The organism is Synechococcus sp. Cu2B8-bc1011 (assembly GCF_047302735.1).
In the GTDB taxonomy this organism is placed as follows: Bacteria; Cyanobacteriota; Cyanobacteriia; order PCC-6307; family Cyanobiaceae; genus Synechococcus_C.
Map to the genome: position 1 here is coordinate 1230025 of NZ_CP138915.1, position 56073 is coordinate 1286097.

Annotated in this window: 58 protein-coding genes and 1 tRNA gene (2 of these 59 cut by a window edge); 42 read left to right on the plus strand and 17 right to left on the minus strand. The window is 54.5% G+C overall.

Going from position 1 to position 56073, the window contains the following annotated elements; all coding sequences use genetic code 11:
* A protein-coding gene (gene murA / locus SIC18_RS06450) for a UDP-N-acetylglucosamine 1-carboxyvinyltransferase (RefSeq protein ID WP_413430521.1) crosses the window boundary here: on the minus strand, positions 1-73 show its beginning. It extends 1226 nt beyond the left edge of the window; 73 of the gene's 1299 nt are visible here — the first part of the coding sequence; the start codon lies at positions 71-73; its stop codon lies beyond the left edge, outside the window.
* 150 nt (positions 74-223) lie between these two features.
* On the opposite strand from murA, the gene SIC18_RS06455 reads away from it, so the two are divergent.
* The 6 genes from SIC18_RS06455 to SIC18_RS06480 all read left to right on the plus strand — a co-directional run bounded on the left by SIC18_RS06455 (position 224) and on the right by SIC18_RS06480 (position 4557).
* Positions 224-305: transfer RNA gene (locus tag SIC18_RS06455), tRNA-Leu, on the plus strand.
* A 34-nt stretch (positions 306-339) separates the two neighbouring features.
* Positions 340-588 (plus strand): hypothetical protein, encoded by a 249-nt coding sequence (locus tag SIC18_RS06460; protein ID WP_048345990.1) that lies wholly within the window; start codon positions 340-342, stop codon positions 586-588.
* Positions 589-592: 4 nt separating this feature from the next.
* Positions 593-1465, plus strand: a complete 873-nt coding sequence (locus tag SIC18_RS06465; RefSeq protein ID WP_245407236.1) for a TrmH family RNA methyltransferase — start codon at positions 593-595, stop codon at positions 1463-1465.
* Positions 1462-2904, plus strand: a complete 1443-nt coding sequence (gene lpdA, locus SIC18_RS06470; RefSeq protein WP_413430443.1) for a dihydrolipoyl dehydrogenase — start codon at positions 1462-1464, stop codon at positions 2902-2904. The genes SIC18_RS06465 and lpdA overlap by 4 nt, the downstream gene beginning before the upstream one ends.
* 3 nt (positions 2905-2907) lie before the next feature.
* Positions 2908-3804 (plus strand): indole-3-glycerol phosphate synthase TrpC, encoded by an 897-nt coding sequence (gene trpC, locus SIC18_RS06475; protein ID WP_048345992.1) that lies wholly within the window; start codon positions 2908-2910, stop codon positions 3802-3804.
* Between the two features lie 84 nt (positions 3805-3888).
* Positions 3889-4557: a hydantoin utilization protein A gene (locus SIC18_RS06480; protein WP_413430444.1), complete on the plus strand. Its 669-nt coding sequence runs from the start codon at positions 3889-3891 to the stop codon at positions 4555-4557.
* Here the strand turns inward: SIC18_RS06480 and sodX are convergent.
* From sodX to SIC18_RS06500, 4 genes are all read right to left on the minus strand, one after another.
* A complete protein-coding gene (gene sodX / locus SIC18_RS06485) occupies positions 4540-4821 on the minus strand; it encodes a nickel-type superoxide dismutase maturation protease (RefSeq protein WP_413430445.1) in 282 nt (93 codons plus the stop codon). The genes SIC18_RS06480 and sodX overlap by 18 nt on opposite strands.
* Positions 4822-4937: 116 nt before the next feature.
* Positions 4938-5405, minus strand: a complete 468-nt coding sequence (gene sodN, locus SIC18_RS06490; RefSeq protein WP_048345995.1) for a superoxide dismutase, Ni — start codon at positions 5403-5405, stop codon at positions 4938-4940.
* Positions 5406-5463: 58 nt separating this feature from the next.
* The gene (locus SIC18_RS06495) at positions 5464-6078 is read right to left on the minus strand and encodes an FKBP-type peptidyl-prolyl cis-trans isomerase (protein ID WP_413430446.1); all 615 of its coding nucleotides are present in this window, start codon (positions 6076-6078) and stop codon (positions 5464-5466) included.
* Between the two features lie 34 nt (positions 6079-6112).
* Positions 6113-6442 (minus strand): phasin family protein, encoded by a 330-nt coding sequence (locus SIC18_RS06500; protein ID WP_048345996.1) that lies wholly within the window; start codon positions 6440-6442, stop codon positions 6113-6115.
* A 51-nt stretch (positions 6443-6493) separates the two neighbouring features.
* On the opposite strand from SIC18_RS06500, the gene SIC18_RS06505 reads away from it, so the two are divergent.
* Positions 6494-8011, plus strand: a complete 1518-nt coding sequence (locus tag SIC18_RS06505; protein ID WP_250395421.1) for an apolipoprotein N-acyltransferase — start codon at positions 6494-6496, stop codon at positions 8009-8011.
* On the opposite strand, the gene mnmA is transcribed toward SIC18_RS06505, so the two are convergent.
* Positions 7935-9110 (minus strand): tRNA 2-thiouridine(34) synthase MnmA, encoded by a 1176-nt coding sequence (gene mnmA, locus SIC18_RS06510; RefSeq protein WP_071840711.1) that lies wholly within the window; start codon positions 9108-9110, stop codon positions 7935-7937. The genes SIC18_RS06505 and mnmA overlap by 77 nt on opposite strands.
* A gap of 50 nt (positions 9111-9160) precedes the next feature.
* On the opposite strand from mnmA, the gene SIC18_RS06515 reads away from it, so the two are divergent.
* The 7 genes from SIC18_RS06515 to SIC18_RS06545 all read left to right on the plus strand — a co-directional run bounded on the left by SIC18_RS06515 (position 9161) and on the right by SIC18_RS06545 (position 17216).
* Positions 9161-10714: an NAD(P)H-hydrate dehydratase gene (locus SIC18_RS06515; protein ID WP_413430447.1), complete on the plus strand. Its 1554-nt coding sequence runs from the start codon at positions 9161-9163 to the stop codon at positions 10712-10714.
* A 152-nt stretch (positions 10715-10866) separates the two neighbouring features.
* Positions 10867-11808, plus strand: a complete 942-nt coding sequence (locus SIC18_RS06520) for an RNA polymerase sigma factor, RpoD/SigA family (RefSeq protein WP_250395420.1) — start codon at positions 10867-10869, stop codon at positions 11806-11808.
* 660 nt (positions 11809-12468) lie between these two features.
* Positions 12469-12678, plus strand: a complete 210-nt coding sequence (locus SIC18_RS06525; protein ID WP_413430448.1) for a hypothetical protein — start codon at positions 12469-12471, stop codon at positions 12676-12678.
* A 197-nt stretch (positions 12679-12875) separates the two neighbouring features.
* Positions 12876-13043, plus strand: coding sequence for a hypothetical protein (locus tag SIC18_RS06530; RefSeq protein ID WP_011618729.1), 168 nt, complete (start codon positions 12876-12878; stop codon positions 13041-13043).
* A gap of 1144 nt (positions 13044-14187) precedes the next feature.
* Positions 14188-14466, plus strand: a complete 279-nt coding sequence (locus SIC18_RS06535) for a DUF1311 domain-containing protein (protein WP_413430449.1) — start codon at positions 14188-14190, stop codon at positions 14464-14466.
* A 1242-nt stretch (positions 14467-15708) separates the two neighbouring features.
* On the plus strand, positions 15709-16044 hold the full coding sequence (locus tag SIC18_RS06540; protein WP_413430450.1) for a hypothetical protein: 336 nt from the start codon (positions 15709-15711) through the stop codon (positions 16042-16044).
* A 257-nt stretch (positions 16045-16301) separates the two neighbouring features.
* On the plus strand, positions 16302-17216 hold the full coding sequence (locus tag SIC18_RS06545; RefSeq protein WP_413430451.1) for a histone deacetylase: 915 nt from the start codon (positions 16302-16304) through the stop codon (positions 17214-17216).
* 12 nt (positions 17217-17228) lie between these two features.
* On the opposite strand, the gene pdhA is transcribed toward SIC18_RS06545, so the two are convergent.
* Complete coding sequence (gene pdhA / locus SIC18_RS06550) at positions 17229-18335, minus strand: pyruvate dehydrogenase (acetyl-transferring) E1 component subunit alpha (protein ID WP_048346005.1); 1107 nt, start codon at positions 18333-18335, stop codon at positions 17229-17231.
* 86 nt (positions 18336-18421) lie between these two features.
* Here pdhA and SIC18_RS06555 point away from each other — a divergent pair, with 86 nt between their 5' ends.
* The 7 genes from SIC18_RS06555 to SIC18_RS06585 all read left to right on the plus strand — a co-directional run bounded on the left by SIC18_RS06555 (position 18422) and on the right by SIC18_RS06585 (position 27586).
* Entirely contained in the window at positions 18422-20635 is a 2214-nt protein-coding gene (locus SIC18_RS06555; RefSeq protein WP_413430452.1) for an ARC6/PARC6 family protein, read from the plus strand.
* A 100-nt stretch (positions 20636-20735) separates the two neighbouring features.
* Positions 20736-22229, plus strand: coding sequence for a signal recognition particle protein (gene ffh / locus SIC18_RS06560; protein WP_048346006.1), 1494 nt, complete (start codon positions 20736-20738; stop codon positions 22227-22229).
* 76 nt (positions 22230-22305) lie between these two features.
* Positions 22306-22701, plus strand: coding sequence for a 30S ribosomal protein S16 (gene rpsP, locus SIC18_RS06565; RefSeq protein ID WP_250394943.1), 396 nt, complete (start codon positions 22306-22308; stop codon positions 22699-22701).
* 8 nt (positions 22702-22709) lie between these two features.
* Positions 22710-23729 carry a PhoH family protein gene (locus tag SIC18_RS06570; protein WP_413430453.1) on the plus strand — a complete coding sequence of 340 codons (1020 nt, stop codon included), beginning with the start codon at positions 22710-22712 and terminating at the stop codon, positions 23727-23729.
* Between the two features lie 156 nt (positions 23730-23885).
* A complete protein-coding gene (locus SIC18_RS06575) occupies positions 23886-24626 on the plus strand; it encodes a Bax inhibitor-1 family protein (RefSeq protein ID WP_048346009.1) in 741 nt (246 codons plus the stop codon).
* A gap of 153 nt (positions 24627-24779) precedes the next feature.
* Complete coding sequence (locus SIC18_RS06580) at positions 24780-26201, plus strand: sugar porter family MFS transporter (protein WP_413430454.1); 1422 nt, start codon at positions 24780-24782, stop codon at positions 26199-26201.
* A gap of 29 nt (positions 26202-26230) precedes the next feature.
* Positions 26231-27586 carry a carbohydrate porin gene (locus SIC18_RS06585; RefSeq protein WP_053068499.1) on the plus strand — a complete coding sequence of 452 codons (1356 nt, stop codon included), beginning with the start codon at positions 26231-26233 and terminating at the stop codon, positions 27584-27586.
* Positions 27587-27616: 30 nt separating this feature from the next.
* On the opposite strand, the gene SIC18_RS06590 is transcribed toward SIC18_RS06585, so the two are convergent.
* Entirely contained in the window at positions 27617-28186 is a 570-nt protein-coding gene (locus SIC18_RS06590) for a hypothetical protein (RefSeq protein ID WP_048346011.1), read from the minus strand.
* Between the two features lie 158 nt (positions 28187-28344).
* Here SIC18_RS06590 and budA point away from each other — a divergent pair, with 158 nt between their 5' ends.
* The 8 genes from budA (at position 28345) to larB (ending at position 34792) form a co-directional block, all read left to right on the plus strand.
* The gene (gene budA / locus SIC18_RS06595; protein ID WP_413430455.1) at positions 28345-29166 is read left to right on the plus strand and encodes an acetolactate decarboxylase; all 822 of its coding nucleotides are present in this window, start codon (positions 28345-28347) and stop codon (positions 29164-29166) included.
* A 25-nt stretch (positions 29167-29191) separates the two neighbouring features.
* Entirely contained in the window at positions 29192-30145 is a 954-nt protein-coding gene (gene era, locus SIC18_RS06600) for a GTPase Era (protein ID WP_048346012.1), read from the plus strand.
* 24 nt (positions 30146-30169) lie between these two features.
* The gene (locus SIC18_RS06605) at positions 30170-30646 is read left to right on the plus strand and encodes a phycobiliprotein lyase (RefSeq protein ID WP_413430456.1); all 477 of its coding nucleotides are present in this window, start codon (positions 30170-30172) and stop codon (positions 30644-30646) included.
* Between the two features lie 6 nt (positions 30647-30652).
* On the plus strand, positions 30653-31372 hold the full coding sequence (gene trmD, locus SIC18_RS06610; RefSeq protein WP_048346013.1) for a tRNA (guanosine(37)-N1)-methyltransferase TrmD: 720 nt from the start codon (positions 30653-30655) through the stop codon (positions 31370-31372).
* 47 nt (positions 31373-31419) lie between these two features.
* Positions 31420-31554: a hypothetical protein gene (locus SIC18_RS06615; protein ID WP_284498638.1), complete on the plus strand. Its 135-nt coding sequence runs from the start codon at positions 31420-31422 to the stop codon at positions 31552-31554.
* 1617 nt (positions 31555-33171) lie between these two features.
* Positions 33172-33672: a 2-C-methyl-D-erythritol 2,4-cyclodiphosphate synthase gene (gene ispF, locus SIC18_RS06620; protein WP_413430457.1), complete on the plus strand. Its 501-nt coding sequence runs from the start codon at positions 33172-33174 to the stop codon at positions 33670-33672.
* Positions 33672-34130 (plus strand): TIGR03792 family protein, encoded by a 459-nt coding sequence (locus SIC18_RS06625; RefSeq protein ID WP_084763972.1) that lies wholly within the window; start codon positions 33672-33674, stop codon positions 34128-34130. The genes ispF and SIC18_RS06625 overlap by 1 nt, the downstream gene beginning before the upstream one ends.
* Positions 34127-34792 (plus strand): nickel pincer cofactor biosynthesis protein LarB, encoded by a 666-nt coding sequence (gene larB, locus SIC18_RS06630; RefSeq protein WP_413430458.1) that lies wholly within the window; start codon positions 34127-34129, stop codon positions 34790-34792. The genes SIC18_RS06625 and larB overlap by 4 nt, the downstream gene beginning before the upstream one ends.
* A 1-nt stretch (position 34793) precedes the next feature.
* On the opposite strand, the gene SIC18_RS06635 is transcribed toward larB, so the two are convergent.
* The 5 genes from SIC18_RS06635 to SIC18_RS06655 form a co-directional block, all read right to left on the minus strand.
* Entirely contained in the window at positions 34794-34997 is a 204-nt protein-coding gene (locus tag SIC18_RS06635) for a hypothetical protein (protein ID WP_413430459.1), read from the minus strand.
* Between the two features lie 98 nt (positions 34998-35095).
* On the minus strand, positions 35096-36055 hold the full coding sequence (locus tag SIC18_RS06640) for a DUF1517 domain-containing protein (RefSeq protein ID WP_413430460.1): 960 nt from the start codon (positions 36053-36055) through the stop codon (positions 35096-35098).
* 25 nt (positions 36056-36080) lie between these two features.
* A complete protein-coding gene (thiS, locus tag SIC18_RS06645) occupies positions 36081-36287 on the minus strand; it encodes a sulfur carrier protein ThiS (protein WP_048346020.1) in 207 nt (68 codons plus the stop codon).
* Positions 36288-36306: 19 nt separating this feature from the next.
* Positions 36307-37368: a thiamine phosphate synthase gene (locus SIC18_RS06650; protein WP_413430461.1), complete on the minus strand. Its 1062-nt coding sequence runs from the start codon at positions 37366-37368 to the stop codon at positions 36307-36309.
* A 137-nt stretch (positions 37369-37505) separates the two neighbouring features.
* The gene (locus tag SIC18_RS06655) at positions 37506-38435 is read right to left on the minus strand and encodes a bifunctional riboflavin kinase/FAD synthetase (protein ID WP_048346021.1); all 930 of its coding nucleotides are present in this window, start codon (positions 38433-38435) and stop codon (positions 37506-37508) included.
* Positions 38436-38495: 60 nt separating this feature from the next.
* Here SIC18_RS06655 and SIC18_RS06660 point away from each other — a divergent pair, with 60 nt between their 5' ends.
* Entirely contained in the window at positions 38496-39056 is a 561-nt protein-coding gene (locus SIC18_RS06660) for a DUF3611 family protein (RefSeq protein ID WP_048346022.1), read from the plus strand.
* Between the two features lie 31 nt (positions 39057-39087).
* On the opposite strand, the gene surE is transcribed toward SIC18_RS06660, so the two are convergent.
* Positions 39088-39885, minus strand: coding sequence for a 5'/3'-nucleotidase SurE (gene surE / locus SIC18_RS06665; protein WP_048346023.1), 798 nt, complete (start codon positions 39883-39885; stop codon positions 39088-39090).
* A 74-nt stretch (positions 39886-39959) separates the two neighbouring features.
* Here surE and pheS point away from each other — a divergent pair, with 74 nt between their 5' ends.
* Complete coding sequence (gene pheS, locus SIC18_RS06670; RefSeq protein WP_011618737.1) at positions 39960-40967, plus strand: phenylalanine--tRNA ligase subunit alpha; 1008 nt, start codon at positions 39960-39962, stop codon at positions 40965-40967.
* A gap of 111 nt (positions 40968-41078) precedes the next feature.
* On the opposite strand, the gene SIC18_RS06675 is transcribed toward pheS, so the two are convergent.
* On the minus strand, positions 41079-42329 hold the full coding sequence (locus tag SIC18_RS06675; RefSeq protein ID WP_413430462.1) for a hypothetical protein: 1251 nt from the start codon (positions 42327-42329) through the stop codon (positions 41079-41081).
* A gap of 659 nt (positions 42330-42988) precedes the next feature.
* Here SIC18_RS06675 and SIC18_RS06680 point away from each other — a divergent pair.
* From SIC18_RS06680 to SIC18_RS06695, 4 genes are all read left to right on the plus strand, one after another.
* Positions 42989-43390, plus strand: coding sequence for a hypothetical protein (locus SIC18_RS06680; RefSeq protein ID WP_413430463.1), 402 nt, complete (start codon positions 42989-42991; stop codon positions 43388-43390).
* Between the two features lie 836 nt (positions 43391-44226).
* Entirely contained in the window at positions 44227-44460 is a 234-nt protein-coding gene (locus tag SIC18_RS06685; protein ID WP_413430464.1) for a hypothetical protein, read from the plus strand.
* A gap of 239 nt (positions 44461-44699) precedes the next feature.
* Positions 44700-44807, plus strand: a complete 108-nt coding sequence (locus tag SIC18_RS06690) for a DUF4278 domain-containing protein (RefSeq protein WP_071840712.1) — start codon at positions 44700-44702, stop codon at positions 44805-44807.
* Positions 44808-45194: 387 nt separating this feature from the next.
* Positions 45195-46838: an ABC1 kinase family protein gene (locus SIC18_RS06695; RefSeq protein WP_048346028.1), complete on the plus strand. Its 1644-nt coding sequence runs from the start codon at positions 45195-45197 to the stop codon at positions 46836-46838.
* 32 nt (positions 46839-46870) lie between these two features.
* Here the strand turns inward: SIC18_RS06695 and SIC18_RS06700 are convergent, their stop codons facing one another.
* A complete protein-coding gene (locus SIC18_RS06700; protein ID WP_048346029.1) occupies positions 46871-48487 on the minus strand; it encodes an FAD-dependent oxidoreductase in 1617 nt (538 codons plus the stop codon).
* 139 nt (positions 48488-48626) lie between these two features.
* Here SIC18_RS06700 and SIC18_RS06705 point away from each other — a divergent pair, with 139 nt between their 5' ends.
* From SIC18_RS06705 to SIC18_RS06720, 4 genes are read left to right on the plus strand one after another with little or no spacing between them, the layout of a single operon-like run.
* Complete coding sequence (locus SIC18_RS06705) at positions 48627-49535, plus strand: NAD(+) kinase (protein WP_048346030.1); 909 nt, start codon at positions 48627-48629, stop codon at positions 49533-49535.
* On the plus strand, positions 49532-50215 hold the full coding sequence (locus tag SIC18_RS06710; protein WP_413430465.1) for a winged helix-turn-helix transcriptional regulator: 684 nt from the start codon (positions 49532-49534) through the stop codon (positions 50213-50215). Before SIC18_RS06705 ends, SIC18_RS06710 begins: the two co-directional genes overlap by 4 nt.
* Positions 50215-50646: a DUF192 domain-containing protein gene (locus SIC18_RS06715; RefSeq protein WP_048346032.1), complete on the plus strand. Its 432-nt coding sequence runs from the start codon at positions 50215-50217 to the stop codon at positions 50644-50646. Before SIC18_RS06710 ends, SIC18_RS06715 begins: the two co-directional genes overlap by 1 nt.
* A complete protein-coding gene (locus SIC18_RS06720; protein ID WP_256381392.1) occupies positions 50630-50758 on the plus strand; it encodes a hypothetical protein in 129 nt (42 codons plus the stop codon). The genes SIC18_RS06715 and SIC18_RS06720 overlap by 17 nt, the downstream gene beginning before the upstream one ends.
* 83 nt (positions 50759-50841) lie before the next feature.
* Here SIC18_RS06720 and cbiE read toward each other — a convergent pair whose 3' ends face one another.
* Complete coding sequence (gene cbiE, locus SIC18_RS06725) at positions 50842-52107, minus strand: precorrin-6y C5,15-methyltransferase (decarboxylating) subunit CbiE (RefSeq protein WP_413430466.1); 1266 nt, start codon at positions 52105-52107, stop codon at positions 50842-50844.
* Positions 52108-52156: 49 nt separating this feature from the next.
* On the opposite strand from cbiE, the gene SIC18_RS06730 reads away from it, so the two are divergent.
* From SIC18_RS06730 to SIC18_RS06740, 3 genes are all read left to right on the plus strand, one after another.
* Positions 52157-53356: a DUF1254 domain-containing protein gene (locus SIC18_RS06730; RefSeq protein ID WP_413430467.1), complete on the plus strand. Its 1200-nt coding sequence runs from the start codon at positions 52157-52159 to the stop codon at positions 53354-53356.
* Between the two features lie 360 nt (positions 53357-53716).
* The gene (locus tag SIC18_RS06735; protein ID WP_048348041.1) at positions 53717-55231 is read left to right on the plus strand and encodes a DUF1254 domain-containing protein; all 1515 of its coding nucleotides are present in this window, start codon (positions 53717-53719) and stop codon (positions 55229-55231) included.
* 37 nt (positions 55232-55268) lie between these two features.
* Positions 55269-56073 carry the 5' portion of a DUF1254 domain-containing protein gene (locus SIC18_RS06740; RefSeq protein WP_413430468.1) on the plus strand. 749 nt of this gene lie beyond the right edge of the window, so the window shows 805 of its 1554 coding nt (coding positions 1-805); the start codon lies at positions 55269-55271; its stop codon lies beyond the right edge, outside the window.

A 56073-nucleotide genomic window follows, 5' to 3' on the forward strand; every position in this document is an offset into this window, starting at 1 on the left:
TCAATTTTTCTCCACCATCAATCACGAGGTGCGGCTTGAGAATGTCTTGAGACGCAAGAGCCGCTGCCGTCATGCCCGTGATCACTAAATTCACGACCATCTTGACCATCAAGGATGAGACCGTCTAGACGGCCGGCGCTCAAACTGGTTCTGTTGGGTCAAGATCGTGTCTGACACTCCAAAGCTGATGTCGTATGGTCGTCAGGTCACGTTTGTGACGCCAGCGGTTGTGGCGGAATTGGTAGACGCGCATGTTTCAGGTACATGTGTCTTCGGACGTGGGAGTTCAAGTCTCCCTAACCGCATTAACGTGATTGGGTCAGGACTCCCAACGCCTCCATGATTGTGCTCAAGATCTCCAACTCATCGGAGGTAGTGGCTTCCAAAGTTGGCAAGTTCCTCGAATTTTTGACACCGGACTCCATTGATCAATCCACCGTGGAAGATCAAGTCATTAAAAAGTTGGTTGAGAATCTGGCCGCTGAAGGCATCAAAGGTGAAATTGCTGCGGTTCAAGGCATCGACCTCAACGGTCAGAATCTCAATCTTCACGACGGCATGAAAGTTCGTAAGCACACGAGCTTCTGATTACGTGTCATTGGAAGATCAGTCAGATGAGCTGATCACAAGTCGCCGCAACCCACTTGTGCGAAGGCTTCGTTCGTTGTCCGCCCGTGCAGGGAGAGACGAGCACGGCCTCGTTCTGTTGGAAGGAACCCACCAAGTTCAAGAACTCCAGAGTTGTTCTTGGCCAGATTCTGTGGCACTTGATGTTGTGGCAACTCCCGCTTGGTTGCAGACGCACGCTGGCTTGATTCGCGCTTTGCCGGGATCTGTGCGGGTGCAGAGGATCAGTTCCGAAGCGTTGCAAGCCGGCTTAACCACGGTTCAGCCCGATGGTGTTGCCTGTTTGCTGCCCTTCTCTTGCTTGCCTTCAGCGGTTGAGGCCCCCGACTTTGTTCTGGCGCTTGATCGCATTCAGGATCCAGGCAATCTCGGAACCCTGCTGCGCACTGCGCGGGCCGCAGACATCCAGCAGGTTTGGTGCGCGTCCGGTGCTGATCCGTTGGCGCCGAAGGTGGTTCGCTCGTCGGCTGGTGCGATCTTGAGCCTGCCCGTTGCGCGCTTTGGCCCTGATCCAATGGAAGGGGTGGTTCAACTCGCGAAACGACTGAACCAAGCGCGCGAGGACGGACTTCAAATTGTGGCCACTTTGGTGCCAGATGCGGCCGCAAACTTACGCGTTCAGCCCTACTGGGAATTGGACTGGACCCTGCCCACGGTGCTGCTGCTCGGAAACGAAGGTGCAGGTCTGGACCCGTTGTTGCAGGCCTGTTGCTCCGCTGGCGTGACCCTGCCCCATAGCTCTGCTGTGGAATCGCTCAATGTGGCGGCGGCGGCGGTCCCTCTGCTTTTGGAGAGGCGACGGGCGAGAATGACGTCTTCAATGCAGACGATCGGGTGAGCGACGCCAATTTCGACTTCGATGTGATCGTCATTGGCGCCGGATATGGCGGCTTTGATGCAGCGAAACATGCAGCCGAACATGGCCTCAAGGTGGCCGTCCTTGAATCCCGCGACATGGGAGGCACCTGCGTTAACCGTGGCTGTGTCCCCTCAAAAGCACTGTTGGCTGCCAGTGGTCGCGTGCGTGAGCTGGCTGATGCTGAGCATCTTGCAGGGTTTGGAATTCATGCTGCTCCTGTGCGTTTTGAGCGCAAGAAGATTGCTGATCACGCCAATCAACTGGTGGCCGCGATTCGATCCAATCTCACCAAAACATTGGAGCGGGCAGGGGTCACCATCCTTCGCGGTCAAGGTCGGCTTGAGGGGCCTCAACGGGTTGGGGTGCGGGAGATCAGCGGCGTGGACCGGGTCTTAACGGCACGGGATGTGATCTTGGCCACTGGCTCTGATCCCTTTGTCCCCCCGGGCATCGAAACGGATGGGCGCAGTGTGTTCACCAGTGATGAGGCGGTCAATCTGGAATGGCTGCCCCGTTGGATTGCGATTATTGGCAGTGGCTATATCGGACTGGAATTTGCGGATGTCTACACGGCTTTGGGCTGTGAAGTCACGATGATTGAGGCCTTGGATCGGGTCATGCCAACCTTTGATCCTGATATCGCCAAGATCGCAGCCCGCAAATTGATCGATGGCCGCGATATCGATGCGCGCTCTGGGGTTTTGGCCAAATCGATTCAACCCGGATCACCGGTGCAAATTGAGCTGGTTGATATGAAAACTAGAGAGCCAGTTGAAACGTTGGAAGTGGATGCGGTGCTCGTAGCGACAGGCCGTGTGCCCAGCAGCAAACATCTCAATCTCGAGTCTGTGGGAGTGGAGACCAATCGTGGGTTTATTCCCATAGACGACAGCATGCGCGTGTTGGTGAATGGTGCTCCACTGGCCAATCTCTGGGCCGTCGGTGACGTCACCGGCAAGTTGATGCTCGCCCACACGGCCGCAGCTCAGGGTTCAGTGGCTGTGGACAACATTCTTGGTCACCCCAGGCAAATCGATTACCGCAGCATTCCTGCCGCCACTTTCACGCATCCTGAGATTAGTTCAGTCGGCTTATCGGAAGCCGATGCCAAGGAGCTCGCTGGAGAAGAGGGCTTTGAGCTGGGAACAGTACGGAGCTATTTCAAAGCCAATTCCAAAGCGCTTGCTGAATTGGAAAGTGATGGCCTGATGAAGTTGTTGTTCAACAAAACCAGCGGGGAGGTTCTGGGGGCGCATATCTACGGTTTACATGCGGCTGATCTGATCCAGGAGATTGCGAATGCGGTGTCCCGTCGTCAAAGCGTGATCCAACTCGCCAATGAGGTGCACACACATCCAACGCTGAGTGAAGTGGTGGAAGTGGCCTACAAGCAGGCGGCTTCAGCGGTGGGGTCCTGAGTGATGGAGATCCGCCGTCGTCCACCTAATCCCAAGGTGCAAGTTGCGCATTTGGAGTACGCGGTCCCTGATCAGGACGGCGAACCTCGCAATATTTTGGAAAAAATCGTTTGGGAGAAAGATCGCGAGATCGCGGTTGCCCGTGAGCGCATGCCATTGGAGCAGTTGCGCCGCAAGGTGGCCGATTTGCCCCCAGCCCGTGATTTTCTGGCTGCGTTAAGCGCTGCTGCAGTCAGGCCTGCCGTGATTGCTGAGGTGAAAAAAGCGAGTCCCAGCAAAGGTGTGATTCGAGAGGATTTCGATCCAGTCGCGATTGCCAAGGCTTATGCGTCAGGTGGGGCAAGCTGTCTTTCGGTGCTCACCGATAAAACCTTTTTTCAGGGCGGTTTCAATGTGTTGATTGAGGTGCGCAAAGCCGTGGATCTTCCACTGCTTTGTAAGGACTTCATCCTTAGCCCCTATCAGCTCTATCAGGCGCGAGCAGCTGGAGCCGATGCCGCGCTTTTGATTGCGGCGATCCTCACCGATCAAGACCTTGCCTATTTCGCCAAGGTCGCTGCAGCACTTGGTCTTACGGTTTTGGTCGAGGTGCATGACGCGGCAGAGCTGAAGCGGGTGTTGGCCCTGGGTGGATTCCCTTTGATCGGAATCAACAATCGGGATCTCACCAGTTTTGAAACGGATTTGGCAACGACTGAAACGCTCACGGCCCAATTCGCTGAACAGCTGGCGGAGCAGCAGATTCTTTTGGTGAGCGAATCGGGACTGTTCCACCGAGCTGATCTTGATCGTGTTCAAGCCGCTGGAGCACAGGCTGTTTTGGTGGGTGAAGCCCTGATGCGGCAAGCGGATGTGGAGGCAGCACTTCAATCCTTGATCCATGGTTCAGGGGGAGGTTGAAAGGCTTGGATCAGCACGAACAAGCCGTCAATCGGTTGGTCGCGATCTCTGTCCGGCAGAATTAATGAATCTTGGGATCGCGACTTGCTGATCAGTGTTCTGACGGGCTTCGCGGCAGGTGCTGTGCACGTTGTTGGTGGTGCTGATCATTTGGTTGCCATGGCCCCCTTTTCGCTGAGGCGTCCGTGGCAGGCCGTGAAGTCTGGAATGGCTTGGGGCGGCGGCCACTCTCTTGGGGTGTTGTTGCTTGGCGTTGTTGCGATTTTTTTTAAAGATCTGATTCATGTCGAAAGCATGTCGGCATGGGCTGAATTTTTAGTGGGGGTGTCGTTGCTTGTGATTGGCGCTCTTGCCATTCGAACCGCATTTGGCTTGGAGTTGCACACCCATGACCATCACCACGATGGTTCGGCCTTGCATCGCCATCTCCATCTGCATCTTCGCGGGCAAAACAGCCATCGACGCCATGCTCATGCGGCATCTGGCCTTGGATTGCTCCATGGTTTGGCGGGAGCCGGCCATTTGTTGGCTGTGATCCCAGCTCTTGCCCTACCGGTTCATGGTGCTGTTCTGTATCTCGTTGCTTATTTGTGCGGATCGATGGGCGCCATGCTCGCTGTAGTGAGCACACTCTCCATTCTCACCATGCGTAGCAGCGCTCGTTTCCTGCCACTTCTGGTGGGCTGTACGGGTGGATTATCGATCGTGACAGGAGCGATCTGGCTCCAGAAAACATCAACTGCCTTGTTCTAATGGTCGTGTGACGAGGGCCACAACTTCTCCGATGAGGTGCCCTCGCGGAATCCTTCCCCATTCCCGGCTGTCTGTGCTGGCATCTGGACAGTCACCGAGAATGGTGAGCTGATGATCAGCGACAGCGCTCAGCCGTTTGATTACCCGCCTTGAAGGCTGCTGGGGATGGATGCAAACGACGATGGCACCAATCGCTGGGAGCTCTGAGTGTTGATTGTGGGGCCGCACGATGACGCGGTCCTTAGGTTTCAGCGTTGGCCACATGGAATACCCCTCCACTTGCATCACCCGTCGCCGACCACAAAAAAACAGCAGTAGGTCGAGGAGACCTACCGCTGCAAGAGATGGTTGAGATCCTGATATAGAGCTCAGAACCTGACTCAGGAAGCTGTGACCCAGGCGTCAGTGCGGCCTTTGGACTGCCAGAACATGCCGTGGATTTTCTCCACAGCGGCGAGAAGCTCTTCAGCTTTGCCTTGGTCGATGTGAACCTTGCAGGCGCTGCAAAGTTTCGCCGCTTTCCAGAAGGTGTCGTGAAGATCGGGGAACGTTGCCAGGTGCTCGGGCTTGAAGTAGTCGGTCCAAAGGATCAAGAGTTCTTTCTTGGTCTTTTGGGCTTCATCTTCCTTGACCGCAACGAAGCGAGTAAAGGTGTTGAGAGCAGCGTGGTGGTCTCCTGCAGAGGCAGGAGCTTCCAAAGCCTTGAGCTTTTTGGTCATTGCAAGCACTGCTTCAGCGTGAACACGAGCTGAAGCAGGGTCATACACACCGCAAGGTCCGTCGCAGTGGGCTTCAACGGTGGAAGCGGGCAAGGAGCGAACGATCGCTGATAGAGCCGTGCGAAGCATCGGGTTTGAACCAGAATTTTCGTTCGATAAGCCTACCTATGGATCACCTGCCTTTGGATCACTTTTTGATGTCTAATAGTTCGACTTCAAAAATCAGGGTTGCGTTCGGAGGGATCACTCGGCCTGCACCACGCTGGCCGTAGCCCAGCTCAGGGGGAATGACCAACTTGCGCTTTCCGCCCACTTTCATCCCTTGGACGCCTTCATCCCAACCTTTAATTACCCGACCGGCTCCAAGCGGAAATTCAAACGGAGTGCCGCGGTCGTAGCTCGCATCAAATTGCGTGCCGTCTTCGAGGGTGCCGCGGTAGTGCACCACCACGTTCTGTCCCGAGCTCGCTTCATCACCAGTGCCGACAACTAGGTCGGTGATTTTCAGTCCACTCGCGGTGACCTGAGGCTTCTCTGCTTCCATCGGTCCGCCGAGCGCTGAAGCATCAGCCAGGTTGGTATCGGGAGCCATTGCAAACAAGGTGGGGTTGGGGTCGTCAGGGTCGAGTTCCATGGGATTGGCCACGGCCTGAACGACAGCCGCTTGGGACTTAATCGCAGTGCTGCTGGCCATGGTGGATGGCGTTGCGGCAGTCACCGTGGAGGGCGCCACCAGTTGGCTGATGAGCGCCACCATCAAACAGGACACAAAGACAGCGGTGCTGATCAAAATCTCGCGCACAGAATTTTGCTCGATTGAACCCAAGTTTGGCAGTTCATTCTTCTCGCTCCTTTTGGCGTAACTGCTGCTCAAGGCGATCGATTCTCCCCCGAAGCTCATCCACTTCTCGCTGACTGGCCAGACCGAGGTCTTGAAGAATATGGTCGCGGTTGCGTTCGAGGTTGCGGCCCATCTGCTGCTCGAGTTCTGGTGTTTCGCCGCGCAATGCTTTCAGCACATCGTCCACAAGTGCGGAGGCATGGCTTGAATCAAGACGGCCGCTGCTCACCCATTCCTGGGTGACATAACGAAGCCGATCTGCAACAAGGGTGGTGGTGCCGAGTCCACGAAGAAGTAGCTGTTGCAGGGGATTGGCAGTATCCATAGCCGTACGATGCGTCTCGATTCAGGATGGCTTGATCTCCCGGCACTGACCATGGGCAATGACCGATCCCTGGTTCTTCTGCAGGGGCTGGTGGGAGGACTGCTTGCAGGCGTTGCTTTGACAGTGTCGGGACCTTGGTGGATGGTGCCGGCCCTGGCGCTGCTCTGGGCTGCGTCCTCCAGTTGTCTCGCCTCTGCGCTCTGGGGTGGCGTGGCCGTTCTGTTGAGCCATCGCTGGTTGCTGGCGTTGCATCCCCTGATGTGGATCGGTGTTCCCGCAGGGCTCAGCCTGCCGGTGGCTGCTGGGATTTGGTTGGCCTGTGCACTGCTGGCAGCCCTACTGCTGGCCTGTTGGAGTGGTCTTGTGAACCGCCTGCCCTTGCGGGGGAGTTTGACCCATGCCGTGATGGCCGCGTCCGTATGGGGATTGGTGGAAGTGGCGCTATCCCAAAGCCCTGTGTTTTGGATCGGAGTTGGTGGCAGCTTGCTTCCTGCCGACCCTCCTTTGGCTGCTCTGAGTCGCTGGATCGGTGAGGGCGGACTTGCCGCCCTGCAATTGCTGCTCGGCTGGTGGCTATGGCGCTTGCTGACGCTGTCCCGGCGTGATTCAGGTTGGCTCGGACTCCTGGCAGGCGGCCTGTTGAGCCTTGTTGTTCTTCATGGGATAGGGGCCAAGTTGCTGCAGAACCCAGTCATGATGGCGGCCCAATCTGAGCGAGCGGGATACAGCGTTGGCCTCTGGCAACCTGCGATTCCCACCCGTGAAAAATTTTCTGCGCAACGCCAACGGGACCTTCCCGGACGGCTTCAAGCTGCGCTTCAAGAGGCTGAAGCCGCTGATGCGGATTGGCTGATGGCACCTGAAGGTACGTTGTCGCTTAATGATTCCCTCATCGCACCGGCTCCGATTCCATTGATGAGTGGAGGGTTTCGCTGGTCGAGGGGACGTCAGCACAGCGCCATGCTTTTGGTAGAGGCTGGTAGCACCACTCCGATTGCCTCGATTGATAAGCATCGATTGGTTCCGTTAGGGGAATGGGTTCCGGCCTTGCCAGGCTTCAGTGGCCTCTCTGCCATCGGAGGCCTGGAGGCTGGAGAGCCATCCAGGCTTTGGCGCTGGGGCGGTCCACCTGCTTCTGTGGCCATCTGCTACGAGATCAGCAATGGAGTGGCGTTGGCTCGGGGCGTGGCGGAGGGGGCGGAGTGGATTCTTGCTGCGGCCAACCTTGACCCCTACCCCCGCCTCCTTCAGATGCAGTATTTGGCTTTGGCCCAGCTGCGCAGTTTGGAGACGGCCAGACCGCTGTTATCAACGGCGAACACGGGTCCAACGGCCTTGGTCCAAGCCAATGGTCAGATCGCAGAGCGCTTGGCGTCGTTCGATCCAGGCCTCTTGGTGGTGCAGTTCCAACCCCATACGGGTTTGACGGGGTATGTGCGCTGGGGAGAGTCACCCCTGCTGTTGTTGATCGGAGCCTCGTCGCTGATCTTGATCAGACCGGCGAGTCGATTAGCCCCCCGCCCAGCACGACCTCGCCGTCGTACATCACAGCCCCCTGACCAGGAGTGATCGAAAACTGCGGCTCGTGGAAGGTGAGCTTGCAGCGATGAGGGCGCTGTCCAGCCCGATCGTTAGCAGTGGCTTCGATGCAGATGAGATGGGCACGAACGGGTTCGCTGCGGTAGCGCACTTGCACCTCCACCTCCATGGGGGAACCGAGTGGGGGCGGGGCGATTGAGACCCAGTTCACAGCGCCAACCTCGCAGCCAGTGCGACCAGCTTCTGCCCTCGTGGCGACCACCACCTGATTCATGGCGGCATCGAGCTTCACCACATGGAGTGGTTCACTCCAGGCAATTCCCAAGCCTTTGCGTTGACCGATCGTGAAGTGTTCGATGCCGTCGTGCTGCCCGATCACCGTTCCGTCTTGCAGCACGATTTCACCGTCCCGCGGGGGAATGTAGGCATCGAGGAAAGCGCGCATCGAGCCATGGTGATCGGCGAGGCAGAGGTCCTGACTTTCTGGCTTGTCGGCAGTCCTTAATCCGTGGCGCCCGGCCTCAAGACGGGTGTCGGCCTTGGTGAGTTCGCCGAGTGGGAACACGACGCGCGCCAAAACTTCCTGGGGGAGGTCATAGAGGAAGTAACTCTGGTCTTTGCGGCTGTCTAAACCTCGCAACAGCTTCCAGCGGCCGTCTTCCCGGTCAAGACGAATGCGGGCGTAATGGCCTGTGGCAACCCTGGGGAGATTGCGTTCTTGCTCGGCCCAGGCGAGCATCGGCCCGAATTTCACCGAACGGTTGCACTTGGAACATGGCAGGGGTGTGATGCCAGCCCGGTAGCCATCAACCAAGCCTTGAACGATTTCGCGAACGAAGGTGTCTCTTGAATCCACCACGTGGTGGGGAACACCGAGCTGTTCACAGATTCCGGCAGCATCCACCAGGCCCTCGGCGCAGCATGCTCCCTTCCCGCTCATCAGCCAGAGCGTGAGGCCCTCCACCTCCCAGCCGGCTTCCACCATCAAGGCTGCTGTCAGTGAGCTGTCGACCCCACCCGAAAGCCCAACGGCCACCCGATGCTCACCAGGCCATTGGCGCAATCGCTCCAGGGCCTCGGCACCTGCTTGAGTTGCTGTAGAGGTGGTCATCTTGGCCTCGGCCGACATGGGCGGGCATCGCTGTCTAACTCCATAGTGAGGGCCCGGGTGTTTTTGGCTTGGTCTGGCCTCCTTTTGATGCGGATCACTGGCTCGTCAGTGCAGAGCAAATGCTGGCACTGGAGCAGGAATGGCTGGGGAGTGGTTTGCCTGTTGCCGCCTTGATGGAAGCCGTCGGCCAGGCGATGGCTGATTGGTGTCTTCAGCGCCGGAAGCGACTCGAGCAGGGCGTTTTGGTGTTAGTGGGACCGGGCCACAACGGTGGTGATGGGCTTGTGGTGGCGAGACGGTTGATCGCTGCCGGAGTGGAGGTGAGGCTGTGGGCCCCTCTGCCGCTCCGGCAATTGCTCACCCAAGAGCATTGGCGTCATCTGGAGTGGCTTGGGGCAATTGTTCTGGAGACGCAGCCGGATCCGAGGGACTCAGCTCTGTGGGTGGAGGCACTGTTTGGGTTGGGACAACATCGTCCACTCCCTGAGGGTTTGGCGCTGTTGTTTTCCGAACGCGAGCGTGTTCAGCCGGGTCGGTTAATCAGTTTGGATGTGCCTGCTGGGATGCATTCCAATCACGGCCGGATGCAGGCCGGCGGTGGGGCGGTGGCCTCCGACACGTTGTGCGTGGGTCTGGTGAAACGCGGGTTGGTTCAGGACGCAGCTCTGGCCAACGCGGGTTGTGTGCATCGTTTGGACCCTGGCGTTCCGCGCCAGTTGATTGATCAACGGGATGCATCTGCTGTGCTGCAAGTGATGGCAAAAGATCTGGTGACTCTGCCAGTTCCTCAAGATTCGCCAATGGCCATGAAATATCAGCGAGGCCGCGTCTTGGTACTCGCAGGTAGCGAGCGCTATCGCGGCGCAGCCGTTCTGGCGGCGCATGGGGCGATGGCGAGTGGCGTGGGAAGTCTGAAAGCCGCGTTGCCAGAAGCCGTGGCTGAGCTCATCTGGCAGTGGATTCCTGAGTTGGTGGTGTCGGCCTCGTTGCCAGCAACCGCATCGGGAGGATTGGCTTGGGGACCATGGCTGGCTCATGCAGATCTAACCCGCTTGGATGCGTTGTTGCTGGGCCCTGGTGTTGGAGCGCTCGAAGGGCATTGGGATGCCTGGGCAGAACCCTTGGTTTCGTTTCAAGGGCTACTCGTGCTGGATGCGGATGGGCTCAACGCCTTGGCCGGCTCAAAGCAAGGCTGGCGTTGGCTTTGCCGGCGTGAATTCCCAACCTGGATCACCCCACATCGCAGTGAATTCGCAAGGCTTTTCCCTGATTTCAGTGGTCGGGAACCGCTGGAGAGTGCGCAATGGGCAGCAGCAGAGAGCGGAGCGGTTGTGCTGCTTAAGGGTGCTCACTCATTGATTGCCGATCCGAATGGTGTGGTGCATCAACTCGTGGATACGTCTGTTCAGTCGGCTCGTGCGGGCCTTGGAGATCTGTTGGCTGGATTTGCCGTTGGCTGGGGTGCGCGTTGCCTGGCGTGTGGAGAGGAGTCGCGGGGCACGGCCCTTGCCGCCGCGGCTTTATTGCACGCCGAAGCGGCAAGAACCAGTGAATATGCCAGTAGTGCCAATGAGATTGCGAAAACCCTTGCTGAGCTCACCCGTCAGATTTGCGCCAATTAATTGTAAGAAAATTGATGAAGTTTTAAAATGCACACAATTCAAAACGCGCAAATGTGTCGTTTTCCTTTCAAGAATCTGAAGGGTTGCTGAAAACATTTGGGTTTATCGTTTTTTCATAGGAAAGTCTCACCACGCCCAAGAGACGAGTTGCCATGGTTTCCTCAACAGCTCGGACCTCCGAGACTCAGAGACGCAGAAGCAGTGATCCGATTAGTTGGTATTTGGCGACGATTGGCCGAATACCACTGTTGACCGCTGCTGAAGAAATTGAGCTTGGCAATCAGGTCCAGAAGTTCATGGAGCTGACCCAGGACGGAACAGTTTCTCCCGACAGCGAAGAGTTCAGCTCCAAGGACCGCCGCATGATTCGCGTTGGCCAGCGTGCCAAGCAGCGGATGATGAAGGCCAACCTACGCCTTGTCGTGAGTGTCGCGAAGAAATATCAAGGCAAAGGTCTTGAGCTTCTCGATCTCATTCAAGAGGGCTCCCTTGGCTTGGAACGGGCGGTTGAGAAGTTTGATCCAACTCGTGGATATAAGTTTTCCACCTACGCCTTTTGGTGGATCCGTCAGAGCATGACCCGGGCGATTGCTTGTCAGTCACGCACGATCCGTCTGCCCGTGCATTTGAGCGAGCGTCTCACCACCATCCGCAAAGTGAGTCTGGATCTCGCACACAAGCTGGGTGCGATGCCGAGTCGCCTCGAGATTTCAGAAGCTCTGGACATGCCTGTTGAGGAGCTCGACTCCTTGCTCCGCCAGGCTCTCACGACTAGCAGTCTTGATGCTCCTGTGAATGGAGAGGATGGCCGTAGTTTCCTTGGCGATTTGATTGCCGATTCCTCAGCAGAGGAGCCTCTCGACAAGGTCGAACAGCGCATTCACCACGAACAACTTGGCCGCTGGTTAAGTCACCTGAGTGAGCAGGAGCAACATGTGCTCACTCTGAGGTTTGGTTTAAACGGTAACGAGCGCCACACCCTGGCTCAAATTGGTCGTTTGCTCGATGTCTCGCGTGAACGCGTACGCCAGGTGGAATTGAAGTCACTGCGCAAGCTGCGTAATCTCACCCGTCGGATGTCTCCAACGTTCTGATGGCTCGAAGATTCCGCGGCTGGTCACAAGCATCAGTCGTGGTCATCTTTTTCGTCCTTCATGAGGTCATCAGATTCCCTGTGGTCCCTAGCTGATCAATTGGGTTCTTGTAGGCAATGGATCAATGCATTGTCGATTGATGTCTAGATCCTTGAACTGCGAGTCTTGTGGGGGTTCCAGTTGACATCCCGGATTCATAGAGCGACTCCAAAACGTCCAAACTCGCGAAGTGCTCACCCAATTGCGCGAGTCCGAACCTGTCAGAACAGTTGAGAGACTTCTGCTTTCATCCCTGAGACGAAACACTTGACCGAATCAAATCAGCCGAGCAAGCCCAGAGCGCTCACCTATACAGAAATGATGAATGGGGGTCAGCAACAAATCGATGGCGCAAAGCATCAGGCTGAGTTGGATCTTCAGCGCCGCAAGGATCAACAAGAGCGCTCAATCGAACATCTGGAGCAGTCCCTCAGGGGCAACATAATTGACCCAAGTATTGGATGAATGCTCTTGCTTGCATCGTTCTATCGGTGACTTTTGCGTACATGATTGTTCAGGTGCAAAAGATAAGTGGTTTCAGTGCACAGACGGTTCTAGCGCGACGATTCCGAGTTTGTCTTTGACAAGAACCGTGGATTTCGGATCAAAGAGGTTTTCGAAATGGATGTGCAATCTAAGGATTATAAGGGTTATGTTGAATCGATAAATGCTCTTCTTCGCCACATTGATGCCAATTTCTTGATGCTTTCCGAAAGGCGCCTTGAGGATGATCCTTTCAGTGATGAGGTGGTGGATTTCGTCCGTGATGACCGTGTTGCAATGCTGTCCTTTAAGGGTGGTTGCCTCATTGCCCTAACGGCTAAGTGGTGACAAGCAGCGCTTCAGCTTTTTCGTGTGAGTCAATTGGTAGAAGATGGTTGGCAACATCTCCCCCTTACTGATTTCCCCAGCGATTGATACCTCAAGGAAACCGCCTATGAATTTCACAATCAAGGACTCAATCTAAGAGTTAGTGCATCATGTTAAAATCGTAAAACTTGCTAAAGTGGTTTAGCAATACCAATCCAATGGCAGAACATACCTCCAAGCATTTCACGCTTCTGAAGCTAGAGGATGCATGGATGCTGAAATCTTCCCATGTCACTAAAGACCAAGATGGAGATTGGATGGTTACCAACGGTGAACTGCATGAATTGCTGGAGTTGCTGCAATCAGCAAAGAATGACTTCCAATGAATCAATCTAAGTGCCTTTGTTGGTTGCTTTAGTTTCCTCATCGTTGTTTGATCATAAGGAGGTGTCTAATGGAAAAAAGGTGGGCGCCATCCTCCTCTTCCCTTGCTGATTTCCCTGGCGATTCATAGCCCAAGGAAACCGCCTATGCGTTTCACAATCAATGCTCCATTTCTGGCACCGGTTGTACAGCTTCGTTGCCCTGAGGTTGTCGTGAAGAAAGGCTTCACTGATCAGAGAAGACTGTAGGGGCTAAGCAGATAAGGGAGCGCCTTGGAGACCACCTGGAGTTCAATGACGCAGATTTGGTCGTTTTTTGGTGGCTGTGACTTCTTGATTGGTGAATCTCTCGCTCCTGAGAAAAAAGTCATCGGCAGCTATTGCCACTGATGACAATCGTTATTGTGGTTTGCACGAAGCGAGTCAGTCATAGCCTGCTTGCTCGCCTTTCAGAACGAAGTGCGAGGGCAAAAAGAATGAAAAAGAAGTGAGCTTGTAATGCCCATCACCCGCCTCACTTCTTTGATAGGTTCATTTTGATACCGAAAAGAAAAATAGTCAACAGATTGGGAGATAGAGATACGTCATATATCGTGCTATTAACACGTGAAAAGCGCTACTTGCATGGCGATTCGAACGAGTTGGCTTGGAGGCACCCATACGAGAGGGTTTCTGAATCCATGTTCGTATGTACACGGGTGCAGAAAAATTTTCGAACGTTATTGCTGTAACCCTATGGTCTGGCTGCCGTTCTTAGAGATGGCAAGAATGGTTGCACCGGAAGCAATCATCAATGTTTCAAGCTCGCCTCCTGATCAGCTAGTTCCTGTGCATAAATTTGAATTTGAGTAACATACAGACTGCTGGATGCAGCTCCTCACACGCTCTTTTTGAGTTGTAACGATCATCCGCATCATCAAAGACGAAGAGGTGGAGTGATGCTCATCATCCTTGTTTGGCTTGGTCTTCTGCTCTTCACCAACCCAGAGGTCTGGTCAATGACGAATGACTGACTCCGCTCTGTTGGTGATGCAATTACCCCCGCCAAGGTCTGAAAGACCCTCCAAGATAGAGTGCAAGATCATGTTGTCAAAAAGGGTTAAGAACTAGAGTGAAAGCACTTCTACTCCTGATCTTGTTGCCATTCATGCCAGCAAAGGCAGAACAACAAGACATTCAGTGCCCGGGACAGAATACGGTTGAGATGAGGTGGTGTGTATCCAAGAGTTTGAAAAAGTCCAACAATGCACTTGAAAAGCAACTGACACCAAAGATTCTTGAGAGCTGGAAACAAGTAACCCAGAAAGTCTGTGCTGCTGCTTATCGACCATACTTACAAGGATCGATCTACCCGCAAATGGTTGTCGGCTGCGATGACCGACTCAATCGCACTCTGCTGAAAGAATTCAAGGGTCTTGGGGAATAAGGCTATTGCTCTCACTGCAACATAAGAGATTAATCGAAAGTATTTTGTTTGTTATGATAGTCGGAAAGAAAAGAACCGTCGTTGCTTCCTTGGCTAATGAGGCTTGCGAATGTCAAACTTCTCTCTTTTGTTTTTATCGGGCTTATAGGCTGTAATCGTCCATCAGCTGAAGATGCGATGAAATCGTGCGTGAAGTGGGGGAATCAAGGTATCAGTATTCGCAGCTATCAATACGGACTCACGTCACATACAAGAGAATGTTTATATGACAAAGGAAATAGACAGGTGGTTGGTTATGAAAAGGATGCTAAAAGCAATCAAGCAGCCCGCAAAAAAGTAAAGTACTTCAGGTATTGAGCAGAAATGCAAAGCGTAACTCTCCCTGCTCTTGTGTTCCTTGTATCTTTCATGCTGGGACGTGAGACATGCTAACGGTGCAGCACGGGGAAGAGAAGCGTGTACGAAGCGGGACAATGGAAAGATCATCACCAGTAAAAAAATTGATTGTCCGAGTCAGTATTTAACATTTAAGGAGTTTTGATTTGCAAGAGTGTTTGGTTAAAACTTCTAGGGCTATTCTGTTTTGAGTCGAAGATTTTAATGTGTGCTTGCATGGGTCTAGAATGTTCGCTAACGAATATAGGGAAAAAGGATTGTTCAGGCTTGGGCTGCAACGCTATTGCAATTTGTGAGTGAGTGTGAGCTGCCAGTATTGAGACAATAACTCATTAATGCTATCTCTATATTCACGAGCCTTGGTCCATTCAAAATTGCGAACTGCATGATGATATTTGCTTATTGCGTCAGACCTTAGGGTTCTAAACTCGATATCACTCATTAGAGTATTGCTGTTGAATATCATGGTGGTCTAAAGTCTTGAGTTGCAAATTAGTGACCCCCATGCAATGACTTAAAATTGCATGAAAACTGGTTATGAATTTATTAGCGAAGTTATTGATGGGGTCCGTGAGTAGTCGGCGAGAACTAGAGATTATGCAAATTTAACTGTGACCGCTAATGGCTTTGTGTTGCTATTGTCGGGGTATGAAAAAGGCATTCTTGCTGCTTCCTGTCCTGCTTTTGTTGGCGTCTTGCGGAGCCAATCGGGAGACATGTGCTCTTGCTGCTTCACGACAAATCTCTTACGAGGAAGCAGGGGAGCGGTTGGGGCTGAAGGACAACAGAGGAAAGGGGATTAGCTCAGTTGTTAGCAACTACTGTCAGTACTACTACAAGAGCTAGATGATTAAAAAGAGAATCCTTCTGTCTTCTGTCGTCCTTGCATCTGTGTTGGTTGGATGCGGGAAGTATGCATCACGGGAGCAGGCAAAAATAGCTTGTGATAAATGGAAGGATAAAGGTGAACGTATTGATTATTTGGTCCACTTTAGCGATTCTGATGCTTATGAAAAGTATGTTACGGATAGAGCCTGTAAGTTAGAAGAAGCTACCAGTCAGTTCCTTGGCTTTCAAGGAGAGTTTTCGAGAAAGCAAAGAGAGGTAGAAGGTGAAAGAACGGCTTATCTGGATGTGCCTGAACTTATCAATCTAAAAGTTGTAAAGCGCTTCTATTACTAGCACGGGTGTAAATCAATTTAGCTGTAGTCAATTATTTTAAGCATCTATCCAGACGTAAAAAGGAAAGATCTGCGAGGTTCCTTAGTGAATATTGCTCTGTTGTGGTGACTAACGCTTTTTTGAAGAGGTCAAGCAATTGTGATTGACCTGTCTGTACTGGTTGGCGGCTGAATCCTGCGTCTTCCGTTGAGTCCAGCTTCCACGGTTTGCCTTGTTTGGATTGAGACTTCTTCCAAACAGGACAAGTTCCCAAGCCCGTGGTCGTCCCCCTCGTTTATCACCCGGCCTACAGCGCACCTCTGCCCTCGAGCCATCGCTTCCCGATGGCGAAGTTCAAGTTCCTATTCGAGGCTTTAAGTGAGCTGGGGCTGATGACTCCCCAACAGTGGCATCGACCTCTACCTGCTCCCCGCCGCTGGCTCGAAACAGTTCATCAGCGCCGCTATCACGAGGCCTTTGCGCAAGGCACCCTTGATCGCCAAGCTCAGCGCAGGATTGGTCTGCCAGTTACCACTCCCTTGGTACAACGCACGTGGCTGGCTGTTGGAGGAACCCTCCTTACCGCCAGGTTGGCTCTTGAGAATGGTGTGGCCTGCCATCTCGCCGGAGGTACACACCATGCCTTCCCCGATCACGGCAGTGGATTTTGCATCTTCAATGATGTTGCTGTGTCAGCCAGGGTCCTTTTGGATGAGGGGCGGCTGCAGCGCTTGATGATTGTGGACTTGGACGTGCATCAAGGCGATGCCACTGCGCTGATCTTTGCTGAGGAACCGCGGGTCTTCACATTTTCTGCCCACAGCGCATCCAATTTTCCATCACGAAAGCAGAGCAGCGATTGTGATCTGCCATTCGTGGATGGTGTGGAGGATCAGGCTTACGTTGCTGCGGTTGGTGAGGTGCTTCCCTCACTCCTCGATCGCTTTAAGCCTGAGTTGGTGCTTTACAACGCTGGAGTGGATCCGCATCGAGACGATCGACTCGGGAGGCTCTGTTTATCCGATAGGGGACTATTGCAACGCGATCATCTCGTGTTTGATGCCTGCCTGCGTCGTCAGATCCCTGTGGCCAGCGTGATTGGGGGTGGTTACGACGCCATTGAGCCCCTCGTGATGCGTCACGCTCTGGTGTTCAGAGCTGCGGCAGACCAGGAGAGATTGCATGGTCTTTAGCTGGGCAACATTTCAGTCTTCCGCCCAGATATAGCGCGTGAGCTCAGATGAATTCGGCTCTGGAGCATTGAGGGCAAAGTCCACGCAGTCCTGCACTTCAGCATCAATCTCTTTTTCGATCGCGCGCAGTTCATCAGCGCTCACCAACCCTTCACCAACAAGATCGCGTTCAAAGGCCTTGAGGGGATCGCGCTTGGCCCAGAATTGCTTTTCTTCCTCGGCTCGGAGTTCATCAGGGTCGGCAAGCGAATGACCTCGGAATCGATAGGTGAGGCATTCAAGAACCGTTGGACCCTCCCCTGCCCGTGCCCGTTCGATCGCCCGTTCAGCAGCGGCTCGTACGGCAAGCACGTCCATACCATCCACCTCTTCCCCTGCCATTCCGAAGGCAGCAGCCTTTCGCCAGATTTCCGGATCGCTGGTGGCGCGGTCATGGGCCATGCCGATGGCCCACTTGTTGTTCTCCACCACAAACAGGATGGGCAACTTCCAAAGTTGGGCCATGTTGAGGCATTCAAAAAATTGCCCGTTGTTGCAGGTTCCATCTCCAAAAAAGGCTGCGGTGACGGAGTCACTGCTGGAATCGCCCATGGCATCACGCCTGTAGCGACTGGTGAAGGCAGCGCCTAAGGCAACAGGGATTCCCTCGCCGATAAACGCAAAACCGCCCAGCAGGTGATGGGCTTTCGAAAACAAATGCATCGAGCCGCCCCGACCCTTGCTGCAGCCGGTTTCCTTGCCAAACAATTCACTCATGACCTCACGGGCTGGGACGCCTGCGCTTAAGGCATGAACGTGATCGCGATAGGTGCTGCAAAACCAGTCGTGTTGACGCTTCATGGCGCCGATCACGCCGGTACTCACCGCTTCTTGGCCGTTATAGAGGTGAACGAAACCAAACATCTTTCCGCGGTAGTACATCTCCGCGCATTTGTCTTCAAAACGGCGACCCAGGGTCATGTCGCGGTACAGCGCCAACCCTGTCTCGCGATCCACGCTGGCTCTTTGACTGGTCACGAGAGACGACAAGCGCTCCGCATGAGCTCCCATCGGGGACGCGCCATTCGCAAGCTTTTGATCGATGCCCGCCGCTGCGCCTACTGCGATGTCCTGACTCATGGCACCACCTCTTTGACAACGAACTTTAAGGGGCCGTGTTGAGGCGATGGGCAAAACCCCTTTCGCTGCCTAAAGTCTCTCTGCTAATGAACGCAACGCTGGTGGAATTGCCCATCGATCATTTCCGCCTGTTGGGCGTCAGCCCTTCAGCTGAAACCGAGTCGGTGTTGCGGACGCTGCAGTTGCGTCTTGATCGCTGTCCAGATCAGGGTTTCACCCATGAGGTCCTCATGCAGAGGGCTGAGTTGTTGCGGCTTTCTGCCGACCTCTTGAGCGATGCGTCGCGTCGGCAGGACTACGAGAGCACCCTTCTCCAATTGGGTCGTGATCATCCGGAAGAGACGGCGGGGCTGGAATTGGCTTCCAGCCGTGAGGTCGCCGGTTTGATGTTGCTATGGGAGGCCCATGCACCGCACGAGACCTTTCAGCTCACCCGCCAGGTGCTGCAACCTCCTCAGGCGCCCGTGCTCGGTAGTGGTCGCGAGTCGGACCTTGCCCTGTTGGCGGCACTCTCTTGCCGTGATGCGGCCCGTCAAGACCAGGACCAGCGCCGGTATGAATCCGCTGCCGGGCTGCTGACTGAGGGACTGCAGTTGCTCCAACGTATGGGCAAGCTTCCCGATTATCGGCAGCGGCTTGAAACGGACCTAGAGCAGCTCACTCCCTATCGAATTTTGGATCTGTTGAGCCGTGATCTGGCCGAGCAATCAGCCCGTCAAGACGGATTGGTGATGCTGGAAACCTTCGTTCAAAAGCGAGGTGGTCTGGAGGGGGAGGCTGCCGACTTGACCACGGCTGGCATGGACCAGGGCAGTTTTGAGCTGTTTTTCCAGCAGATTCGCCGCTTTCTCACTGTTCAAGAACAGGTGGATCTGTATGGACGTTGGGAGCGGTTTGGTTCCTCTGATGCCAGCTTCCTTTCCGTGATGGCCTTGGTAGCCGCTGGATTTTCCCAACGCAAGCCTGAGCGTGTTCAGGACGCCCGCAGCAAACTTCAATCCCTGGTGTTCGTTGGTTTGGATCTCAATCCATTGCTGGGATGCATGGATCTTTTGCTCGGTGATGTGGATCGGGCCTTGGAGCATGTTCATGCCAGCCCGGATGCGGAGCTGCAGGAATGGCTGGCGAACCACCCCAGTGATGATCTCGCGGCCCTTTTCGATTACTGCCGTACCTGGCTGGGACGGGATGTGCTCCCCGGCTATCGCGATGTCGATGCCCAGGTTGTTGACCTGGAGGCCTGGTTTGCTGATCGAGATGTGCAGGCGTATGTGGAGAGTCTGGAGCGCAAGGAGGGGCGAAGCCTGCTAACGCCCGATCCATCCGCAAAGTCTGCATCAGACAAGGATTGGAGCTTTGGCAATCTCCCTCCATTGGGTCTTGATCCAGAGGGCTCCATGCCCCTTTCTTTTGGAGATGGGGAGGCCTTGTCTGACCACAGTTCAGATTCAGCTGTCGACGAGGCAAGAGGGAGTGGACTGAGCAGCTTTATCCCAGCGGCCTGGACAAATCTGAAAAGCCGACGCCCGTCCCTATCCCGACTCTCAGAGTCTCGCCGCAAACTGTCCAGCCGGACCCTGTCACGTCTTTCACTGTCGCGGCTTTCGATGTCGCGCTTGTCCCTCTCCAGGCTTTCCCTGCCACAGCTTTCGCTCTCTCAGCTGTCGATGAATAGCCCTTCTTTGCGGCAAAACAGGCGTGCTTTGTGGATCGGCTCAGGGGTGGTTCTGGTGGTTGTGGTGGTTGTGTTCAGCCTTGTCGGGCTGAGGCGCGAGGCACAGCAGGAAATCGCAACCACCGCACCAACGAAACCCACGGAGGATGCCCTACCCATTGCTGATGACGTTTCTTCTCCGCCGAAGGCCACGCTCAAGCAGGAACCCCTTAGGTCCAGCGAACGCATTGCGCCTTTAGCGGTGGCAAAACCGAGTGAGGTTCAGCTGCAAGCCCTTCTCCAGGCATGGCTTGACCTCAAGGCAACGGCGTTGCTTCAAAAGGGTGGGACGGAATCCCTCGCTGATGTGGCTCGTCCAGTGCTTGTGGGTCGCGTGCGTGATCAGCAGGCCGCCTTATTGCAGGATGGCCTCGTCCAAAACATCCAGGCTTCGATCACCTCGATTCAGACGGTGAGTTCAACGCCTTCTCGCATTGAAATAAGAGCACAACTCACCTACCGCGATCAAACTCTGAATGAACAGGGAGAGGTGGTTGCTGAAACTCCTGCTGGCAACTTGCCGGTCACCTACATCCTTGGCCGAGATCCAGATGGTTGGCGCCTGCAGGCTTATATCCCGGGCTAGCCGCCTTGCTTAGACGCTCGCTGTCTCTGGATCCACCCATGATGTTCAACAAAGGGCCGGGACTTTTACAGTTGGATCCAGTGCCGCGCGGACTTCCTCCATGTTTGACGAGCTTTCAGCCCGTTTTGAAGATGCCGTCAAAGGGCTGAGGGGCCAGGACACAATCTCCGAAACGAATGTGGAGGGGGCGCTCAAGGAGGTCCGGCGGGCGCTCCTCGAGGCGGACGTGAGTCTGCCGGTGGTGAAGGATTTTGTCTCTGAAGTTCGTGAAAAAGCGGTCGGGGCTGAGGTTGTTCGTGGTGTAACGCCCGACCAGAAGTTCATTCAGGTTGTGCATGAGCAGCTTGTCGACGTGATGGGCGGCGGCAATGCCCCGCTCGCGAAGGCCGATCAAGCGCCCACGGTGGTGTTGATGGCTGGGTTGCAGGGAGCCGGTAAAACCACGGCGACGGCCAAGTTGGGTCTTCATTTAAAGGATCAGGGTCGCAGGGCCCTGATGGTGGGTGCCGATGTGTACCGCCCTGCTGCAATTGAGCAGCTGAAGACCCTCGGCGGTCAGATCGGTGTGGATGTGTTCAGTCTTGGCATTGAGGCGAAGCCTGAGGCCATCGCAGCTGCCGGTTTGGCCAAGGCAAAAGATGAGGGGTACGACACCCTCTTGGTCGACACGGCTGGCCGTTTGCAAATCGACTCCGAGATGATGGAGGAGATGGTGCGGATTCGTGGCGCCGTGCAGCCCGATGAGGTGCTGTTGGTGGTGGATTCGATGATTGGCCAGGAGGCGGCCGAGCTCACCCGCGCTTTCCACGATCAGGTGGGGATTACCGGAGCTGTGCTCACCAAGCTCGATGGTGATTCACGCGGTGGTGCGGCGCTGTCGATTCGCAAGGTGAGCGGTCAGCCGATCAAATTCATCGGTACGGGCGAAAAGGTTGAGGCTCTTCAGCCTTTCCACCCCGAGCGGATGGCGAGTCGCATTCTCGGGATGGGGGACGTGCTCACGCTGGTGGAGAAGGCGCAGAAAGAGGTTGAACTCGCTGACGTTGAAAAAATGCAGAAAAAGCTGCAAGAAGCGTCGTTTGACTTTTCAGATTTCCTGCAGCAAATGCGCTTGATCAAGCGCATGGGTTCCCTTGGGGGACTGATGAAAATGATCCCTGGGATGAACAAAATCGACGACGGCATGCTCAAGCAGGGAGAGCAGCAGTTGAAAAAAATCGAAGCGATGATCGGTTCGATGACAGCGGCGGAACGGACGCAGCCTGAGTTGCTGGCAGCGCAGCCCTCGAGGCGCCGCCGGATTGCCTCAGGATGCGGCTACCAAGCAGCTGATGTCGACAAAGTGCTGGCTGATTTCCAAAAGATGCGCGGCTTTATGCAGCAGATGACCAAAGGCGGAGGAATGCCTGGAATGCCAGGGATGCCAGGCATGGGTGGAGGTGGATTCCCCGGAATGGGTGGCGGGATGCCAGGCATGGGTGGAGGCATGCCCGGAATGCCAGGGATGGGGGGTGGAATGCCAGCTGGCCAGCCTGGAGCAGCTCCCCGTCGGCAGCGCCCTTACAAGAAGAAGAAGGGTTTTGGTCAGCTTTGAGTCCGCGGCACGGTAGGTTGGTCGCTTAGCGCAACGATTTTGCTGTGCTGAATTCCACCTTTAAGCAAGCGCCACGATGATCAAGCTCCGCCTGAAGCGGTTCGGTAAGAAGCGGGAAGCGAGTTTCCGCCTCGTGGCCTGCAACAGCACGTCACGCCGAGATGGCCGCCCCCTGCAGGAGCTGGGTTTTTACAACCCACGCACCAAGGAGACCCGCTTAGACGCCGAGGCCCTACGTGTGCGCCTCAGTCAGGGTGCTCAGCCCACCGATGCCGTTCGCTCCCTGCTCGAGAAGGGCGGATTGCTCGAAAAGTCTGTGCGACCTGCTGAGACCATCGGCAAGTTGAAGCAAGCTGCTGCCCGCGAAGCTGCCGGGAAGAAGGCTGCAAAAGAAGCAGCAGAAGCCAAGGCTGCAGAAGCAGCAGCGGCAAGTGAATCTGACGATTCAGGCACTGAATCAGCCGAAGGCTGATCAAATCCATGCGCGAAGCTGCCGCAACAGGTCGCTTCGTCCTTGATCTCCCCCATTCTGAAGCCGCTCTTGCGTTAGCAGGATCGGCAGAACAGACTCTGCATCAATTGGAGGCCCTCACCGGTGCGTCCCTTGTGATGCGGGGTCTTCAGCTTGAAATGTCTGGTCATCTTGTCCAGATCGAACGTGCTGCCGCGGTGGTGGAGTTGGTCCGGCCGATCTGGCAGCACGGTCAAGCGGTCTCTCAAGTTGATCTGCAATCAGCGTTGGGAGCCTTAAACACCGGCCAAGCTGAAGATCATGTCGCCATGGGCGATCAGGTGCTCGCCCGCAACCAAAAGGGCAACCTTCTGCGTCCGCGCACGTTGCGTCAGAAGAAGTACGTGGATGCGATGGAGCGCCATGACCTCACCTTTGCGCTTGGTCCTGCCGGGACGGGAAAAACATTCCTGGCGGCCGTGCTGGCCGTGCGCATGCTCACGGAGCGAAAGGTTGAGCGCTTGATCCTCACGCGGCCAGCCGTTGAGGCTGGAGAGCGTCTTGGTTTTCTTCCTGGCGACTTACAGCAAAAAATTGACCCCTATCTCAGGCCCCTCTACGACTCCTTGCATGCCCTGCTTGGACCTGAAAAAACCACCTCTCTGCTTGAAAAAGGTGTGATTGAAGTGGCTCCACTCGCTTATATGCGAGGTCGAACCCTGGCCGGCGCGTTTGTGATTCTTGATGAGGCGCAAAACACCACGCCTGCCCAGATGCGCATGGTGCTTACGCGTTTAGGGGAGCGCTCACGCATGGTTGTCACGGGTGATATCACCCAGCAGGATTTACCTCCTGGCCAGTTGAGTGGTTTGGTGGAAGCAGCGCAGGTGATGGAGGGGGTGGCCGGTGTTGCCGTCTGTCATCTCACAGCGGCTGATGTGGTGCGCCATCCGCTGGTGCAACGCGTAGTGGAGGCCTATGCCAGCTTTGATGACCAATCTGACCCTCAAACAGCAGCTGATACGAGCCGGCTCAGGGGTCCTGAATAGGGATCAGCAACTGTAATTTTTGTCACCTGCTCGCAGATGGGGTCAGGGTTTAGAAAGGTTTACCTTGTGATCTGAATCGATAGGGGGATCCACACTTCTGCTGTCGGCCATTCCCTGTCATCGCTGGCAAGATATAGGCAGTCTTCAGTGAAAGGCATGCCAGCCAGCAGTAATTTTCAAGAGGCCATCCGCGAGGCCCAATCAAGTGCTCTTGTGGGCCCCAATGTTGTCAATAAAGCCCTGCCCTATGTGGGTGGCGGCATGGTGCTCACTGCCGCAGGTGTTTTAGGTGGTATTTCCACCCTGGCATCCCTGGGAGGACAGACGTTCCAAACTCTGTCGTTCGTTGCGATCATCCCTTGGTTCATCTTGTTTTTTGTCGCTCAAAACGCGGCTAAAAAAGGGAATAACGGAACGGCTCTCCCCCTTCTAGCCACCTTTAGTTTGCTCACAGGGTTTACCCTCACAGGCTTAGTTCTTCAAGCCGTCGCTGTGGCAGGTGCTGCTTCGATTGGCATTGCCACGCTCGCGACCGGCCTCACCTTTGCGATTGCCTCCGTGGTTGGCAGAAGGATGAGCGATAGCGTTGGACAGGCTTTATCTGGTGTGGTGGGGCTTGGCCTCATTGGTTTGATTATTGCCATGGTGGTGCAATTAATCGGCAGTTTCTTCGCTCCAGGTGTCTTTGCTGTTGGCGCGTTTGAATTGATGATTGCCGGTTTCGGCACTGTGTTGTTTGTAGGCATGGCCTTCGTGGACTTTTACACGATGCCTCGCACCTACCGCGATGATCAATATCTTGCAGGTGCGTTGGGAATGTATCTCACCTATATCAATCTGTTCATCTTCATTTTGCGTCTGATCATTGCCCTTCAGGGTGGTGGTCGTCGTGACTGAGTTTGCTTGAGGTGGCAAACCTCAATCTCAAGTCATTTTTCAATCCCGGCAATGTCCGGGATTTTTTATGGACAGTGTGTGTCGACCTGTAAGGAATTAAGGCGGATTGAACGACGCTTTGCTCTATTGACATCGAGGTTGGCAAGGCCATTCATGCCCAAGAAGAGTGCAGAGGCAATGGGGAATGTTCAGGGCAATCGACGGGTTCAATTCATTCTGCGAATAGCAATTGCCGCCGCCTTAGGCGGCTTTTTGTTTGGTTATGACACGGCCGTCATCAATGGGGCTGTGTCTTCCATTCAATCCACATTCAACGCGTCTGCCGTGAATCTCGGACTTGCGGTGTCGTCAGCACTCCTGGGGTCTGCAGCTGGTGCCTTGGGTGCTGGTTGGCTTGCTGATGGGATTGGACGTCGCCGAAGTATGTGGCTTGCGGCGCTTTTGTTTGTTGTGAGTGCACTGGGCTCTGCATTGGCGTCCCGATTGATTGATCTGGTGGCCTGGCGCTTGATTGGGGGTGTGGCGGTGGGTTTTGCCAGTGTGCTTGCGCCTGCCTATATCGCAGAAATCTCACCAGCGGAGATGCGTGGCCGCACGGGGTCTTTGCAGCAATTGGCCATTGTTCTGGGGATTTTTATTGCGCTTTTGAGTGACTATTTATTGGTTCTTGCCACCCCAGATCAAAACCCCATGTCGCCTTTGGGGGCGATGGCGGCATGGCGATGGATGTTGATGTCTGAGATGGTTCCTGCTGTGATTTATGGGGCCATGGTGTTGCAAATACCAGAAAGTCCTCGCTATCTGGTGCAAAAAGGTCGGATTGAGCAGGCTCGTGTGGTGATCTGCAAAACCCTTGGCGAGCCAACACAACCGGTGATTGATCGGATTCAATTCAGTCTTGGCAACCATGAAGGGAGTTCAATTGCTGATCTTTTTTCCAGGCGAACATTGTTTTTACCGATTGTTTGGACAGGGATATTGCTAGCGATGTTTCAGCAGTTTGTGGGTATTAATGTCATCTTTTATTACTCAAGTTCATTGTGGAAGTCCGTTGGTTTCAGTACGACGGACAGCCTGATTATTACTGTTATTACTTCAGTCACGAATGTCGTGACGACCTTCCTGGCGATTCTTACGATTGATCGATTGGGGCGGCGTCCGTTGCTGATGATGGGTTCTGTCGTGATCACGATCAGCTTGGGGCTGATGAGTTGGGCTTTTGCTGGAGCTCCGATCGTGAATGGTGCGCCTGCGCTTTCAGGGGCTTCCTCATGGGTGGCCTTGATTTCAGCCAACGTTTTCGTCTTTGCTTTTGGCTTCTCTTGGGGACCGGTGATGTGGGTTCTCTTGGGAGAGATGTTCAATAACCGCATTCGTGCCCTCGCCTTGGGGTTGTCTGCCACCGTGAATTGGTTGGCGAATTTTGTGATCTCCACCACCTTCCCTGTCTTCCTTGAGTCGTCAGGACCGTCCCTGGCCTATGGCCTGTATGCCACGGCTGCGGCGATTTCGTTTTTCTTTGTTCTATTCATGGTGCGGGAAACCAAGGGCCGGGAACTGGAGGAAATGGTCTGACGGCTTCCGTCTTTTGGTTGAGGTTTGAGTTGGTTTTGCGTGGTTTCAGGCGTTGTGGCACATCGTTCCTCGTCACGGCGCTGGCACTCCTGTCTTCCCTGGAACCCCAGCTTGCGTGGGCGGAAGAGGTCAAAACCACGACAGATGCGGTCTGGCAGGTCACTCCTCAACCGTTGTTGCACAACTGGTTGGATCTGCCTGACTGGGTTTCGTTCTCGTTGGGATACGTCAATGAAATCAATGGCAATCCTTCCGGAGGTTTGCAGCAGAGGGTTACATACACTCACAATCTCTCTTTAAACACAAGTTTTTCCTCTGGGTTTCGTCGCCCAGAATCCGAATGGGATGAATTTGATGCATGGAAGTTGGTGATCAATGCATCTCAACGTTCCGGTACAAGCCTGTCTGAAAAGATCCCGAATGCGCAGTCTGTTCAGCAAATTTTTGGTTATGGGCAAACGTTCCGACTCGCTGGTCTTTGGGTTGAGCGCAATCAAAGCGAAACAGGCTTGCTCAAAGTAAAGCTCGGGAAAATGGCAACATTTGATGACTTTGCTTCATCACCGCTGCTTTGTTACTACAGCAATAATGGCTTTTGTGGCCAAATCTGGGGTGTCCCTAATTCACTCCCCGTGGCGGCCTACCCCGCTAATCAGTATGGAGCGGTCCTTCACTTAGGTGATCATGATCGTCATACCTTGCGCTATGGAATTTATCAAATTAATCCGAAAGGATTTGAGCCAGGATTTCATGGTGCTGATTTCCAAATCTCTCCATCTGCAAACGGCCTTGCCCAGTTTTTGCAAGTCGACATTCCCTTCGCAAAGCGATCTTCAATTCCTGTTAAAAAGACAGAGAGCGGCCATTTGCAAATTGTCCCCGAGGATGAAAAGGATTTTGATTATGTTTCAGGACTGCCAACCCCCGGGCTGCAGTTGGGTGGTTGGTTAGGGCGATGGGATTTTCCTCTTGTGAAGGATCCGCTCCAAATTTCTAAGGACAACAATGGCGTTTATGGACTGGTGTCGGTGCCCATGACCCTCAACAACTTGGTGTTGGACGGACAGCTTTGGGCGAATGCATCGCTTGGATTGAATTCCGATGTGCAGCAGATTCCTATGTTTTATGCCGGTGGTTGGGTCGGGAAAGGATTATTTCGGAATCGCCCTGATGACACGGTGGTGCTTGGCTTCTCCCATGCCAGGTGGAGTCCATCAGTGCAGACGAATCAGGTATGGGAATCGATTGTTGAATTGGGTTATCAGTTTGCATTGGGGGACAACGTCAGTATTCAGCCCAACCTTCAAGTGGTATTTAATCCTTCAGGGACAGGTTCGGTGCCGGATGCTTTGGTGTTGGGGATGCAAATGTCTTTCTTGTTCTAATTTGAACGTCACGCATTTGAACGTCGCGACTTAGTCGGCGACCGCTTCAATCGCGCGTGCAATCGCTTTCTTCTGGTTTGCGTCATATCCCCAGCGATCGAGAAAAGCCACATCCTGTCCTTGATTGTGGCTTGCTGCTGCCAACAAGGTTTCTAAGCGTGCCTTGACGCTGTGGGGTTCGAGTTGGCGTAGCAACTCGGTGCAGCGCAGGTTGACGCGCTCCGAACCTGCAGCTTGCAAATCATCCGATTGCTTGCGGTGGTGTACCACCATCGCGGCGCTCATGGCGAGATTGCGAGCGGTGAGATCCACCACTCCTTCACCACAGGAACGCAGTTTGCCCACAAGGGCTTCAGGCAATCGATCCATCAGGGCACTATCGCCAGCCAGGCTGATCACAAAAAAGCCCCGCGCTCCATCGCGACTGGCCACAAGCTCCCCGACTCGATCGGCGATCACCTCATCGCTGATTTCTTCTTGATCCCATTGCTGGAGCCAGACAGCGGCGATCTCCATCGCCTGTTGAAACGTCGGCGCTTGAACGGAATCCGAAACTTGCGACTCGGTTTCTGACGGAACAGTCGAGGCCTGATCTGTCATGGGGCTTGAGGCACGGGGGTTAGGTCTCTCATCAGATTAGGTAGATAGGTCTTGGCAGCGTCTTTTTCAACACTTGTTCGAGACACCCTTCTCTTGACGCAAGCATCGCCAAAGTAGGGACAATCATCTGGAGACGTGTGGAAGCTCATGATCTCCGTGTGAAGCGGCCAACGGGGCATTGGCAGGCCTTACTGCGTCATTGCCAGCAAAGCGGTGAGTCACATGGCGCCGTGGTGCGCAAAGCATTGGCGGATTACCTCGACCTAGATCATCAAACCCTTTGGCAGCTGTCCACCTCCACCGCCGTTGTGGAAGGGGTTTTTGGAGGTGCCCTTCAGGTGAAAGACCTGCTCGACCATGGCGACTTTGGTCTTGGCACCTTTGAACAACTTGATGGTGAAGGGATTCTTCTTGATGGGGTCTGTTGGCAGGCGAGGGCAGATGGCAGCCTGATCAAGGCGCCGCCTGATGAGGCCATCCCTTTTTGGGTTGCCACCCATTTCCAGGCTGAACGTCAGATGAGCGTGATTGACATCGTCAGTATTGAGGATCTTGGCGCGCGGATCGACCCGTTTCGGCCCGGAGCCAACTTGTTCGTGGCGATCCAAATTAAAGGGGTGTTTGAACGGGTTGAGATGCGAACGGTGTCGAGGGTGCCTGAAGGTGTGGGCTTGCTCGAGGCTTCCAACAACCAAGCCATGGTTTGCATCGAGAAGGTGTCTGGAACCTTGGTGGGGTTTTGGAGCCCTGAGCACACCACCAGCTTGAACATCCCTGGTTATCACTTTCACTTTCTTTCGGACGATCACAGCAGCGGTGGTCATGTCCTGGATCTCAAAGCGGATTCTTTGGAGGTTGAACTGGACTTTCAATCGAATCTCAGGCTGGCTCTACCAGAAACCAAGCAGTTTCTTGAGGCTGATCTATCCCATGACATCAGCGAACAACTCCATAGGGCGGAAACCAAACCTCAGGACTGAGTCGGTGACAGCGCAGACTTAAACGATGGTTGAGTCTCTTTCTGGTTCGTTCACCAGCGATAAGCCCAAGGGATTTCGCTCTGGGTTTGTTGCGCTGATTGGCCGCCCCAATGTGGGGAAATCCACGCTGGTGAATCAGCTCATCGGCGACAAGATTGCGATCACCTCACCCGTGGCCCAAACCACCCGCAATCGGTTGCGCGCGATCCTCACCACGGATGAAGCCCAGCTGATCCTGGTGGATACGCCAGGCATTCATAAGCCCCATCACTTATTAGGGGAGCGGCTAGTTCGTAGTGCCCGATCAGCGATTGGGGAGGTGGATCAAGTGCTGCTTTTACTGGAGGGATGCGAGGCCCCGGGACGGGGTGATGCTTTCATCGTGCAATTGCTGCGACAGCAGTCCTTGCCGGTGCAGGTGCTGCTCAACAAGTGGGATTTGGTTCCTTTGGAGCAGAAGGATGCTGCCGATGCGGCCTACCGAGAGCTTCTCAGCGAGACCGATTGGCCGGTCCATCGCTGTAGCGCCCTGAGCGGTGATGGCTGCCCCGAGTTGGTGAAGGCGATTAGTTCTTTGATGCCCGAGGGGCCCCAGCTGTATCCATCGGACATGGTGAGCGATCAGCCTGAACGCTTGCTGATGGGAGAACTAATCCGTGAACAGGTGTTGCTCAATACGCGCGAAGAGGTGCCCCACAGCGTTGCAGTGAGCATTGATCGCATTGAGGAGATGCCGGCGAAGGGCAAGGGACATGGGCGTACGGCGGTCTTGGCCACGGTGTTGGTGGAGCGCAAAAGCCAGAAGGGAATTTTGATTGGCAAAGGCGGGGCCATGCTTAAAACGATTGGTCAGGGCGCGCGTCTGCAGATGCAGACCTTGATCGATGGTCCGGTGTATCTCGAGCTGTTCGTGAAGGTGGTTCCCGATTGGCGAAGTAAGCCGGCCAGGCTCGCGGAGTTGGGGTATGTGGGTGATTAAGGAGAGGTTGCTGGGCCTGCGAAGATGCATGACATGAGCGATCAAACTCCGTTCCCGCCGTCAGATCTCGACGGGTTTCTTGCCCTCTGCGTGGGCCGTTGGATGAGCTTGCGAAGCCGCTTCCTGATCCATGCATCAGAGCAGGAATGGCATAGCAGTGAGCGGGGCGAGATAGAGGTGTCGGCTTCCGTTGTTGCTGGTGTGCCCTGTTTGGACGTGACTCCCGCGGAGGGTGTTCAGAGCACCCTGGCGTTTCAGGCTGATGGCTGTCTCGCGATCCATGCATCAGGCAAGGAGCACACTGGGCGTTGGCAGCTGCTTCCTGATGCCAGCCTTGAGCTTCAAGTGAAAGCCAACAACGGCGACCAGGTGCTGGAGCGTATTTGGTTCACCAAACCCAACCTGCGTCTGCGCAGCACTACGGCGATTGGTGACGATGGACAGCCCAGTCAGGGCAGTTTCTGCTCCGAGATCCGACGCGTTAGTCGTCCGCAGAGCTGAGAGCTGATGGCTCCCTATCGCCTCGATGTGATCAGCTTGGCGCCGCAGGCCTTTGCGCCATTGCCTGAGGTTGGGGTGATCGGTCGTGCCTTTGGGGCCAAGATTGCTGAGTTGCACCTCCACAACCCTCGCGATTACGCCATCGACCGTCATCGCAAGGTGGACGATGTGCCCTACGGAGGGGGGGCTGGCATGGTGCTCAAGCCAGAACCGGTGTTTGCCGCTTTTGAGGCGGTACCGGTGTGCCCACGACGGCGTGTGCTGTTGATGTCGCCGCAGGGGCAACCGCTGCGGCAGGTTGACTTACAACGCTGGTCGCAGGATTACGACCAGTTGGTGTTTCTGTGCGGGCATTACGAAGGCTTTGATGAACGCATCCGCTCCTTGGCTGATGAGGAGGTGTCGATGGGAGACTTCGTGCTCACTGGCGGTGAACTGCCTGCCATGACGATCATCAATGGAGTGGTGCGGTTGTTGCCCGGCACGGTGGGCACGCCGGAATCCTTAGTGGAAGAAAGTCATAGCGATCTCTTGCTTGAGCATTCGCATTACACCCGCCCGGCGGATTTCCGTGGCATGACTGTTCCCGATGTTTTACGCAGCGGTGATCATGGCGCCGTTGCTCTTTGGCGTCAGCAGCAGCGTGAGCAGCGCACCCAGGAGCGTCGGCCAGATCTATGGAACCGTTGGCAGCAGATCCAAAATCCAACCCCTCCCGCTCCCTAGATTGGAGGCACGGGTATGGCGGATCAGGCACGCCATTCCCAATTTCGGTGGTTTCTGCTCTGAAGGCAATGCGCCTTTACACCGATGGCAAGGGTGCGCTGTTGACACAAACTATGGACATCGAGATCGGAGGCGCTTTGACAGACGACACTCCACCTGAGTTATCAGCAGAAGCAAGCTGACTTCAGGTCCCTGCTCCAACAGTCTCAACAAGACGTGGGTTGTTCCTTTGGTAGGCAATGCCTTGCGCGCCACGCCAATCGATGCTCCACCTGCACCGTCCTAGGTGCCCTACGGAGAACACGACCCCACACCTAGAGCTCCGGCCCCAGGTGATCCTGCAGACAGTCGCTTCGCACCAATCTTTCAGTTCACTGTGTTCGATACGAGGTCCAGACTTCCGCGATACAGATTCACTGATTAATGGTCTGCGATATGCATAAACGAGCGAGTTAGGCCGTCTTTCCTATCTGGGAGGGGCGGCCTCTCTTCATGGGGCTTTGTTGTTGTTCATGCTCAGCAGTGCTGACGTGGACGGCATGAACAGGCCTCCTCCGATGGGCGTTGAAAGCAGAGCTCTGGGGCTTCAGTGATGACTGAAAACAGATTGATGGATTAAACGATGAATGTGTTGCTTGAGATTGCAAAATGAATTGCTTTAAGTGATGCAAGTATTTCCATGGAAGAGGAGCAGTTGATTTGTGATCTTCCTGATTAGATCGCTGTCAATCAATAGTGGTGAGGATCATCTTGAGGGGGATTGAATTCTCAGCAACTCAAGCGCTGAATGAAACCCGTTCTCCAAGTAGGCTCGTTATAGCTTTGATTTTTGGAGATGAGACATGGTTGAATCTTCTCATTGAGATATTTCATGATGATGGTCGGCAACATCTAGACCATCTGCTCCATGGGCTCTCTATTGATCTAGGTCTTACAGCCAGAACGGAAAACTAACGACTAGGGGGTTCCCTTTTTCGTTGTTGATTGCTTCGTTCTGATCAGGCTGGCGCGATTTTCCGCAGATATCTTGGCTTGGTGTTTGTTGTGCAGCTCTCAATGGATAGCTTTCAAAATCTCATGAGGATCTGCATTAATGTTCCGCCCAAACCCACTCCGATCGAGAGGCAGGCAATCCAGACGCTGAGTGGAGGCGGGTTGCCAGGTGGCATGGTTATCTCCCGTTAGTTCATCACAGGCTCCGGAGGAAATAGAGGAATGAAGCATCATTCCTCTGACTAACCGGATCACGAAGGACCAAACCCCTGGTCCTTCGCTCTTTTCTATCGTCAGGCCTTTGCATCTCCTGCTGTGTTGTCGATGAGAGATGATGATGTTTTCAAAGAGGCATGTTGATGTTTCTTTTGAAGAGTTGCTATTTTCCTGGTTATCTTTGTTTGTTTCTGATGATGAGTTGGTTGCTTGAGTGATGCCTTGTGGTGGATCAATTGCTTGCTTTCGTGGAGCTAGTGAAGCACTACTTGTTTGTTCTGGCCCGTGTTTTAGTTCTGGACTGATTGTTCGTTTTTGATGGCGTCTTTTGCTTGAGCTGCTCTTCTATTTGCTCTGCTTTGTATGTTGTAAGGAGCTTGTTTTGGCAATTCTCTTGATTCTTTGAGTTGAGATGGGTGGCGTTTGTTTCGCGCCTACGATCTATAGGGTCATGCGATCTGAGTGGCGCTTGTCAGGAGCATGTCATCGCTTCTGGTGTTGCTGTTGCCCTTAAAATCACGCCTCGATGAATCAATCGTCAGTTGTTGAGACAGGCGAGTGAGATCGTTCGACCTGTTTCCGTCCCCTTGATGACCTCTTCGGTTCCGTCCCTTCGAATCGGCAATGGCTATGACGTCCACCGGTTAGTGCCTGGTAGGCCTCTGATTCTTGGTGGTCAGCAGTTGGAGCATCCTGCAGGGCTAGGTCTCGATGGTCACAGCGATGCTGATGTGTTGGTGCACGCGATCATGGACGCTCTCTTGGGGGCGTTGTCTCTTGGTGACATCGGCAAATATTTCCCCCCCAGTGATCCGCAGTGGAAAGGAGCCGACAGCCTTGTGCTGTTAGAGCAGGTGGTGGCTTTGGTCAAGGCACGCGGGTGGGGCGTGGTCAATGTGGATGCGGTGTTGATCGCTGAGCGTCCCAAGCTCAAGCCTCACATTGAGGCGATGCGATCGGCCATTGCTCTCAGGATTGGTGTTGCTCCAGACCAGGTGGGTGTGAAAGCCACCACAAACGAAAAGTTGGGCCCTGAAGGTCGGGAAGAGGGGATCTCATGTCAGGCCGTAGCCCTCTTGCATGCACTTTGATGCAAAGCCTCCTGCAGCGATTCCGGTTGTTGATGATTAGGGTCGCCACTCTGATGAGTGTTGCGTTGGTGCTGATGGGGCAATCGGCTGATGTTCGTTTCGCTGCGTTTGCAGATCCAGACGGTGGATACGATGTTGCCGTCATTGAACATTTGCGCATCTCGGTGCCCGAGCAAGGACGGGAGGCTTGGCTGGAAGCGGAACGAGGTAGCTGGGAGCCTTGGTTGGCTCAACAATCTGGATTTCTGGGTCGCGATCTGCTTTGGGACCCCGACACAGAGGAGGGCACTCTTTTGATTCGGTGGTCGAGTCGTCAGGCTTGGAAAGCAATCCCCAGCGAACAGGTGGAAGAGGTTCAGGCCCGCTTTGAGCAGCTTGCGCGCAACGCCATGGCGCTTCCTCAGACGATGGACAATCCGTTCCCGCTGGTCTTTGAAGGAGAGCTGTTACCGCCATGAGTAGCGACGACATCCGTCTCGACTGGCAGCGGAACGATCGTCTCGGCATCAGCGAAGCGATCTGGGGTCTGCACAAATCGGCGGAGCAGATCGTGGCCATCCTTGAAGCCTTCGCAGTCAGGGATCAGCCAGCTCTCGTCACGCGTGTGGATGACATCAAGGCTCAGGCCGTTCTCCAACGCTGCAACACCGAGCTTGTTCGTTTTGAGGCCCGGGCCCGATGTTTAACGTCGGGAGCCCCGCCGACCTTGCGACCGGAGCTTGGCTCGGTGACGGTGCTCAGTGGCGGCACCAGCGATCTCCCGGTAGCTGCCGAAGCACAACTGGCCTTGCAGTGGCATGGCATTGATGCAGGCCTGTTGCTGGATGTGGGGGTTGCCGGGTTGCATCGGCTCTTGGATCAATTGCCGAAACTTCAGCAGTCGTCGGTGCTGATTGCTTGCGCGGGCATGGAAGGAGCCCTGCCAACGGTGCTCGCTGGCCTGTTGCCCCAACCGGTGATCGGCGTGCCGGTATCGGTGGGTTATGGCGTCAGTGCTGGTGGACGGGCCGCACTCGATGGAATGCTTGCGAGCTGTGCTCCAGGCCTAGCGGTAGTCAATATTGATAACGGTTACGGCGCAGCCATGGCTGCCTTGCGAATTCTGCAAAGGCGGATCTGACTCAGGTGGCCTGCTTTTTCGACGTGAGATTGGTTTGGGAATCCTCAGTGAGCTTTTGCCCTAAGCGTGAAAGCTCCTCACTGTGTTGGTCGCATTCCACGTTGCGGAGATGGCAAACCAATTCGCTGAGGTCGCCTTGATCGAGCTCGCCATTCGTCTGCCACTGCATGGCTCTGGGGTCTAAGCGTGGAGCAGTGGAGGTCAAAGCTCAACTCAAGTAATAGGGATTTAAACCTATTGAGTTGAAACCCTGACCGCTTGTTTGGTTTAGAGAATTTGGCGGAAGATTTTCTTAAATTGAATTCAAAGATGCTGGAGGTTTGGATAAGCCATCACCAGCTCGTCGGCACTGAGAACGTCGCCGCTTCCATCCGGTTGCCAGATCACCTCAAGGGCCATCAGGTCGGAGGAGGATGTGGATCCAAGAATGCGCAGCGTTTCGCGCAGGGCTTCTCCACTGTCGGCTTGCTTGAGCTTCATGCTTTGGCGACTGGCCACAAGCACCGTGACCACAATGAATTCGTTGGTGGCATCGGCATCACCGCTGCTGCTTAATTCCGCTGCGTTGCCGTTTCGAACACCACCAACATTGGTGGTGATTTCAGCGCGTAACTTACTGCGCTCGGTCATCGACAGGCGGTTGAATGTCGACTCTGACGTGTTGAAGGGAACGCTGCCTGATTCCACATTGGCGTACACCCAGAGATCGGGCTGTCGCAGGAGAGCCAGGGTTGTTTCCTGCAGCACCCGTTGCAGGCCCGAGGATGAGCTGGTGTCAGCTGATGCCGCGAGCTGACGCAAATCGGTTTGTAACGACTTGGCACTTGCGAGCAGTCCGATCTGCAGTTGCAGCAAGGACACGGGGCCGTTGGACAGCTCCCTGGGGGCTTGATAACCACCGCCGATTGCAGGGGATCCGCCCCCACTGCCATTGCGCACTGCATTGACCAACACACCCACGATCGCCGCGAGCACTAAGAAGCCAAACAGGCCTCCTCCGCCAAATCCAAAGATCGGAATGATGAAAGGAAACCCCATTCCGCCTCCGCGGCCGTATCCACCGCCTCCGTAGCTGCGGCTATATCCCCCGCTTCTTGGCATGGACGGGGCGCGGAAGCTGCCTCCTCCGATCCGACCGCCGCGGGCGGCTTCGCTGGGTTGAGGACTCATCAACAGGAGGCCAACAACGAAGAGTGGCACCAGCAATCCAGAGAGCCAGCGTCTGATTTGACCAGCCTGGGGGCGGAGTTTGGAGGAGGCCAAAACGGCATATCACACTTCAACAACTCTAGGAACCACCGCCCACGATGGTGACGATCTCGAGATTGTCGCCGTCTTGAACCTGCTGGGCTTCCCAGAGTTCTGGCGTCAGGATTAAGCCGTTGTATTCCACAACAACCAGGCGTGGGTGATGGCCAAGCTGCTGGATCACTTGATCCAGCCTTGCGGCTGATGGGTCAAGGCTGTGCCGTTCGCCGTTCACCGTGAATTGCATGGCACCAAAGCAAGGGGGGTTAAATGAGGGTTTGGAGCAGGGTCCGGCTGGCTCCTTCCGGATCATTGGAACCCATGATCGCGCTCACGACGGCAACGCGTTGCGCCCCTGCAGCGCGAACCGAGGGGATCGTTTCAACATCGATGCCACCGATCGCAAACCAGGGCACGGCCGCATGACGGCTGGCTTCCGTCACCCAGCTCAGGCCGGCTGGGCTTCGATCGCGTTTGGTCTTGGTGGCGAAGACGGGGCCAACGCCCAGATAATCGGCGCCCGCTTGCTGGGCCTCGAGCAGGTGCTCGAGGCGGTGGGTGCTACGTCCGAGCAAGCGTTCTGGGCCGAGCAGCTGTCTCGCCTCTGAGAGGGGGAGGTCGTCCTGGCCGAGATGCACGCCATCGGCATCCACCAAGAGCGCAAGATCAATGCGGTCGTTGACGATGAACAGGGCCTCAAAGCGATTGCACAGTGTTTTTAGGGCTTGCGCTTCCAGCAGGCGTTGTTGGTCATTGCCCTGTTTGCGGCGGTATTGAACCAGGTTGACGCCGGCCATCAGAGCGGCTTCAACACCGTGAAGTAACCGCTCAAGGTTGTTGTCTCGATCTGGATCCGTGATCAGGCAAAGCTTGGCGGCCTCGAGGCGTTCCTGCCTGCGCTGAAGTCCGCAGGCTTCGAGAATCCGCGCCTCCAGGTCATAGAGCCCGTAGCGGATCTCAGCTGCGGTGCTGGCTAGGTCTGGATCGAGATTCCGCCCAAATTCCTCCAATACGCGCAGGGCTTCCTGCACCCGGCTGGCATTGGCTTTGATGATCGCTGGGGCGGAACAACGACTCGCTTGAGCGGGATGGCCTAGGCCGGCGGCAACGTCTGTTGCGCTGGAACGGGCGCGACGGTAGCGATCGTGATGCCGTTGCCCCAATCGCTGACGCCAGTCTTTAAGTGGTACGACGAAATCGTCCCGATCCAGTCCAAAGCGACACCAGTCTTCAATGACACGCAGCCCTTCTCGTGCTCGATCCAGGTTGGCGTCGATGAGCCGTGCCACTCGCAGGTTGGCGTCTGCTTCGGCAACCATCGGCTCCATGGCAGTCTGAGAAGGATCGCATGCTCCCTGGCGGCCATGGACAACAGCGGATCCGAGAGCACCATGCACGTACTGGTTTGGGGGATCATCCTCTTGGGCGGCATTGGTGTGTTCATCGTCTGGGGACTGTCGAATGCCTATCCAGCCGTCGCCTGAAGTCGTTGACGGGCTGCATCGGCGTCCTTACCGATTTGTGCACTGAGCTCGTCGAGGCCGGAAAAGCGTTGTTGTCCGCGCAGCCGCTCCACCGGCTCCACGACAAGCTCCTGACCGACGAGTTCGATGCGCCTATCGAGCAGATGCACCTCTACGGCTGAAGGCGAGTTGGGGTCCACGGTGGGCTGGGGGCCGAGATTCATCACTGCCGGAAGCGCTTCGCCATCGCCCTGGGTCCAGGCGCGAGCGGCATAGACCCCAAGACCTGGCAAAAATTTGCGCCCGTCCACTTGCAGATTGGCGGTGGGCCATCCCAGATCACGACCTAAGCCGCGTCCGCGCACCACGGTTCCACGGAAGCGATAGGGGCGGCCGAGCAGCGCGCTGGCGGTTTGGAGATCACCATTCGAGAGCGCTTCGCGAATGCGGCTGCTGCTCATCCGGCCTCCGGCATCTTCCAAAAGTGGCAACACCGACACCTTCACCCCAGCCGCTTCCGCTAACTGCCGCAGGGTGTTGGTATCACCTTCTCGTCCCCGCCCAAACCGGAAGTTGGCCCCCACGGCGATTTGGCGCGCCTTGAGACCATTGAGCAGCACCTGCTCCACAAAGTCGGCTGCACTGAGCTGCGCCAGTTGGCGGTTAAAGGGCACCAGGACCAGCTGCTGGATGCCAAGCGGCTCGAGCAGTTCGAGCTTCTCGTTAGGAAGATCGAGGCGCAGGCGTGGTTCACCGTGCAGGACTTCCCGTGGATGCGGCCAGAAGCTCACCACCGTGGGAATGGCAGGGAGGTGATCCGTTTCGGTCACAGACGCGATCACCCTCCGATGGCCTGCATGAAGGCCGTCGAAGCTGCCCAACGCCACGGTGGTGGGGGTTTTGGCCTGCTGTGGGGAGCAGAGAGGAATCAACGGCGTTGTGCACGGATCTGTGGTTAATGGCAAGTTTGGACGACAGACCTCCTACATCGCATGGCCGATCGGCTCGATCTCCAACTGCTTGCCCTTGGCTTGCGCCGTTCAGCGTGGATTCGCTTTTGGACGCAAACCGGGCTTGGAATTGTGATTTTGGGGGTGTTGATGTTCAACAACATCGGCGGAAGCTTGAGCAGAAACGCTGATAAAGCCTTGGGATTGGGGCCGGGACTGTCACTCACCACGCTGTCGTTTTTGGTGTTGCTGTTCAGTCTTTGGCAGGGTTGGTTGGTGGTGCGGCTTGGGCGCGCCTTAGACAGTGGTGCGCGACCGAGTCGGGGTGAGGCGAGCCGAACCATCAAGCGCAGTTTGTTTGCTGATCTGTTGGGTCTGGTCTTTGCTGCGGTGGGCTATCAATCCCTCGCTGGTGCCTTGTTTGTACAGGCATCACAGCAGACGCCAGGCATTGCCATTGGTGCCAGAGGGGCGAGTGAAAACATGGCGATTACCTCCCTGGAGATGCTCTCGGTACTCAGCAACACCCAGGTGTTGTTTGCCCATGTGATTGGCTTGATTTTTTCGCTGTGGATGCTGCAAAGGATCTATCGCACGAGCTGAACGGATGGGGCTGAGCCGACCCATCACTCAGCTATTGATCGATGTGTAGATGGGGTAAGGAGGACAGACCTCCTCGCCAGAAAAGCTCGGGTTGGATTGGGGTGAGTGAGGGAGCATCTGCTTGGATTTGGGCCACGTCAGTGGGCCAGTCGCGGGGACCATCACCGCCCGACTCGAAATCTTCGACAGCTTCACCGGCCAGCCAGTAATAGGTGCGGCCACGGGGGTCGACCCGAGGGCTGAATTGCTCGTCGTAGCGACGGATCGAGAGGCGGGTCCAGCTCAGTTTCCCCATGGCCTCTTGCTTGCAGGGGGGTACGTTCAGATTGAGCAGCAGGTTGTCTGGCCATTGATCGGCAAGGGCTGTTTCTGCCACCTGGATGGCCAAGTTTGCGGCGGCTTGGAAGTCTCTCCACTGAAAACAAGCACTGCTCACCGCCATCGCCGGTAGGCCTTCCAGCGTGCCCTCCATCGCGGCGGCCACGGTGCCGGAGCAAAACACATCGGTGCCGAGGTTCGGGCCATGGTTGATCCCTGATAGCACCAGGTCTGGCTTTTCAGGAAGCAACTCAAACAGGGCTAATTTCATGCAATCCGCAGGGGTGCCGCTGCAGGCCCAGGCCTTGATTCCAGGTTCAAACAGTTCATCGGCGCGCTCGGCACGGAGCGGGGTTTGGAGGGTTAGCCCGTGGCCCGTGGCGGATCGCTCCTGGTCGGGACAGACCACCGTGACCTGATGGCCGGCTGCTGCGGCCGCTGCCGCCAGGGTGCGGATGCCGTCGGCAAACACGCCGTCGTCGTTGCTGATCAGGATCCGCAGGGGAGTCATCAGAAGGGTTGCTCAACGTTGGTTGGAACCTAGTCGTGATGGCTCCCTACAGTCATTGCCGCGAAACCAATGCCTTGAGCGCCACGATTTCCCTGCAGCAGCTCACTGATCAGCTGGACGCCCTAGAGGCGGCGGCGGCGGTTGAAATTCAGGCGGCCGCCGATGCCACTGCCCTGGAGCAGCTTCGGGTGGGTCTGTTGGGCAAGAAGGGGCGGCTGTCAGCTGTCCTGGGGGCGATGGGCAAGCTGCCGGGTAATGAACGCCCCTTGGTGGGCCAGCGCGCCAATGTGTTGAAAACCTTGGTGCAGCAGCTGCTATCTGAGCGCCTGGAGGCGGTGAACAGTGCTGCGATGGCGACAAGAATCGCAGCTGAAACCCTGGATGTCACGGCCGCTCCGCTAGGGGTGCCGATGGGGCACCGGCACCCGTTGATCACCACCACCGAGGAGATTGTTGATCTGTTTTGCGGCCTTGGTTATCAGGTGGAGGAAGGCCCTGAAGTGGAGACGGATCACCACAACTTCACGGCACTGAACATTCCGCCTGAGCACCCGGCGCGCGATATGCAGGACACCTTTTATTTGCAAGACAACCTGTTACTGCGCACCCATACATCGCCGGTGCAGATCCGACACCTTGAAACCAATCCACCCCCGGTGCGGATCGTGGCTCCAGGCCGGGTGTATCGACGGGATGCGGTGGATGCAACCCATTCGCCTGTGTTTCATCAGGTGGAGGTGTTGGCCATTGATGAAGGCTTGGATTTCAGTCACCTCCGCGGCACGGTGATGCAGTTCCTCAAGGCGTTCTTTGGTGACCTACCGGTGCGCTTTCGCGCCAGTTACTTCCCGTTTACAGAACCCTCCGCTGAGGTGGATGTCCAATGGCGAGGGCGCTGGCTTGAGGTAATGGGTTGCGGAATGGTGGATCCCGCAGTGTTGGAGGGGTTAGGCCTTGATCCCGATCGTTGGAGTGGTTTCGCTGCCGGTTTGGGGGTAGAGCGGTTCTGCATGGTGCGTCATGGCATCGATGACATTCGCCGCCTGTACACCAGTGATTTGCGCTTTCTGGATCAGTTTTGATTCAAATCATCTTTCTTCGATCTGAAAATCACCCGTGACGGAATAGCACTCGAGTTCAATACCAGTTGCATTGCTTTATTGGATCTTTGCCATTGCATAGGGATTTTTTAATTACTCCATTAAGCTGTCGTGTAATATTCGGATGAGTAGCCTAATTCCATCATCTTTTTTTAGATTGTCGAATGCTGGTATTCCGCTTTTTTTGAATTCTCTAAGGTCATCTCTTAATTCTGGGTGGAATTGACATGTGAATGATCTGCGAGTTTGTCGAGTGTCGTAGTCCCTATAGTTGATACATGTTGCGGCAACTTCTGTGCACAACCTGCCTTCAGCGGTTGTTGAACACAGGATTTCAATACTGCTCGGAAGATTGAACAACCAAGAAAGTTCAGATATCACAAGCTGGTTCCTTGCGGGCAGAAGTGATTGATAGAGATTGCGATAGGCCCAATTCGCAAACAGGATGGCTTCTTCGTTGACTTCGTCGGTATGGAACATAACAATATTTAAGTCCTTTTCGTGAGAAATTGATTCTTCAATTACACCATCATATTCTTCTGCAGTGATTGCTTGAGTGGTGATTAATTCAGCTAGTTCTGGGTCGGGATGGGAGCTTGATTTTTCATAGTGAATGATTTCACAGTGACCCGCCTCTGGAACTTCGTTGATCCCTACGGCGAATTCTGGATGATCCCAGCCCGTCGCAACAATTTTGTCGTCTTTGACGATTCTTAGTTTTGTTCCTAGAGCCTGAACTCTATTGCAGACTTGTTTTAAAGCATTTCTAGAATTGGGCTGATTGATTAGGATGTCATCAATAGTCTCCAGAATCTCGTGAGTGGCTTTTTTTATTAATCGTATATGTGCTTGCGCGGCAAGCTGATGTCCAAGGCAGATAAATATAGAGGGAGCACTTCTAAGTCTCCTTGATAAAATAAGCTCCTCACTTAGATCGAGGAGATCAGCATGAGAGCAATTGGTATTATCAAACGATTTGCTATCTCTTACTGTTGGATGCCCGCCTTCAAATACAACAGCTAGAGAAGACGTAAGAACATGAGCGAGTTTTTTTCGGTCCATTAAGCCAGATTTCCACAAAGGGAACACAATTGAGTCGCAATCAGCGATTCTCTGCGCAAGCCATGCAACATTGATTGAGGCTCTTACTGGTTCGCCGATAGTGTTGAATCCAACATGATCAGCAGGTTCGACAATGCAAATGGCTTGATTGAATGCAAATGGAGTATTGATAAGAGTGTCTAGATCTTCTTGGGATGTAATCTCTTTTTCTAATGGAGCAGAGTCGCCCCATCCATAATTGATTGAATCAGATGTATCATTGTCATAATGAGCTTGTAACAAACTCGGAGAGTGCCGATCTCGTAAGAATTCAGAGAAAAGGGCCTGAATGGATTTGAAGCTTGACTTCCCAGGCCTGTAGAAGCCAGGAAGGAGTCGCCAGGATATGCTTCTATCCATCTTCAAACTCGCGGGATGAATAACTAAAATTTTACACTATTAGTTCTTTCACTCTGCTTTTTAAAACTTGTGGTCAATGACTTTGTGTCTGCAGCCTTTGTTACATTTTCAGTGAAGGCGTTGGCTTGATTTGTGTTTAATCAGCGAGGCCGAATCTTTTGAATTGAGCAAGATGGTTGGCGAATCAATCTAACCTGCAATAGAGATGAGGCAATTCTCAATGCTCTCTGGGGCAAATTTATATCTGATGTTGTATAGAATTAGTGCTCAGGACTCAGTGCGTGCTGCCCGCCACTGCAATTCCAAAAATATGAATCTTAGAGACTTGTCATAATCATCACCAGTGCGAAGCTACGCTAGTCAAGCAGTTTGGCTATTATATGCTTAACATTGGTAGTATCAGCCGATTCAGTTTGGATTAGCGAGAGTGAGTCGCTACTGTTTTGCTCGTACCCTCTATTGTAATGCTTTTACGGTTGTCATGTTTCTTGGCGTCATTCAGTGGCCCCAAGAAATCAGTTTGCTGATCGTTCCTGAAGGCGTTGACGAAAGGGCTGAAGGCTTTTGTCTGCTTAGGAACCGTTTGTCATATCTCAAGGCAAGCGCTTCATGGCATCAGTGCTTTACTAGTTGTTCATATCGACAGGGCGATGGTGACTTCTAGTCTGATGCTCTTGAGCCTCATCCTGTCTGTTGGCTTAATCCCAGCAAGCCACGCCAAAGATCCAGTGCCTATCACGCTCGGGAAGTGCGATCCTAGCGGCGCAGTCAAGACACTTGATGCAGGATTAAAGAAAGGAAAAAGCCTGAATGATTCGATGACAATGGTCATTCGAAGCAAGCAATTTGATGGCTCAAATGCCTGTATTACGTTTATTCGGGAAGCCTCCATGGAACAACGTGAATTATTCCCCTATGCTTTTAAGAAACTTTGGATGGAGTAGTCATCAATTCCCTTTTACTCTGTGGTTGAAAAGTTGGTTTTGATACGGTGTTTGCGGGATTAGTCTTGATTGTTCGCATCAGTTTAGAGCTTTTCGAAAGTATTCAGTCTCTCTGCAATTGTTGTTCCTGTGATAGTTGCCTACATCTGACTTTGAGGTCTCTTGCCACGATTCGTCATGTCTGGTTTTGCCAGATAGGCCTTGGAAGCATTCTCGATCAAGATTGCCTGAGAAGCGGTTATACGTTTGTTTCGATCCAACCTTTTTGGATTTTGAAGGCTTCCCTTGCTGAATGCGAATTGTGGGCTGGTCGTGAATGGCGAGGTGATGCAGACAAAATATCGGCGATCATCAATAGGATTAAAGGTGGCCAGTATTCAGGCTTTAAGACGTGATTTGTAAGGACTTCTAGGTCAGCTTGATGTTGATCAGAGCTATACCTCTATAGGATCAGCCCTTAGGGACTCCATCAAGAGATCGAATCGAACTGAGTCTCCAAGGCAGCACATCGTCATTAGGAAATGGCACATGAGATACCCAGTCAAATGAGCTTCACGGCTGACATCGATTCGATCTCTATAAGCGTCGACAGTCTCGTTAAGTTCGAGGCTTGCCTGTAAGCACAAATTCTCAATTCTTAAAGATGTCATGCATTCTCCCAACGTCACTACTCTGAATACGCATCTCATGCTTGGCATCAGTCGGTATACCTACGTGCTGCAAGGTGTTTGCTAAACAGTCAATCGATTTGTAGACGAACAGGATGTGCTGCTGCTTGATCGTGACGTTCCCTTGTATGGGCACTCTTTAGCTGTCTTTTTTGTCTGGATTCATGCATGGCTGACTCGCAATTCTCCGATGTCATGGTGGATGAAAAGGGTTGCGACTCAATCGCTATGGCTTTCTTTCCTTGTTCGCAGGCTTGGTTCTCTAGAGAGCTTGGGCGTCATCCCCCCTTCGTGGTTCCTTCTGATGGCTTGGGTCAACTGAACGATGCGATTGCTGCGTTCGAGCCTCCTCTCCAGCTGGTTGAGGATCTTTCGTTGTGCATTGGGAGGCTTGAATTTTGAGCTTGAACCATGATTGTGTAGCGGTTTGTACAATAGCTGTGCTACTTCTGGCTCTGTTTTGTATTGCTAGGGCACAGAAATGTGCTCGCCATGTAGCGCTGTGAACGCAATGTATGTTGACGCGATGGGTATAAATAAGTGGTAGCTCATCTACGCATCACGTTCACCTTGCATCCCATTTGTGAGGCGCAGACAGTACAGGCCATGGAACGGGGGCCTGTATTCCTGAGGAACCTTTCATGACTTTGACTTACCGTGGCAAGCAGTATGTACAAGCAAACACTGCGTCGACATCTGCTTCAAACAAGATTCGACTCACTTATAGAGGTATTGCTTATGCTAAGTGATTCAAAGAGTTGATAGTCATAAGCCCTCGCCTTATTGGTGGGGGCTTTTTATTATCTTTTTCTGTCGCGTATTTCTGAGTTGTCTCATGTTAATGGGACGCTCACTGCTGGGGTTTGGTATCAATCAGGCGTGAGTGCCTTGTGGTGGTTCAGACTTGCTTTCTGTATCACGAGTCTCCCATCACAGGCCATGTCGATCCTTTGGCGTCATACGGAGCTCCTCAGCAAGTCCTCGCTGTCTATCCGGCAATTGTTTCCTGTTGCGTTTGCTTTCAGCCATGCTGCTGATTGTTGGCTTTGCGCCGGTCAGTTGAACAGTCCATTCCTTCTGATGACTGCTCCAGACCACTGACAAGCCCGAGATTTTTGTCGTTTACTGCTGATTGAATGTCTGTGCTCAGTGTGTTCGACGGTTCATCAAGAGCCTTGGAGATCGTTCGGATCGTCTCGCGCCATGAGTGGTCGTTTCTCTCTCAGCTCCTCAACCGTGGCGATGCCTCTGAAACGCGGCTGCCCTTGCCTTCGGTGCTGTGCAACATCCTGACGGAGTTGGGACCTGTGTACGTGAAGTTGGGCCAGCTGTTGAGTACGCGCCCCGACCTTCTGGGGGAAGACTACATCGAGGCATTGAGCCAATTGCAGGCCGATGTTCCGGCTGTGTCCTGGGAGCAATTGAGACCTCAACTGGAGCAAGAATTGGGCTGCTCTGTCGACAAGGCGTTCTCAACGTTCACCGACACGCCGATTGCGGCTGGAAGTGTGGGGCAGGTGTACAAAGCAACCTTGCCTGAGCTCGGTGCCGTAGCGGTGAAGGTGTTGAGGCCAGGGATCGCTGCCCAGGTGGAAGAAGACGGTCGCTTGTTGCGCAAGATTGCTGCCCTCGCTGCAGCTACGTCTCTCGGTGGTTTGTACGACTTCGTGGGTCTTGCCGATCAGGTTCTTGAGGCTTTGGTGCGGGAGCTCGATTTCAGGATTGAGGCCTCCAATACCTTGCGTCTGCAGCGCAGTTTGGAACAGTCGAGTTTCGTGCCTGACGCTCAAATTCGTCTGCCCCAAGTGGTGCAGCGGTTGTCGAGCCGCAGCGTGCTCGTGCTCGAGTGGATCGAAGGTGCATCAATCCTCAGCCCTGAAGCTCACGATGCTCTCGAGGCTGGGCCTGGATTGGTGGCAACCACCACGGCGTTGCTTGGCGCCTTTGTGGAGCAGTACTTCGTGGAGGGTTTTTTTCATGCGGATCCCCATCCCGGCAATCTCAAAGTTTTGGCCGATGGCAAGGTGATCCTGCTCGATGCGGGAATGGTGGGTCAGTTCGATCCACGCACCCGCAGCAACTTGCTGGATCTGGTCTTGGCACTCATTAACCAGGACGGAGCCAGGGCAACGGATGTGTTGGAGCAAATTGCGCCACCGGCTCGGGGGGTGAAAGTGGATCGTCAGCATTTGCAACGGCAGCTTGATCAGCTGATTGCCAGGAGTTTTTCCAAGCCACTGGAGGAACTCAATTTCGCCCTTTTCCTCGCTGCCTTGCTGCAGCTGGCGAATCGCTCTGGATTACGGGTTCCGGGAACCCTTGGCCTGTTTGTGAAATCGGTCACCAACTTGGAGGGTGTAGGCAATTCTTTAAACCCGGCGTTTAGTTTCACTGGAGAGATGCAGCCCTTGGTGGCTCAACTGCTTGCCCGTGCCGTGATGCTGCCTCAAGAGCGGCTCATGCAGTTTGGCCTTGATTTGCGCAACCTCACGATTGATTCCCCGCGTCAGCTGAGTCAGCTGTTGCGGCGCTTCAGTAGTGACGACTTGGTGTTTGCCATTCAGCTGGAGGGGCTTGACGCCATGCGCGCCAGCTTGGACCGGATGTCGCAGCGGGTGTCATTGGCGATTCTTGTGGCATCGCTATTGCTAAGTGCCACGGTGATGGCCACCTTGGCCCAACAACCTTTGCTGAGGGAGGTCAGCGAGGGGTTATTTATTGGAGCCACATTGTTTGGTCTTTGGCTGATTGTGTCCTTGCTGCGCTCTAGTCGTCGATGAGTGCGATTCGGAGGAGGCGCGTTGGCTTGTTGCTAACGAAGCCAAGGGTATTTGAGTCCAAAGAGATCCAGTTGATCCATCACGAGTTTGTTGATGGTGCGACCGAGCACAACCTGTGGTTCGTCGGCACGAATTGGGATCACAGGGTGTTGAAGGGTTTGAGACTGCGTTGTTCCCGAGATGATCTTGCGTTTGAGCAGTGAATTTCCGGCTTCTAAACCACACACATAGGCACGCTCCTGGCAGAGCCCTTTGGCGCCGAATTCCCGATCTCCCATCCGCACCCAATCGCCAGCGCAGACGATCGATGCGATCGACGTCTCCAGCGGTGGTCGTTGCTTGAAACTTCCCGGTGAAAACAGTGATACCGACCCCGGATAACGCCGCACCTCCTGATCCACCACCTGCGCTCTGCGGAAGTCTGACTGCACCATCGGCAACAACTCCTGCATGAGGCAATCGACAACCGCCTGATCGCTGAGTTCAGCAATTGCCGTGGCGTTATAGAAGTCGCTTGCTACCACAGAGCCCTGCACGGGATCAGCACCCCAGAGCTCCCGTTCCGTTTCCGGTTGCAGCTGATCGAGCATGAAGAAGGTGGCGCCGGATCCCTGAAGCGCCTGGAAACGTGACAACACATTGGCGGGATCGGCAACCTTCACCCTGCGATCAAGCCACAAGCGCACGGACACCACATCAATAGCGCCGAGATTGCCTGCCCGCACCAGCTCCGGGGATAGAGCCGCGCACTCCGGTGAGTTGGCCATCAGTGCCCCCATCCCCTTGGCGCCCACCGCCAGCACCACGGCATCGACATCGTTGATCACAGCGCTGCGGCCCGTGGCTACCGAGCGGGTCTCAACCGACGTCACCATTGTCCCATTTCGGGAGACGTTCAGACGCGTTGCCAACGTTCCCCCGAGTACTTCCAGATGATGTTGGTTACGCAAGCGCTGACTGAGCGGAGCCAAGAGTTGCTCTGCGATGCTCTTGCGCCTGATCCAGCGCACATCAAATGAATCCTGATGGGCCAGTGCGTAGTAGTACAGCAACTCCATCGTCACCGCCGCTGAGAGCTCCTCAGGTGGCTTGAACAGGCCCACCAGCAGGATCGGACGGAGGAACTCATCGATCATCCGATCACTGATTTTCAACTGCTTGAACAGCGTCAGTGCATCGATGCCGTCGTACTGCTGGTACACCGCATCGTTGCGGTTTAAATCGAGCATGGCGACCAGCAGCCCGGCGATGCTGAGTCGATCGGCTACCGGCAACCGCTTGAAGTTGTTGATCGTGGCGAAGGCCTGGCCGAGAGGGCTGGGTAGCTGTGGGCCATCACCGAACACCGGAGCTTTGGCTTCCAGGCCGTTGGGGGACCAGAAGGCGCTGGTGGTGAACTCGGTGAAAGGATTGCCGAGTCTGAGTTCTTTCGTAAGGGCATTGATGTTGGGGTAGTCCTTCCAAAACCCCCGCGTGCCGGCCTCGAATGGTTTGCCGCTGGGGGTGGAGAGCGGCGTACTGCCCGTTGGATCGTTAATCCCGTCGATCAACGTCACCCGAACCCCAGCCTCGCAAAGGGACTTCGCGGCCCCCCAGCCAGCCCATCCCGCTCCAACTACAACCACATGGGAGGGGGTGTCGCTTGGCATCTCTCGGACTTGCCTCAGGTAGTGGTCTGAACGCTAAGCAGGCCTGGCGATGGGCCGGCGTTGGCTTCAAAAAACAACCTCACGCAGCTGCTAGTGGATTTTTCTCATAAAATAGTTTCGTTCTGTTGAAACGCGATCGGTGCCCAGGGTCGGACTGATCGTGAATGACGGAAAGTCGCTCGCCGTCGAGACTGCTCAGACGATTCAGGAGCGTCTGGAGCTTGCCGGCCATGACGTGGTTCGGGCCAGCAGTTCTGGAGGGATGGTGGGTTTCGCTAACCCCGATCAGCACTTGCGAATGCTGGGGTACAACGCCTGTGTGCCCGAGGGGTTTGATGACTCGATGGTGCTGGCGATTGTGTTGGGAGGCGATGGCACGGTCCTGTCGGCTGCCCGTCAAACTGCACCTATTGGTGTGCCGATTCTGACGATCAACACTGGCCATCTTGGCTTTCTTGCAGAGGCCTATTTGGGTGATCTTGATAAGGCTCTCGCGCAGATCCTTACCGATCGCTGGACGATCGAGGAGCGCGCCAACATGGTCGTGAGCGTGATGCGCGGAGATCAAAGGCGCTGGGAAGCCCTGTCTCTTAACGAAATGGCGTTGCACCGTGAGCCACTCACCAGCATGTGTCATTTCGAAATTGCGATCGGCAGGCATGCGCCCGTAGATATCTCTGCTGATGGGGTGATCCTGTCAACACCCACCGGATCCACGGCCTACGCCCTGAGCGCCGGTGGACCCGTGATCACCCCCGATTGTCCGGTGTTGCAGCTCACCCCAATCGCAGCCCATTCCTTGGCCTCGCGTGCGCTTGTCTTTAGTGATCAAGAACCGGTCACGGTGTTTCCCGCCACTCCCGAACGCTTGATGATGGTGGTGGATGGAAGTGCTGGCTGTTACGTCTGGCCGGAAGATCGGGTGCTGATCCGGCGTAGTGACCATCCCGTGCGCTTTGTGCGCTTATCCGACCACGAGTTTTTCCAGGTCTTGCGCAACAAGCTGGGCTGGGGACTGCCCCATGTGGCGAAGCCTGATCGTCCATGAATGAGCAGGGAGTGCTGTTGCTGGTTGGTGCTGAGGCCCTGCACCTCAAAGATCGCCTCGAGGCTTCGGGCTATCCATCTTTGGAGTGGGGGGCTGGAAATAGCACCATTGCAGCTTCTAGTCAGCAGCCGATCGCTGCGATCGTGTCACCGGGCCGGATGCCTGAGGTCAGTGAGCTCCGCCAGATGTTTGGAATGCTGCCGATTTTGCTTGGCGTGAGCGAAGACAGTATTCACGCTCGAGAGCTCTGCTTCAGTTCTGGGGCGGATGATTTCTGGTTGGCCACCAATGCACCGAGCGATCTCTTGCAACGCTTGCGCCTCCATCTTTCTCTTCAGAAACGCAGGGAAGAGCTCTGCACTGTGATCGCGGTTGGTGATTTGAAGCTTGAAACCAGAAGCGGAATGGTGCGTCGTGGGACCCGGCCGATTGGCTTAACGGAGCGAGAATCGTCCTTGCTGCTGTTGCTGTTTAAGGAGCGGGGCAGGGCCGTGAGTCGTGATCAAATCCTGCGTGAGGTTTGGAACGATGAGCAAGGGGTGTCGAGCAATGTGGTGGAGGTGTATATCCGTTATTTGCGTCAGAAACTTGAGGCGGATGGCGACACTCGCTTAATTCACACCATTCGTGGCCGTGGTTATTGCCTCAACAACGGCGTTCCTTTCCTGAAGAGCTCTTGATGGACGTATCTCCCCCCCAGCAGTTGCCCCTTGAAGTCCAATGGTGCGTTCGCGACGACACCTGCGTTCTTTTAGAGGTGGCGGACCAGCCCGAAGAACAACGGCTTGGATTAATGCAACGCCCGGCTTTGCCACCGCTGAGGGGAATGTGGTTTCCGTTTAAGCCCGCACGCCCGTTGCGCTTTTGGATGTTGAATACGATTGCGCCCCTCGACATGGTGTTTGTGCACCAGGGCGAGGTGATTGCGATTGAGGCCGAGGTGCCCATTTGTCCAGCTGTGCCCTGCAAGGCCTATGGGCCGATGGTTGATGCGGACGGTGTGATCGAGTTACGAGCTGGGGAGGCTAAGCGCCTGGGGCTTGGCGTTGGAGACACGGTGGTGATTGAACCGATCCAAGCAATGACGCCAAGCAATGACGCCAGCCAATGAAGTGGAAGAGGCAGGCCTAGCTAAAGAATCCCTTGGATTGAAGCCACAGCCCAACGGCAAGCAAGGGGCCAACGCCAACAATCAAAAGAGTGATCTTGAGGCGCAGTGGTGACACCTGGGGTTTGCTTTCTCGGATTGCCATCCTGTGAGTTTCAAAGGGCTTGATTCTGCCCTTTTCGCTCGATCGCGTCATTCTCAGTCCAGCCGGGGAGCGCTTCCCTTGAGGATCAACACCGGATTCATCGGAGCAAGCCGGGTGCCATCGGCAAGGGGTTGGCCGCGCCAGGCCTGATGCTGACTCAGCTTCACCGAGTACTTGGCGGCCTCGAGCACCGGCCTCAGCTCAGCGAAGGCCTCCAACGTGGCGAGGGGAATCACCACTTCACCTTTGGGGGCCATGCACTGGATCACATGCTTCAGGAGGGATCGGCGCTTGCGGCCTCCGCCACCAATCAGCACCCGGTCGGGGGCGACTAATTCTGCAGGGAGGTTGCTGAGCTCGTCCATAGCATCGCCTTCCAGAATCGCTGCGGGTTGAACACCCAGGCGTCTGGCATTCGCGGCGATCAGTGTTGATCCGCCGCTGCGCTGTTCAATGCAAAGCAACTGCAGCTGAGGCCTGAGCCGCAGCGCTTCAAGGCCCACGCTGCCGGTCCCAGCACCAAGATCCCAGAGCACGCCTTGCGCTGGAAGGTTCAGCTCAGCGAGCAATTGGATCCGCACCTCGCGTTTGGTCATTAAGCCGGGCCGATCGCTGTGTTGAAGAAACACACCATCCTCGAGACCAAACAGCGGCAACTGATCTGGAGGTTGAGCCTCCTGGGCTTCTGAGAGCAACACCACCAGGTGGAGGGGGTGCAAATCGCTCGGCGTGGCTTCGGATGGATTGAGCCGTTGCACGCGCTCACTGCTGTGACCAAGCGATTCGCAGAGCCAGAGGGCATAGGCCGATTCCAGGCCGCTGCTGCGCAAGCTTTGGCGGACCTCGTCCACGCCACCGCGGCTGGGATCGGTGAGCACCGCCAAGGCGCTGGGTCGTTGTTGCAAGCGCTGTGCCAGTGGGGCAGGGTCACGGCCATGCAGGCTGATCCATTGCGCGTCCTGCCAGGGCCTGCCCAGTCGGGAAAATGCCAGTTGTAAGGATGAGGGGCCGGGATGAAAGCGCAGACGTTCGCGTCCCAGGCGCTCAATCAAGATCCGGCCGATACCGAACCACAACGGATCACCGCTTGCCAGTACTACAGCGCGTTGATCGCTCTCAAGCGCCAGCAACGCTTCACTGAGAGCGAGAGGATTATCGCTGGGGATGCAATGCAGGACTTGGCTGGAAGGAGCCCATTGCTGGAGTGCAGTCAGCAACCGTTTTGGGGCTGCCACTAGGTCTGCTTGCTCCACTAAAAGCTGAGCCGCGGGTGGGAGCGAGCCGGGAGCACCGGCGTCGGTGCCGATCACATCGATCATGACGCCATTGTGCAGCCTTCAACGCAAGCTGCTTTGATCCCAATTGTGCATGAATCATCAAAGCAACGGATGGTCGTTGAGGCGTCCTGTGAATGGATGGCTAGTACTGAAAACAGTGGATGAGATCGCAATGGCATTTCGCACGCTCACCCGTCATGGAAGAAGCTTCGTGTTGGCTTCAGCTCTTGGGGCTGGTCTATTAGCCGGCTTCAACGCTAGGGCTGACGGCGTGCATTCCCATGGGCAGGCGCACAACTGCCCCTCAGCAGCGATTGAGAAGACAGCCACCGTGGTCACACCCGTGACCAAGGCCAATTACGCCGCCGCTGAGACGGAGGTGATTTTGGCCGACTATGTCCGCAAGATTGCCAAAGGCACCTGCAGTGACGGGATGGGGGTGTTTCTTCACCAGCACGCGGCGATGGATCCTTCCGAACGCTCGATTCTGCGCCCCAATTTCGACACCCTCTATTCCTTCGCTGTTCTCGATCTTCAGCAACCTGCCACGGTTGTTCTCCCAGAAACCGAGCGCTATCAGATTCTCGAGGTGGTGGACGATGAGCATTGGATCCCCCTGATCAGCGACAAGCCTGGGCGTTATCTCTTGACCAAGGAGGCGATGGGGAGTCGTTATGTGTTTGCTTTTGTGCGCACGCAGGTGAATATGCAGGATCCTGAGGACCTGAAGCAAGCAGGAGTTGTTCAAGATCAGATTCAGTTGGAGCAAAGTGCTCCAGGTGTGTTTGTTTCCCCCAACAAGTACGACCAGCAAGCGATTCTTGCCATGCGTGCCGATTACAACAATCGGCGGCAGCCTGAGGGCATTACGTCTGAGATGGCATTTGGCAAAAAAGGAGAGATCAGCGAGGAGATGCGTAATTTCGGTGTTGCGATTGGCTGGGGTGGGCTGCCAAAGCAGGGTGCGGTTTATCCCTTCCCGAATGTTGTGAATTCCACGAAGCCTCAGACGTTGACCCTTAAAAATGTCCCCAATGATCCGCGGGCATTCTGGTCAGTGACTGTGTATGACGCGGAAGGATTTTCCACTGGTGAAAATTACAATATTAATAGCGCGTTTGCGAAAGCAAATGAACAAGGAGACTATGTCATTCACGTGGGTGGGGATAAGAATCAGGACAATTATCTTGATATTTTCCCTGGTTGGAATGCGGCTATTCGTATTTACTCGCCAACGGACGCTTATTTCAATGGAAGTTGGACCCCGCCTCAATTTCAACCCGCTCAATGAGTGCAAAGCCCAGGTGCAAAAACCGGGCTTTTTTAACCCATGTTGAGCTGCGTTGGTGGTTGATGGGTTGTGAACACTTTTCCTTACCCTAGTTCGCCTTGTTGCTTCTCTGCAGATGAGGCGTTGCTTCGTTCATCAGAGTCAAGCCTGTGTCCATTCCTAGTGCTTATTGGTTTCATTGTTGACAAGGAGGATCGCCATCAGAGAGGTGATCCCAATAGGGCAAAAGCCTGATTCTTTTTTGTCTGCATTCCGCGCCCTACCTGTAGAAAGTGTATGAACAGGATTCCTTCTTAATAAGGTATGTCAGGCATTTCCAGCAAGCTTCGCAGGCGTTCTTCTGTTTTGCTGCTTACATCGATGGCGGTGGCCGCTGTTAGTGCTTCGGATCGTGTCGTCCATGCACAACAGTCACAAGTGAGTAAGAGTTATACCACTCCCATTCCTGAGGAGATTTTCACTCCAGATACCGTCAAGACGAGTGCCGGAACGTTTCGCTTCTTCGATGGGATGCCTGATGAGGCAACGGTTCGGACAAGCTTTGAAAATCTTAAATTTATTCGTGGTTATGAAACGTTTCTGACCTTGATGCCCGCAGCAAGTATCGAAATGCTGCGCCATGGTCATGCGGAAATTGGCGTTGATGATCACACCAAGGTGGCCTTGTTGTCTCCCTTGTATTCGAACCCCCTGTTCCTCACAGGTAATACGGATACGATTTACGGCTCAACGTTTTTCAACCTTCAGGACACCGGTCCGATGGTGATCGAAATCCCTGCTGGGCTTGGTCCAGGCACGATTAACGATGCCTTCTTCCGCTTTGTGGCTGATACGGGGGCTCCGGGGCCTGACAAGGGGAAAGGTGGTAAATATTTGATCTTGGGACCCGATGATACCGAGCCAAGTAATGTTGGCGATTATTTTGTATTTCGCTCTCCAACTTATTCAAACTGGTTGATTCTCAGGGCTTTCCTTGATTCCAATGGGAAACCTGATAAGGCTATCGCTAATTATGAAAATGGATTGCGTCTTTACCCCTATTCGCAAAAAGACAACCCACCTCAGATGAGCTTTATCAAAGCTGGTGAAAAGGTGTTCAATACGGTACATGCCAACAATTTTGAGTTTTTCAATGAGCTCAACACGGTGATCCAACGTGAGCCCATCGCCTTTTTAGATCCCGAGCTGAGGGGATTGGCATCGTCGATTGGTCTCGAAAAAGGAAAACCTTTCGCTCCCTCTCCACAAGATCGAGAGATTTTGGAGGAAGCGATTCAAGTGGGTGTGGCTTATGTGCGTTCTGATATGGGTAAGCCTCGTAATCAAGATGTTTACTTCTATCCAGGCAAGCAATGGTTCACTCCGTTTGGTGGCGGAAGTTACGAGTGGCTTGTTGATGGTGGGAAAGGCGGCCGTAACCTCGATGCTCGCAACAATTTTTTCTGGGGCTACACCGTCAATACTCCAGCCATGGTGCTGAAAATGGTGGGAGTTGGTTCCCAGTATGGAGTGGTAGCTACCGACTCCAATGGTGTTTATCTCGATGGAAGTAAAACCTACAAATTCACCATTGATAAAGATGTTCCTGCGAAGGATTTTTGGTCGATGGTTGTGTATGACCCGCAGACCCGCTCTGAACTGCAGACAGGTCAACTACTGCCAAGTAAAAATAGCGTCCGAAATAAAGATATAAAAGCGAATGCTGACGGCAGTATCGATCTGTATTTCGGTCCTAACGCACCTGCCGGACAAGAAGCTAATTGGATTGAAACTGTGCCTGGTAAGGGTTGGTTTGCTGTCTTCCGCCTCTATGGTCCACTGCAGCCTTGGTTTGATAAAACCTGGCAACTGAATGACATTCAGCCTCTTGGTTGAGGTCTGAACTGCACCACTTTTTTCTTTATCCTCAACCATGACTGTATTCACTCGTTTCCCATCTGCTGCTCTTTCAGCTTTGTTCTTGGCTTGTAGCGGTTCTGCGCTTCATGCCGCTGATGTTGCGCCGAAGGGCTACAACACGCCTATTCCTGTTGACGTGCTGACTCCAGATACCGTGAACACACGGATCGGCACGTTTAATTATTTCGATGGTTTCCCTGATGATGAAACCATGCGAAAGGCTCGCCGTCAGGTGGATCTGGGCCGTGGAATCCAGACGTTCCTTAATTTCATGCCAGCAGCTTCGTTGGAGATGCTGTATGTGGGTCACCGTGATGGCTATGGAATGAAGCCAAATCAGGACATCGGCATCTTTGATGAGCTGATGAGCTCCAAGTCTCTTTGGCTCACCGGAAACACCGATACGGTGTATGCCTCAGCTTTTCTCGATCTCAGTGATGGTCCTGTCGTTGTTGAGGTCCCACCTGGCACTGGACCAGGAACAGTAAATGATGCTTTCTTCCGCTTTGTGGTGGATATGGGAGGCCCTGGTCCTGACAAGGGAAAGGGAGGTAAGTATCTGATTGTTGGACCAGGCCAACAGGTTCCGGCCTCGACTGATGGATTTTATGTAGCGAAAACTTCAAGTATCATCAATTGGTTGATTCTTCGTGGCTTCCTCGATGATAAAGGCCAGCCTGCTACGGCACGAGATAGCTTTAGAAATGGCTTGAAGGTTTACCCCTATGCGATGAGGGCCAATCCCCAAAGAAATACTTTTAAGAATCTCACAGACTGGACGGTTAATACCATTCATGCCAATAATTTCAGATTCTACG

Excerpts from the sequence above, each read along its gene's own strand:
- SIC18_RS06460 (WP_048345990.1), top strand. The coding sequence starts at position 340 with ATGATTGTGCTCAAGATCTCCAACTCATCGGAGGTAGTGGCTTCCAAA.
- trpC (WP_048345992.1), top strand. The coding sequence starts at position 2,908 with ATGGAGATCCGCCGTCGTCCACCTAATCCCAAGGTGCAAGTTGCGCAT.
- sodX (WP_413430445.1), bottom strand. The coding sequence starts at position 4,821 with ATGTGGCCAACGCTGAAACCTAAGGACCGCGTCATCGTGCGGCCCCAC.
- sodN (WP_048345995.1), bottom strand. The coding sequence starts at position 5,405 with ATGCTTCGCACGGCTCTATCAGCGATCGTTCGCTCCTTGCCCGCTTCC.
- SIC18_RS06500 (WP_048345996.1), bottom strand. The coding sequence starts at position 6,442 with ATGGATACTGCCAATCCCCTGCAACAGCTACTTCTTCGTGGACTCGGC.
- SIC18_RS06505 (WP_250395421.1), top strand. The coding sequence starts at position 6,494 with ATGGGCAATGACCGATCCCTGGTTCTTCTGCAGGGGCTGGTGGGAGGA.
- mnmA (WP_071840711.1), bottom strand. The coding sequence starts at position 9,110 with ATGTCGGCCGAGGCCAAGATGACCACCTCTACAGCAACTCAAGCAGGT.
- SIC18_RS06520 (WP_250395420.1), top strand. The coding sequence starts at position 10,867 with ATGGTTTCCTCAACAGCTCGGACCTCCGAGACTCAGAGACGCAGAAGC.
- SIC18_RS06525 (WP_413430448.1), top strand. The coding sequence starts at position 12,469 with ATGGATGTGCAATCTAAGGATTATAAGGGTTATGTTGAATCGATAAAT.
- SIC18_RS06530 (WP_011618729.1), top strand. The coding sequence starts at position 12,876 with ATGGCAGAACATACCTCCAAGCATTTCACGCTTCTGAAGCTAGAGGAT.
- SIC18_RS06535 (WP_413430449.1), top strand. The coding sequence starts at position 14,188 with ATGCCAGCAAAGGCAGAACAACAAGACATTCAGTGCCCGGGACAGAAT.
- SIC18_RS06540 (WP_413430450.1), top strand. The coding sequence starts at position 15,709 with ATGATTAAAAAGAGAATCCTTCTGTCTTCTGTCGTCCTTGCATCTGTG.
- pdhA (WP_048346005.1), bottom strand. The coding sequence starts at position 18,335 with ATGAGTCAGGACATCGCAGTAGGCGCAGCGGCGGGCATCGATCAAAAG.
- SIC18_RS06555 (WP_413430452.1), top strand. The coding sequence starts at position 18,422 with ATGAACGCAACGCTGGTGGAATTGCCCATCGATCATTTCCGCCTGTTG.
- ffh (WP_048346006.1), top strand. The coding sequence starts at position 20,736 with ATGTTTGACGAGCTTTCAGCCCGTTTTGAAGATGCCGTCAAAGGGCTG.
- rpsP (WP_250394943.1), top strand. The coding sequence starts at position 22,306 with ATGATCAAGCTCCGCCTGAAGCGGTTCGGTAAGAAGCGGGAAGCGAGT.
- SIC18_RS06570 (WP_413430453.1), top strand. The coding sequence starts at position 22,710 with ATGCGCGAAGCTGCCGCAACAGGTCGCTTCGTCCTTGATCTCCCCCAT.
- SIC18_RS06575 (WP_048346009.1), top strand. The coding sequence starts at position 23,886 with ATGCCAGCCAGCAGTAATTTTCAAGAGGCCATCCGCGAGGCCCAATCA.
- SIC18_RS06580 (WP_413430454.1), top strand. The coding sequence starts at position 24,780 with ATGCCCAAGAAGAGTGCAGAGGCAATGGGGAATGTTCAGGGCAATCGA.
- SIC18_RS06590 (WP_048346011.1), bottom strand. The coding sequence starts at position 28,186 with ATGACAGATCAGGCCTCGACTGTTCCGTCAGAAACCGAGTCGCAAGTT.
- era (WP_048346012.1), top strand. The coding sequence starts at position 29,192 with ATGGTTGAGTCTCTTTCTGGTTCGTTCACCAGCGATAAGCCCAAGGGA.
- SIC18_RS06605 (WP_413430456.1), top strand. The coding sequence starts at position 30,170 with ATGCATGACATGAGCGATCAAACTCCGTTCCCGCCGTCAGATCTCGAC.
- trmD (WP_048346013.1), top strand. The coding sequence starts at position 30,653 with ATGGCTCCCTATCGCCTCGATGTGATCAGCTTGGCGCCGCAGGCCTTT.
- ispF (WP_413430457.1), top strand. The coding sequence starts at position 33,172 with ATGACCTCTTCGGTTCCGTCCCTTCGAATCGGCAATGGCTATGACGTC.
- SIC18_RS06625 (WP_084763972.1), top strand. The coding sequence starts at position 33,672 with ATGCAAAGCCTCCTGCAGCGATTCCGGTTGTTGATGATTAGGGTCGCC.
- larB (WP_413430458.1), top strand. The coding sequence starts at position 34,127 with ATGAGTAGCGACGACATCCGTCTCGACTGGCAGCGGAACGATCGTCTC.
- thiS (WP_048346020.1), bottom strand. The coding sequence starts at position 36,287 with ATGCAATTCACGGTGAACGGCGAACGGCACAGCCTTGACCCATCAGCC.
- SIC18_RS06650 (WP_413430461.1), bottom strand. The coding sequence starts at position 37,368 with ATGGAGCCGATGGTTGCCGAAGCAGACGCCAACCTGCGAGTGGCACGG.
- SIC18_RS06660 (WP_048346022.1), top strand. The coding sequence starts at position 38,496 with ATGGCCGATCGGCTCGATCTCCAACTGCTTGCCCTTGGCTTGCGCCGT.
- surE (WP_048346023.1), bottom strand. The coding sequence starts at position 39,885 with ATGACTCCCCTGCGGATCCTGATCAGCAACGACGACGGCGTGTTTGCC.
- SIC18_RS06685 (WP_413430464.1), top strand. The coding sequence starts at position 44,227 with ATGGCTGACTCGCAATTCTCCGATGTCATGGTGGATGAAAAGGGTTGC.
- SIC18_RS06690 (WP_071840712.1), top strand. The coding sequence starts at position 44,700 with ATGACTTTGACTTACCGTGGCAAGCAGTATGTACAAGCAAACACTGCG.
- SIC18_RS06695 (WP_048346028.1), top strand. The coding sequence starts at position 45,195 with ATGTCTGTGCTCAGTGTGTTCGACGGTTCATCAAGAGCCTTGGAGATC.
- SIC18_RS06700 (WP_048346029.1), bottom strand. The coding sequence starts at position 48,487 with ATGCCAAGCGACACCCCCTCCCATGTGGTTGTAGTTGGAGCGGGATGG.
- SIC18_RS06710 (WP_413430465.1), top strand. The coding sequence starts at position 49,532 with ATGAATGAGCAGGGAGTGCTGTTGCTGGTTGGTGCTGAGGCCCTGCAC.
- SIC18_RS06715 (WP_048346032.1), top strand. The coding sequence starts at position 50,215 with ATGGACGTATCTCCCCCCCAGCAGTTGCCCCTTGAAGTCCAATGGTGC.
- SIC18_RS06720 (WP_256381392.1), top strand. The coding sequence starts at position 50,630 with ATGACGCCAGCCAATGAAGTGGAAGAGGCAGGCCTAGCTAAAGAATCC.
- cbiE (WP_413430466.1), bottom strand. The coding sequence starts at position 52,107 with ATGATCGATGTGATCGGCACCGACGCCGGTGCTCCCGGCTCGCTCCCA.
- SIC18_RS06730 (WP_413430467.1), top strand. The coding sequence starts at position 52,157 with ATGAATCATCAAAGCAACGGATGGTCGTTGAGGCGTCCTGTGAATGGA.
- SIC18_RS06735 (WP_048348041.1), top strand. The coding sequence starts at position 53,717 with ATGGCGGTGGCCGCTGTTAGTGCTTCGGATCGTGTCGTCCATGCACAA.